The 46,215-nt window shown below is 51.5% G+C and carries 40 protein-coding genes; 32 read left to right on the forward strand and 8 right to left on the reverse strand.

Translation table 11 applies throughout. The features are described 5' to 3' along the window. The 11 genes from BLV87_RS15545 to BLV87_RS15595 form a co-directional block, all read left to right on the forward strand. Nucleotides 1-3,108: IPTL-CTERM sorting domain-containing protein (locus tag BLV87_RS15545; RefSeq protein WP_139282203.1), on the forward strand; the 3,108-nt coding region annotated here is incomplete at its 5' end. A 204-nt stretch (nucleotides 3,109-3,312) separates the two neighbouring features. Then, nucleotides 3,313-3,843: a hypothetical protein gene (locus BLV87_RS15550; RefSeq protein WP_093070136.1), complete on the forward strand. Its 531-nt coding sequence runs from the start codon at nucleotides 3,313-3,315 to the stop codon at nucleotides 3,841-3,843. 118 nt (nucleotides 3,844-3,961) lie between these two features. After that, a complete protein-coding gene (leuC, locus tag BLV87_RS15555; RefSeq protein ID WP_093070138.1) occupies nucleotides 3,962-5,365 on the forward strand; it encodes a 3-isopropylmalate dehydratase large subunit in 1,404 nt (467 codons plus the stop codon). Continuing rightward, entirely contained in the window at nucleotides 5,365-6,000 is a 636-nt protein-coding gene (leuD, locus tag BLV87_RS15560) for a 3-isopropylmalate dehydratase small subunit (protein WP_093070139.1), read from the forward strand. Before leuC ends, leuD begins: the two co-directional genes overlap by 1 nt. Nucleotides 6,001-6,023: 23 nt before the next feature. Beyond that, the gene (gene leuB / locus BLV87_RS15565; protein ID WP_093070141.1) at nucleotides 6,024-7,103 is read left to right on the forward strand and encodes a 3-isopropylmalate dehydrogenase; all 1,080 of its coding nucleotides are present in this window, start codon (nucleotides 6,024-6,026) and stop codon (nucleotides 7,101-7,103) included. A 2-nt stretch (nucleotides 7,104-7,105) separates the two neighbouring features. Then, on the forward strand, nucleotides 7,106-8,128 hold the full coding sequence (locus BLV87_RS15570) for an aspartate-semialdehyde dehydrogenase (RefSeq protein ID WP_217630013.1): 1,023 nt from the start codon (nucleotides 7,106-7,108) through the stop codon (nucleotides 8,126-8,128). 255 nt (nucleotides 8,129-8,383) lie between these two features. Beyond that, nucleotides 8,384-11,440 carry a motility hub landmark protein FimV gene (locus tag BLV87_RS15575; RefSeq protein WP_093070145.1) on the forward strand — a complete coding sequence of 1,019 codons (3,057 nt, stop codon included), beginning with the start codon at nucleotides 8,384-8,386 and terminating at the stop codon, nucleotides 11,438-11,440. A 75-nt stretch (nucleotides 11,441-11,515) separates the two neighbouring features. Next, the gene (gene truA, locus BLV87_RS15580; protein ID WP_093070147.1) at nucleotides 11,516-12,298 is read left to right on the forward strand and encodes a tRNA pseudouridine(38-40) synthase TruA; all 783 of its coding nucleotides are present in this window, start codon (nucleotides 11,516-11,518) and stop codon (nucleotides 12,296-12,298) included. 99 nt (nucleotides 12,299-12,397) lie between these two features. Continuing rightward, a complete protein-coding gene (locus BLV87_RS15585; RefSeq protein WP_093070148.1) occupies nucleotides 12,398-12,709 on the forward strand; it encodes an RDD family protein in 312 nt (103 codons plus the stop codon). A gap of 87 nt (nucleotides 12,710-12,796) precedes the next feature. After that, complete coding sequence (locus BLV87_RS15590) at nucleotides 12,797-13,966, forward strand: UbiH/UbiF/VisC/COQ6 family ubiquinone biosynthesis hydroxylase (protein WP_093070150.1); 1,170 nt, start codon at nucleotides 12,797-12,799, stop codon at nucleotides 13,964-13,966. Between the two features lie 19 nt (nucleotides 13,967-13,985). After that, a complete protein-coding gene (locus BLV87_RS15595; RefSeq protein ID WP_093070151.1) occupies nucleotides 13,986-14,891 on the forward strand; it encodes an alpha/beta hydrolase in 906 nt (301 codons plus the stop codon). Here BLV87_RS15595 and BLV87_RS15600 read toward each other — a convergent pair whose 3' ends face one another. Continuing rightward, nucleotides 14,892-15,464: a hypothetical protein gene (locus BLV87_RS15600; RefSeq protein WP_093070153.1), complete on the reverse strand. Its 573-nt coding sequence runs from the start codon at nucleotides 15,462-15,464 to the stop codon at nucleotides 14,892-14,894. It abuts the gene before it with no gap. A gap of 114 nt (nucleotides 15,465-15,578) precedes the next feature. Here BLV87_RS15600 and BLV87_RS15605 point away from each other — a divergent pair, with 114 nt between their 5' ends. After that, nucleotides 15,579-16,622 carry an Sfum_1244 family protein gene (locus BLV87_RS15605; RefSeq protein ID WP_093070155.1) on the forward strand — a complete coding sequence of 348 codons (1,044 nt, stop codon included), beginning with the start codon at nucleotides 15,579-15,581 and terminating at the stop codon, nucleotides 16,620-16,622. Nucleotides 16,623-16,986: 364 nt separating this feature from the next. On the opposite strand, the gene BLV87_RS15610 is transcribed toward BLV87_RS15605, so the two are convergent. Then, entirely contained in the window at nucleotides 16,987-18,129 is a 1,143-nt protein-coding gene (locus BLV87_RS15610; RefSeq protein ID WP_093070156.1) for a molecular chaperone DnaJ, read from the reverse strand. A 134-nt stretch (nucleotides 18,130-18,263) separates the two neighbouring features. Between BLV87_RS15610 and BLV87_RS15615 the strand changes: the two genes are divergently transcribed. Continuing rightward, the gene (locus BLV87_RS15615; protein ID WP_093070158.1) at nucleotides 18,264-20,621 is read left to right on the forward strand and encodes a sugar-binding protein; all 2,358 of its coding nucleotides are present in this window, start codon (nucleotides 18,264-18,266) and stop codon (nucleotides 20,619-20,621) included. Here BLV87_RS15615 and BLV87_RS15620 read toward each other — a convergent pair. Further along, nucleotides 20,604-21,137 carry a hypothetical protein gene (locus tag BLV87_RS15620; RefSeq protein ID WP_175517969.1) on the reverse strand — a complete coding sequence of 178 codons (534 nt, stop codon included), beginning with the start codon at nucleotides 21,135-21,137 and terminating at the stop codon, nucleotides 20,604-20,606. The genes BLV87_RS15615 and BLV87_RS15620 overlap by 18 nt on opposite strands. A gap of 74 nt (nucleotides 21,138-21,211) precedes the next feature. On the opposite strand from BLV87_RS15620, the gene BLV87_RS15625 reads away from it, so the two are divergent. Both BLV87_RS15625 and dnaE read left to right on the forward strand, forming a co-directional pair. Then, complete coding sequence (locus BLV87_RS15625; protein WP_093070160.1) at nucleotides 21,212-21,568, forward strand: nucleotide pyrophosphohydrolase; 357 nt, start codon at nucleotides 21,212-21,214, stop codon at nucleotides 21,566-21,568. Next, a complete protein-coding gene (gene dnaE / locus BLV87_RS15630; protein WP_093070161.1) occupies nucleotides 21,565-25,095 on the forward strand; it encodes a DNA polymerase III subunit alpha in 3,531 nt (1,176 codons plus the stop codon). Before BLV87_RS15625 ends, dnaE begins: the two co-directional genes overlap by 4 nt. A gap of 9 nt (nucleotides 25,096-25,104) precedes the next feature. On the opposite strand, the gene BLV87_RS15635 is transcribed toward dnaE, so the two are convergent. After that, nucleotides 25,105-26,121, reverse strand: coding sequence for a polysaccharide biosynthesis tyrosine autokinase (locus BLV87_RS15635; RefSeq protein ID WP_093070163.1), 1,017 nt, complete (start codon nucleotides 26,119-26,121; stop codon nucleotides 25,105-25,107). A gap of 252 nt (nucleotides 26,122-26,373) precedes the next feature. On the opposite strand from BLV87_RS15635, the gene carA reads away from it, so the two are divergent. From carA to BLV87_RS15670, 7 genes are all read left to right on the forward strand, one after another. Further along, nucleotides 26,374-27,513, forward strand: a complete 1,140-nt coding sequence (gene carA, locus BLV87_RS15640; RefSeq protein WP_093070165.1) for a glutamine-hydrolyzing carbamoyl-phosphate synthase small subunit — start codon at nucleotides 26,374-26,376, stop codon at nucleotides 27,511-27,513. Continuing rightward, entirely contained in the window at nucleotides 27,506-30,736 is a 3,231-nt protein-coding gene (gene carB, locus BLV87_RS15645; protein ID WP_093070167.1) for a carbamoyl-phosphate synthase large subunit, read from the forward strand. Before carA ends, carB begins: the two co-directional genes overlap by 8 nt. 4 nt (nucleotides 30,737-30,740) lie before the next feature. Next, nucleotides 30,741-31,226: a transcription elongation factor GreA gene (greA, locus tag BLV87_RS15650; RefSeq protein ID WP_093070168.1), complete on the forward strand. Its 486-nt coding sequence runs from the start codon at nucleotides 30,741-30,743 to the stop codon at nucleotides 31,224-31,226. Next, nucleotides 31,226-31,834: an alpha-ribazole phosphatase family protein gene (gene cobC, locus BLV87_RS15655; protein ID WP_093070170.1), complete on the forward strand. Its 609-nt coding sequence runs from the start codon at nucleotides 31,226-31,228 to the stop codon at nucleotides 31,832-31,834. Before greA ends, cobC begins: the two co-directional genes overlap by 1 nt. Beyond that, on the forward strand, nucleotides 31,831-32,571 hold the full coding sequence (locus BLV87_RS15660) for an adenosylcobinamide-GDP ribazoletransferase (protein ID WP_093070172.1): 741 nt from the start codon (nucleotides 31,831-31,833) through the stop codon (nucleotides 32,569-32,571). The genes cobC and BLV87_RS15660 overlap by 4 nt, the downstream gene beginning before the upstream one ends. 92 nt (nucleotides 32,572-32,663) lie before the next feature. Then, the gene (locus tag BLV87_RS15665; protein ID WP_093070173.1) at nucleotides 32,664-32,942 is read left to right on the forward strand and encodes a segregation and condensation protein A; all 279 of its coding nucleotides are present in this window, start codon (nucleotides 32,664-32,666) and stop codon (nucleotides 32,940-32,942) included. 2 nt (nucleotides 32,943-32,944) lie between these two features. Beyond that, nucleotides 32,945-33,385 carry a DUF2384 domain-containing protein gene (locus tag BLV87_RS15670; protein WP_093070175.1) on the forward strand — a complete coding sequence of 147 codons (441 nt, stop codon included), beginning with the start codon at nucleotides 32,945-32,947 and terminating at the stop codon, nucleotides 33,383-33,385. Nucleotides 33,386-33,437: 52 nt separating this feature from the next. On the opposite strand, the gene grxD is transcribed toward BLV87_RS15670, so the two are convergent. After that, complete coding sequence (gene grxD / locus BLV87_RS15675) at nucleotides 33,438-33,782, reverse strand: Grx4 family monothiol glutaredoxin (RefSeq protein ID WP_093070176.1); 345 nt, start codon at nucleotides 33,780-33,782, stop codon at nucleotides 33,438-33,440. Nucleotides 33,783-33,874: 92 nt separating this feature from the next. After that, on the reverse strand, nucleotides 33,875-34,132 hold the full coding sequence (locus tag BLV87_RS15680) for an EF-hand domain-containing protein (RefSeq protein ID WP_093070178.1): 258 nt from the start codon (nucleotides 34,130-34,132) through the stop codon (nucleotides 33,875-33,877). A gap of 270 nt (nucleotides 34,133-34,402) precedes the next feature. On the opposite strand from BLV87_RS15680, the gene BLV87_RS15685 reads away from it, so the two are divergent. Both BLV87_RS15685 and BLV87_RS15690 read left to right on the forward strand, forming a co-directional pair. Beyond that, nucleotides 34,403-34,684: a hypothetical protein gene (locus tag BLV87_RS15685; protein WP_093070180.1), complete on the forward strand. Its 282-nt coding sequence runs from the start codon at nucleotides 34,403-34,405 to the stop codon at nucleotides 34,682-34,684. Further along, complete coding sequence (locus BLV87_RS15690; protein WP_093070181.1) at nucleotides 34,681-35,004, forward strand: LysM peptidoglycan-binding domain-containing protein; 324 nt, start codon at nucleotides 34,681-34,683, stop codon at nucleotides 35,002-35,004. Before BLV87_RS15685 ends, BLV87_RS15690 begins: the two co-directional genes overlap by 4 nt. A gap of 1 nt (nucleotide 35,005) precedes the next feature. Here BLV87_RS15690 and BLV87_RS15695 read toward each other — a convergent pair whose 3' ends face one another. Beyond that, nucleotides 35,006-35,332, reverse strand: coding sequence for a 3-keto-disaccharide hydrolase (locus BLV87_RS15695; RefSeq protein ID WP_093070183.1), 327 nt, complete (start codon nucleotides 35,330-35,332; stop codon nucleotides 35,006-35,008). A 259-nt stretch (nucleotides 35,333-35,591) separates the two neighbouring features. Between BLV87_RS15695 and BLV87_RS15700 the strand changes: the two genes are divergently transcribed. The 5 genes from BLV87_RS15700 (at nucleotide 35,592) to BLV87_RS15720 (ending at nucleotide 42,542) form a co-directional block, all read left to right on the forward strand. Continuing rightward, nucleotides 35,592-36,953 (forward strand): toll/interleukin-1 receptor domain-containing protein, encoded by a 1,362-nt coding sequence (locus BLV87_RS15700; RefSeq protein ID WP_093070185.1) that lies wholly within the window; start codon nucleotides 35,592-35,594, stop codon nucleotides 36,951-36,953. Next, on the forward strand, nucleotides 36,950-37,288 hold the full coding sequence (locus BLV87_RS15705) for an nSTAND1 domain-containing NTPase (protein ID WP_093070186.1): 339 nt from the start codon (nucleotides 36,950-36,952) through the stop codon (nucleotides 37,286-37,288). Before BLV87_RS15700 ends, BLV87_RS15705 begins: the two co-directional genes overlap by 4 nt. A 31-nt stretch (nucleotides 37,289-37,319) precedes the next feature. Then, the gene (locus BLV87_RS15710; RefSeq protein WP_245707055.1) at nucleotides 37,320-41,531 is read left to right on the forward strand and encodes an nSTAND1 domain-containing NTPase; all 4,212 of its coding nucleotides are present in this window, start codon (nucleotides 37,320-37,322) and stop codon (nucleotides 41,529-41,531) included. Nucleotides 41,532-41,631: 100 nt separating this feature from the next. Beyond that, nucleotides 41,632-41,871: a DUF433 domain-containing protein gene (locus BLV87_RS15715; RefSeq protein ID WP_175517971.1), complete on the forward strand. Its 240-nt coding sequence runs from the start codon at nucleotides 41,632-41,634 to the stop codon at nucleotides 41,869-41,871. A 77-nt stretch (nucleotides 41,872-41,948) separates the two neighbouring features. Continuing rightward, complete coding sequence (locus BLV87_RS15720) at nucleotides 41,949-42,542, forward strand: SMI1/KNR4 family protein (protein ID WP_093070188.1); 594 nt, start codon at nucleotides 41,949-41,951, stop codon at nucleotides 42,540-42,542. A gap of 114 nt (nucleotides 42,543-42,656) precedes the next feature. Here BLV87_RS15720 and BLV87_RS15725 read toward each other — a convergent pair whose 3' ends face one another. Further along, nucleotides 42,657-43,304, reverse strand: a complete 648-nt coding sequence (locus BLV87_RS15725) for a YjgN family protein (RefSeq protein ID WP_093070190.1) — start codon at nucleotides 43,302-43,304, stop codon at nucleotides 42,657-42,659. Nucleotides 43,305-43,479: 175 nt separating this feature from the next. Between BLV87_RS15725 and BLV87_RS15730 the strand changes: the two genes are divergently transcribed. The 3 genes from BLV87_RS15730 (at nucleotide 43,480) to BLV87_RS19490 (ending at nucleotide 46,151) form a co-directional block, all read left to right on the forward strand. Beyond that, nucleotides 43,480-45,066 carry a substrate-binding domain-containing protein gene (locus BLV87_RS15730; protein ID WP_093070192.1) on the forward strand — a complete coding sequence of 529 codons (1,587 nt, stop codon included), beginning with the start codon at nucleotides 43,480-43,482 and terminating at the stop codon, nucleotides 45,064-45,066. Between the two features lie 167 nt (nucleotides 45,067-45,233). After that, the gene (locus BLV87_RS15735; RefSeq protein ID WP_093070194.1) at nucleotides 45,234-45,800 is read left to right on the forward strand and encodes a Uma2 family endonuclease; all 567 of its coding nucleotides are present in this window, start codon (nucleotides 45,234-45,236) and stop codon (nucleotides 45,798-45,800) included. A 177-nt stretch (nucleotides 45,801-45,977) separates the two neighbouring features. Then, nucleotides 45,978-46,151, forward strand: coding sequence for a hypothetical protein (locus BLV87_RS19490; RefSeq protein ID WP_175517799.1), 174 nt, complete (start codon nucleotides 45,978-45,980; stop codon nucleotides 46,149-46,151). Nucleotides 46,152-46,215 lie beyond the last annotated feature (64 nt).

The following is a 46,215-nucleotide window of genomic DNA, read 5'->3' on the forward strand; positions in this document are numbered from 1 at the left end:
GTTGACTTCGGTGTGGTTCCCCCGGTTGTTGAGCCACCCAAGGTTGTTTCTGTGGGTGATACCCTTTGGATTGACACCAACGAAAACGGTCAACAGGATGCTGGCGAAACCGGCTTCAGTGGCGCTACCGTTACTTTACTGGATAAATCGGGCAACCCCGTCAATGACCTTGACGGCAAACCGGTAGCCGCCGTGACCACAGCGGCAGACGGCCTGTACCTGTTTGAAAACTTGCCCGCAGGCGAATACCTGATCCGCGTCGATGCACCCGAAGGCTATGTAGCGACCCAAGGTGGCGCTGCGGTCGATGACGATACGTCCAATACCGACAGCAACTGCCAAGTGGTCGATGGCAAGACACAAACCAGTGCCTTCAACCTCACGACCGACAACCTCACAGTCGATTGCGGTTTCTACCTGCCGAAAGCCCCCACACACAGTATCGGCAATACTGTGTGGGTTGATGCCAATAATAACGGCTTGTTGGATGCAGAAGAGTCAAAAGTGGTTGATGGCGTGGTGATGGAATTGCTGGATAAGTCCGGCACTGTTATGGCCTACACCGAAACCAAAGACGGCTACTACCTGTTCAGCGGTTTAGCGGCTGGCGAATATAGTGTCTGTGTCGCACACGGCAACTTCGACGAAGGTCTGTTGAAAGGCTATACCGGTAGCCCAGTGATGGAGGCTGCGGGTGACAACCGGAACAGTGGTGACAGTGACACCCAAGATGGCCTGTGCTCCAACGTTATTGTGTTAGATGATAAACAGCCAACGGATGAAGCCCCAACCGCTAGTGGTACAACCGGTGATGATGGTATGGGAACCGATGATAACCGTTCCAACCTTGCGGTTGACTTCGGTGTGGTTCCACCAGAAGTTGAACCACCGAAAACGGTCTCTGTCGGTGACTTTATCTGGATTGATGCCAACGAAAACGGGCAGCAGGATGAAGGTGAAACTGGGCTGGCAGGTGCAACCGTCACCTTGTTAGATAAGTCCGGCAACCCTGTTAGCAACATCGACGGCGTTGCCGTAGCACCGGTGACTACGGGAGTGGATGGTAAATATACCTTCATCAACTTGCCAGAAGGTGAGTACCAGATTCGTGTGGAAACACCCGAAGGTTATCTGCCAACGCAAGGTGTAACGGATGCACTGGCCTCCAACACCGACAGTAACTGCCAAGTGATGGATGGCAAGCTGCAAACCAGCCTCTTCAGTCTCACCGCTGACACCACAGCCGTTGATTGTGGTTTCTACCAGCCGAAAGCACCGACTCATAGCCTGGGTAACATGGTGTGGATCGACAATGGTGAGGGCGATAATGCCAATAACGGTCTCTTTGATACGGGCGAAACCTTACCGGGCAACGTGGTGATGGAACTGCGTGACAGCACGGATGCATTGGTCAATACCACACAAACAGCAGGCGGTTATTACTTGTTCAGTGGCTTGGCTGCTGGTGAGTACAAAGTCTGTGTGGCTGGCAGCAACTTCAATGCAGGTGCCGCACTGGAGGGTTACACCGCCAGCATCACAGGGAAAGAACTTAACGCTAACTTGAATGGTGATAGTAACGACAATGGCGATAGCACCGCTTCGGATGGCTTGTGTTCTAACCTGATTGTATTGGATGGCGAGGAGCCAACCGGCGAGCAGCCAACGGCTAGTGGTATTGCCGGTGATGACGGCATGGGGACGGAAGATAACCGTTCCAACCTCACGGTTGACTTTGCGGTCGTACCGGTTGAGCCAGTCGATCCGGGTACACCTGTCTCTGTGGGCAACCAAATCTGGATTGACAGCAATGCCAATGGTCAGCGTGAAGAGGGTGAGAGCTTCCTAGAAAATGCAGTGGTGACACTTACTGACGCTTCCGGTCGTTCGGTGATGGATTTGGATGGCAATAGCGTTGCGCCGCATACTACGGGTGCTGATGGTCTCTACCTGTTCGAGAACTTGCCGGAAGGTGAGTATATCGTGACGGTCGAACCGCCAGAAGGGTTCTTCCCAACCATTGGCGGGATTGATGTGGATGATGATGCCAGTGACATTGACAGCAACTGTCGTGTCAACCCGATCAATAATACAGTCGAAACCCATCCATTCACATTGGCAGCAGGCTCAGAACCGGATGCGGACGGTGACGATACCAATGGCAATATGACTGTTGACTGTGGGTTCTACGGTTCAGTGTCTTTGGGTGACAGGGTATGGTTAGATGGCAATGCCAATGGTCAGCAAGATAATGCTGAGACGGGTATCAATGGCGTAAGCGTCAGCTTGATGGAAGAAGATGGCATTACGCCAGCAACTGATATCAGTGGTAAGCCAGTGGCGGCTGTGATGACTGATGAAAATGGTAACTACCTGTTCCCTAACCTAAAACCGGGTAATTACATCGTTGTCGTGAATCCGGGTACGGATTCTGGCTACAGCCTCACCAAAGGTGGTGCTGACCCCGATACGGATCCATCCAATACGGATAGTAACTGTAAAGTTGCCGCAGGTCAGTTCCAGACACCAGCAGTGACGTTGACACCGGGTAAAGAACCCAATGACAACGGTTTCAGTGATTTGACAGTTGACTGCGGCATGTTGCGCCCTGTGAATCTCGGTAGCCGCTTGTGGCTGGATTTGGATGGCGATGGTAAGCAGGATGGTGGTGAACCGGGTATTCCGGGCGCAACTGTCACCTTGCTGACAGTGGATGGGAAACCTGTTACCGATATTTTCGGTGATGTACTGAAACCGCAGACAACCGATAGCGACGGTAAGTACTTCTTTGGCAACTTGCGCGAAGGTGATTACGTGGTGAAGGTTGTTCCGCCTGCTGGCTACTTGCCAACGGTCGGTGGTGAAGACCCGAACGACGATGACGCAACCGATAGCAACGGTGTGCTGAACGCGGATGGCAGCATCATCAGCAAGCCAATCAACCTCAAATGGGGTGATGAGCCAGAAGATGGTGGTGCAACTAACACCACGGTTGGTTTCGGTTTAGTAGCTAATCTGCATGTACCGACGTTGAGTCAGTGGGGTATGGCTATTATGAGCATGTTGCTGGCAACAGCTGCATTCTTCCGCCGCCGTCGGGAAGACTAAGCATCAGGGCTTTCTCTGAACGGGTTTTAACTTCGCTCACTCAACGGACTTAAGAAAAGCCAGCCCAGTGCTGGCTTTTCTTGGTCTGTTATTTGTTGCCGTTTATCTTGCAAAGTCAGGTGTTTTTTTTGTTAATCAGTAAAGTGTTCGTTACTTGGTGCACATTTTGCCAAGTATTAAACTATACAGATAGGAGATCATGTTATGACAATCGGATTGTTAAGTAATTTATTTGGTAGTGCTTATAAAACACCTTCTGCTAATTCAGGTTGCGGTTGTTCTGGTAATACAGGCGGGAGTTCGGGTGGCAGCAAGTCATTTGGTGGTGGTTTGTTAGACTTAAAGGGTGGCCTATTAGGTGCTAAATCCAATCTGATTAACAACTTGCTCGGTGGTATTGGTGGTGGCTCTACTGGGGTGGGGCAGGGTAGTTCCAATTGCGGTAACTATGGTGGTCAAGGTGGCTCTTCCTGTGGCGGCTATGGTGGTAGTGCCGGTTCTTCATCTTCCAATGGTTTGGGTTCTGCTGTGGGTGGTCTGGCTTCTGGCGTTCACCAATTTGCTGAAAAAGCAATTTCTGCCACGGGTTTAGGTGGGGCATTTGCACCGATTGATGACGCAATTATTCACCCGCTGCTTTGGGATCCAATTTCCAAGGCTACCGGTGTTGACGTAAGCAAGCATCCAGAAGGTATTAAAGATGTATCCAATCCTTTGGGTGTTGAGCGCAAATAAATAGCAGTTAATCTGTGGCAAATATGAAGGCCAGCTGCGTGTTGGCCTTTTTTTGTGGATGATGCATAGCAAAAAAGTGTAGTATGTCCCCCTTTTCCAACGGCAGTTTTGGGGATTTATGGCAGGCAAAACGCTCTACGATAAGGTCTGGGATGCGCATGTGGTGCGGCAAGAAGCCGACGGCACGGCCTTACTTTACATCGACCGGCACTTGGTTCACGAAGTCACTTCACCGCAAGCTTTTGAAGGGCTGCGTCTGGCTAAGCGCCAACCTTGGCGCATCAATTCAATGGTGGCAGTACCCGATCATAACGTTCCCACCATTGGGCTGGAACACGGTATTACTGACCCAGTAGCGCGTCTGCAAGTCGAAACGTTGGATGCGAATTGCCGCACGTTTGGTATTACTGAATTCAACATTGGCGACATCCGCCAGGGTATCGTCCACGTCATTGGTCCTGAGCAAGGCGCAACCTTGCCCGGCATGACTGTAGTTTGCGGCGATTCGCACACTTCCACCCACGGCGCATTCGGCGCACTCGCGCACGGCATCGGCACATCGGAAGTCGAACACGTCATGGCAACCCAATGCCTGATCCAGAAAAAAATGAAAAATATGCTGATCAGCGTGGATGGCAAAGTCGGTGCGGGCGTGACGGCCAAAGACATCGTGCTGACCATCATCGGTGAAATTGGTACAGCGGGTGGCACAGGTTACGCCATCGAATTCGGCGGCGAAGCGATTCGCGAGTTGTCGATGGAAGGACGCATGACGGTGTGCAATATGGCAATCGAAGGTGGCGCACGAGCTGGCATGATTGCTGTCGATGACACCACTATCAACTACGTCAAAGGCCGCCCTTACGCACCTAAAGCGGAAGATTGGGAAGCAGCCGTTGCAGCATGGCAAGATCTACATTCTGATGCGGACGCAGTATTTGATCGCGTGATTCATCTGGATGCTGCCAGCATCCAACCGCAAGTGACGTGGGGAACATCCCCCGAGATGGTGCTGCCTGTCGATGGCAAAACGCCAGACCCTGCGAACGAAACTGATCCGGTCAAAGCCAGCGGTATCCGCGCCGCACTCAAATACATGGGCTTGGAAGCGAATATGCCGATTACTGACGTGCAAATCGACAAAGTATTCATTGGCTCATGCACCAATTCGCGCATTGAAGATTTACGTGCCGCCGCTGAAGTCGCTAAAGGCCGCAAAGTCGCCGCGAATGTAAAGCTGGCAATGGTTGTTCCCGGCTCTGGCTTGGTCAAACAGCAGGCGGAAAGCGAAGGCTTGGACAAAATTTTCATCGAAGCCGGTTTTGAATGGCGTGCGCCGGGCTGTTCCATGTGCCTTGCGATGAATGCCGATCGCCTCGAACCGGGCGAACGCTGCGCTTCCACCTCCAACCGCAATTTTGAAGGGCGGCAAGGGCAGGGCGGACGTACCCATCTGGTCAGCCCCGCAATGGCAGCGGCGGCGGCAGTGACAGGTCATTTCGCGGATGTGAGGACGCTCTAATGGAAAAATTTACTGTACACACTGGCTTGGTTATCCCGTTGGATCGTTCCAACGTCGATACCGATGCGATTATTCCCAAGCAATATTTGAAATCCATCCAGCGCACTGGCTTTGGCCCCACGCTGTTTGACGACTGGCGTTACCTTGAGCCGGGCGAACCGGGCATGGATCACAGCAAACGCACCCCAAATCCCGATTTTGTGCTGAATGCGCCGCGTTATGCGGGTGCTTCCGTGCTGTTGGCGCGTGAAAACTTCGGCTGTGGTTCGTCGCGGGAACACGCGGTATGGGCGTTGACCGATTACGGCATTCGGGCGGTGATTGCGCCGAGTTACGCGGATATTTTCTTCAACAACAGCTTCAAGAATGGCTTGTTGCCGTTGACCTTGCCTGCTGAAGTGATTGATCAGTTATTCGTTGAGGCGCAAGCCACCGAAGGCTATCAGCTCACTGTGAACCTGGAAGCGCAGCAAGTGGTCACGCCAAGCGGTGCAGCGTTTGCGTTTAGCATTGACGAGTTCCGCAAATATTGCCTGCTGAACGGGTTGGATGATATTGGGCTGACCTTACAACATGCCGATGATATTCGGGCGTATGAAGCGAAGCGTAAGCAAACAGCACCTTGGTTATTTTAAGATTTGATTTGGGTTAGATGGTTATGACACACAAAATTTTAGTATTGCCCGGTGATGGAATTGGCCCGGAAATCGTGGCAGAAGCGGTTAAAGTCCTCAACGTTTTTACCGCTGAAGGCAATCTGTCGGTAGAGCTGGAATACGCCAATATCGGCGGCATCGCTTATGATAAAGAAGGGCAACCGTATCCCGACTCCACCCGTGCCTTGGCGCAAAAAGCCGATGCGATTTTGCTCGGTGCAGTCGGTGGCCCCCAATACGATGCGCTGGATCGCCCGTTGCGCCCAGAACGTGGTTTGCTGGCAATTCGTGCTGACTTAGGTTTGTTTGCCAACCTGCGCCCTGCAATTCTGTACGAAGAACTCGCGTCCGCGTCCACCCTGAAACCCGAAGTGGTGGCAGGGCTGGACATTATGATTGTGCGCGAATTGACCGGCGGTATCTACTTCGGTCAACCGCGTGGTATCCGTGTGCTGGAAAACGGTGAACGCCAAGGCTTTAACTCTGCCACTTACACCGAATCCGAAATCGAACGCATTGCCCGCGTCGGCTTTGAAACTGCGATGAAGCGCAACAAACGCCTGTGTTCCGTCGACAAAGCCAACGTGCTGGAAGTGTGCGAATTGTGGCGCGAAATCGTCGAAAAGGTTGGCAAGGAATATCCTGAAGTTGAACTCAGCCACATGTACGTCGATAACGCGGCGATGCAATTGGTACGTGCGCCCAAGCAGTTTGACGTGATTGTAACCAGCAACCTGTTCGGCGACGTGCTGTCGGATGCGGCAGCCATGCTGACCGGCTCTATCGGCATGTTGCCGTCTGCCTCTTTGAATTCTTCTGCGTGCGGCTTGTACGAACCGATCCACGGTTCTGCGCCTGACATCGCAGGCAAAGGCATTGCCAATCCGTTGGCAACCATTCTGTCCGTGGCAATGTTGCTGCGTTACAGCCTCAATCGTCCAGAACTGGCTGAGCGCATTGAGCGTGCAGTAAAAACAGTGCTGGCATCAGGCGTGCGCACTGGCGACATTTATACCGACGGCGACCGCAAGGTGGGTACGGCAGAAATGGGCGATGCGGTTGTGGCGGCTTTACAAGGGTAATCATGGCTAAAACTTATAATGTAGTGGTCGTTGGTGCAGGCAGTCTGGTAGGCGAAGCCATACTGGACTTGCTGGCAAAGCGTAAATTTCCAATTGGCAAAATATACGCGCTGGAATTTGCAACCGATGGCGAACAATACGTCGATTTCGGCAATAAAACGTTGGATATTGAATCGGTCGAAGATTTCGACTTTTCCAGCGTGCAATTAGCTTTATTTGCCAGCACTGAAACGGTAGCGGCGGATTATGTGCCAAAAGCAGTTGCCGCTGGTTGCCTTGTTATTGATGACAGCGCCTGTTTTCGCTTTGATACGGATGTACCGTTAGTCGTACCAGAGGTGAATCCAGCCGCGATTACGGGGTATAAACAACGCGGGATTATTGCGAATCCTGGCAGTATGGTAAGCCAAATGTTAGTGGCGTTAAAACCTTTGCATGATGCTGCTGAAATTACACGCATTAATGTGGCGACGTATCAGGCTGTTTCCGGCACGGGGCGTGCGGGTATCAATGAGTTGGCGCATCAAACGGCGCAATTGCTCAATGCACGACCTGTCGAACCAGAACTGTATGCTAAACAAATTGCTTTCAATCTTTTCCCACATATTGGCGCGTTTCAGGATAACGGCTATACCTGGGAAGAAATGAAAATGGTAAAAGAAACCCGTAAAATCATGGATTTACCTGAACTTGGGGTGAATCCAACCGCAGTACGTGTGCCCGTATTTTTTGGTCATGCGGCAGCTTTACATATTGAGACACAGCGCAAGCTGACGGCGACTGAAGCGACCGAATGTTTACGCAAATCGGCAGGTGTGGAAGTCTTAGATGAGCGTGAAGACGGTGGATATCCAACCCCTGTGACCGAGGCAGTTAATAGCGATACGGTTTATGTTAGCCGTATCCGTGAAGATATTTCTTGTGCATCTGGTTTAGATTTATGGGTGGTTGCTGATAATGTCCGTAAAGGTGCTGCACTAAACAGCGTGCAGATTGCGGAGATATTAGTGCGTGATTATCTGTAGGTGTGGTTAAGCGGGAATTAATTCACTATTGCCCACAATGGCTTACAGATACGGTTGGTGTTAGCATCTTCCTAAAGGCTTGTATCGGGGCAACATTGCTGAGCATAATGTACTAATATAAAGTTCCAGCGTTAAGAAACAACAACCAGAATCGCTATTCATCAAAATAATAAGGGCTAATAAAGGTTATGAAGGTGATGAATCAGGGATGCCACAATCTTACACAGATAAAGAATCAATTGAAGGGGAATTGCAGTGAATAAACAAGCCTTGAGCTTAGCTATATTCATCGCCGGAGCTTATCCTGCGGCCTCTAGTGCCTTGGGGCTTGGGGATATTGAGTCCAACTCTCACTTAAACCAGCCATTGCGTGCAAAAATTGACTTGCTGTCTGCTGCCCCGGCAGATGCCAGCCAGATTCAGGTACGTTTAGCGCCGCCAGAGGTATTCAACCGAGTCGGGGTAGCACGTCCTGAGTTTCTCGGTAATTTGCGCTTTACGCCAACGGTTCAAGGTGGCAAACCTGTGATTTTGGTGTCATCCGATACGCCGATTCAAGAACCATTTGTTAATTTCCTGCTTGAAGTGAGCTGGCCTCAGGGACAATTGCTAAAAGAATATACTGTGATGCTGGATCCGCCTGTACTGATGCAGCCGGGTAATACGGTTGCAGGGGAAGCCGCAGTACGAGCGGAGCCTAAAGCTACTGGTAATGTACGTCGCCCAGCACGTGAGCCATCTGCTACGTCAGCAGCACAACAACCTGCTGCGGCTTCTCGGAACCGTACTTATCGCGTCAAATCAGGTGATACGCTGTTCCGTGTGGCTTCGCGTCTTCAGCGTTCAGGTGTCAGTAATGACCAAATGATGATGGCTTTATTCCGGGCAAATCCGGGGGCTTTCATTGATAAAAACATCAACAACCTCCGTGCTGGTGCGCTGATGAAAGCGCCAAGTGGTAGCGAAATCAGTGCAGTGCCGCAAGCAGAGGCACGTCGCCAAATTCGTCAGCAAAATGCTGAGTGGCGCGAACTAAGAAAATCCCTAGCAGGTAATACCGTACCTCAACAAGGTCAAAGCACCAATCAAGCGAAGACGAAGCAAGTAACTCAAGCAAACGCAACACCAGCGAAAGCAGCTAACAATGCGACAGACAAAGCACGTCTTGAGGTATTAGGTGCTAAAACAGGTGAAGGCACTGCTACTAATGCCGCAGTCGCTGCGGGTACTGCCAAATTAGCAGAAATCGAGAAGCAACTGGCGTTAGCAAATGAATCCTTGGCGGCGCGGCAAAATGAAAACAATGAACTAAAGTCACGTGTAACCGATCTTGAGTCGATGCTGAACAAGAAAAATCGTTTGCTGGAGTTGCGTGATAGCCAGCTTGCCGATTTGCAAAAACAACTGGCTGCTAATGGTATTAAAGTTCCGTCTACGGCTGATACAGCCGATGCTCAGGGCGCAGGCACGCAGCCTGTCGCAGTGACGCCAGAGCAGGGTAAAGACATTCAAATGCAAATGGCAAATGTCAACGGTCAAGATAACAATACCATTTTGCGGACAGAGCAGCCGACACAACCAGCACCTGTGTTGCCTACTGAGACAGTAACTAAGACTAATACCGCTTTAGGCCAGAATACGAGTGCGGTAGCCACGCCAGCAGATACGGCAACAAGTAATACCAGTGCAGTGCCGTTAAAGCCTGCAATTGTACCTGTTACACCGGCAGCAGATGCACAAAAAGCAGTTAAGCCAAGCCCGGTCTTTGCCGACCAAACAGGTGGTAGTGACGATCTGTTGGGGTTATTAACGTCACCGTTAGCATTGAAAATTGGGGCGGGTTCTCTGGCATTGCTCTTATTGCTGTGGTTATTGGGACGCCGCCGCAAACCAGATGGTACGGCATCCGGTCAAGCGCAAAGCCGGGTGGCTAATTTGGATGATGATCTGGATGTTCCAGTGGTCGATGAACCATTTGATATGAATGCCTTGGAACGGGAGTTGGAAAAAGCCGACAAAGGCAACACCTACGGGGTACTAACGGCATCTGCAAAGGCCGAGGAAGATCCTTTTGGGATTGGTGGAATAGGGGCTGAGCCATCCTCTGAAGCTAATGAAGATGATTGTTTAACAGAAGCCAATGTGTATATCGCTTATGGCCTGTATCAACAGGCAGAAACCGAGCTGAAAAAATGCATTGAGCGTTATCCTGATAAGCCAGAGTATCGTCACAAGTTAATGGAGTGTTACTTCGTTGCTAATAACCGCGATGCATTTGACAGCCAGGCGCAACAATTCGCTGCGATGCCCGTTAAAGGTAAAGAGGCTTTATGGCAGTCTGTTGTGGAATGGGGACGCAAAATTAGCCCAGATAACCGTCTCTATCAAGGTGATATGAGTCAAACTGCTGCGACACCTTCTGTTGCGGCTACCGTAGCCGCAGCTTTGGGTGGCGTTGCTGCTGCAACGGCTGGTGCGGCTCTGGCTTCATCCCGCGATTCAGATGATGCTATTCCAGTGGCTTCTGCTGCTTCAGCTACGCCTAATACTGAACCAGAAGATTTTAATGATCTGGATCTGGGAGATTTGGATTTCGATGACATTGATCTTGATAAGCTATTGCAGGAAGAAGATGTTGCCGACATAGAACCGCATCAGCCGCTGCCCGCAGCACAAATGCCTGATTTACCTGATCTGACAGTAATGGTTGCGGATAAAGCAAAAGATGAAACGCTGACAGGGGATGAAGCATTTGAGTTAGGTGAGTTGGATGATGACCTAGATTTGGATTTCGATCTGGAAGATTTGGAGGGGGCGACCAAACCGCAGCCACAGTCGCAACCAGACATTGTAGCCGTTTCCCATGACCAGTACGATGCAGTTGACACTGATGATCTATTGGACTTTGATCTCACAGATTTGGGTGACAATGCAACGGTTGTAGCGAATCCGCCTGTTGCGGCGGTTGAGCCTGAAATGACTGTGGCTTCCAGTGCGACACATTTGAACTTGCATCTGGATAATGAAACCGGAATCAAGCGCATTTTGCCCAAGGATACCTTCTACGCGCCGATCAGTGATGAAGATAAGGATTGGTTAGGTGATATTGATGATGCCTTGTCATTCCTCGACTTCCCCGATGAGGAAATTGATTTGCACGAAGCGCATATCAGCACTAAATTGGATTTGGCGCGGGCTTATCTGGATATGGGCGACATCGAAGGTGCTCGCAGTACCTTAGAAGAGGTCATGGTCGAGGGCAACGACGATCAACGTTGCGAAGCAGAAATGCTGCTCCACCAGACAGGTTGAGGAATCCTCATTTTCACGCTATAAAGGCCGGTTAACCCGGCCTTTTGTGTTTTTACTGCCCCTGAGATAAGTGTCATGAAATTTGCAGCGTGTATCGAATACGACGGAAGCCCTTTTTTCGGTTGGCAGCGCTTGAGTCACGGGCCAACGGTGCAGGGTTATGTCGAACAGGCGCTGTCTACCGTAGCGGCTGAACCGATTGCGGTGGTTTGTGCCGGGCGCACCGATTCAGGGGTACACGGTATTGGGCAAGTCATTCACTTTGAAACCCATGCACAGCGCCCATTACGTGGTTGGTTGTTTGGCTCGAATGCACATTTGCCGGATGGGGTGGCAATGCGTTGGATTCAGCCGGTCGTAGATGACTTTCATGCGCGATTTTCGGCACGGGCGCGGCGTTACCGTTACATTATCCTCAATCGTCAAGCACGTCCGGCATTGTTGCAACGACGGGTTTGTTGGCAACACGGGGTGTTAGATGCGGCAGCAATGCATGAAGCAGCGCAAGTCTTGCTTGGTGAGCAGGATTTTTCCAGTTTTCGGGCAGCGGGTTGTCAAGCACGTCATGCAGTACGTGAGATGCTGGAAGTGACAGTAAGCCGTGAAGGTGAGTTCATTTATTTGGATTTGGTGGCTAATGCTTTCTTGCATCACATGGTGCGCAATATCACCGGTTCGTTGTTGATGGTGGGAGCCGGTGAACGCCCGGTAGATTGGATAGGCGACTTATTGGAACAGCGTGATCGTACACAAGCAGGCATGACGGCTCCTGCATCTGGTTTGTATTTTGTGCACGTTGATTATCCAGAACACTTTGGTTTATCAGCAGAATACACGCTACCTCATTTTATCTTCTGAACATTTTGGCTAATTAACAGATACTTTTATCAGCAGTTTTGCCGGGAGCAGGCTATACTTAACAGCTTGAGTGTTGCGAGGTGACAAGGAGTGTCATTCATGAAAATTAATCATCAACTGACTCCGCCCGCTAAAGGGTATTTTATGTCGCATGTGTGCCAGCCAAGCCATCGAAACTTAGGGATGCGCCTATTGGCGTTTGCCTTTGATTTACTGATGATCAGCTTACTATTGATGTTAGTGTTGTCGTTTGTATTTGGACAAACATGGCTGCTTTATCACGCTTCTTACGAAAATAGCACTTTGCATGGTGTGTTTGTAGCTATACCGCTAGTGTATTTCATCGGGTTCTGGAGTTTATTGGGAGCAACCCCCGGTAAGTTATTGTTGTGGCCTTGGTTGGTGCAATAACCCGTCAATTTGATGCTAAGCGGTATTTCCCGTGTCTGCTTTGCTGTAGTCTTATTGGCTGGATGAACCTGAAAAAGGATAAAGGCAATGCAAGTGCAATACGATGTCATTATTGCAGGCGGCGGCATGGTCGGTGCGACGCTGGCTTGTTTGTTAGGCCAATCGGGTAAGCGCGTTGCGGTGCTCGAAGCGCATCAACCCGCACTATTTTCCCCTGATGATCCCTATGATTTGCGCGTGTCGGCTATCAGCCGTGCGTCGCAGCGGGCGTTGCTTGCAGCGGGTGCATGGGAAGGGATTGTGGCGCGTCGTGCGTTTCCTTACGAGGCCATGCAGGTGTGGGATGCCACCGGTACGGGTGAAATTCGTTTTGATGCGGCGGATTTGGGTGAGCCAGACCTTGGACATATTGTTGAAAACCGGGTGATACAACTGGCGCTGCTGGATACCTTGCAAGCTCTGGATGGTGTTGATGTGTTTTGCCCCGATAAACTCGCCGAGGTGCTGGTTGATGCGCAGCAAGTCACCGCTACTTTGCACAGCGGGGAGGTTTTGCAAGCCAAACTGTTGGTAGGGGCGGATGGAGCACAATCCAAAGTCCGCCAACTGGCGGGTATTGGGATGGAAACACAAGATTACGGGCAAAAAGGGCTGGTTTGCGTGGTGCAAACAGAATTAGCGCACCAGTTCACGGCTTGGCAGCGCTTTATGCCGGGTGGCCCGTTAGCCTTTTTACCACTCGCCGATGGCTTCTGTTCGATTGTTTGGACATTGCCTGCTGATCGTGCAGATGCCATGTTGCGTTTGTCGGATGGCGATTTCTGCCGCGAACTGGCGCAAGCCTTGGATTTTCGTTTAGGCGACGTTACTGCTGTGGGGGAACGGGCGGCGTTTTCACTGCGTGGTCGTCATGCTGAGCCTTATATTCAGGAACGTGTAGCGTTGGCGGGCGATGCGGCACACACCATTCACCCCTTGGCAGGGCAGGGTGTGAATCTGGGCATTAAAGATGCGGTGGAATTAGCCCAGCAAATCTGCCAAGCGCAGGGCGATGTGGGCAGCGTGAAAGTGTTACGTGCTTACGAACGGGCGCGGCGCGGCGATAATGTGCTGACACAAAAGGCGATGGAAGGTTTCCGTTTGTTATTTGGTAATACCTTGACACCCTGGAAAATCCTGCGCAATTCGGGGTTATCTATCGTCAATCAAATGAGCTTTCTAAAATACGAAATCGCGAAACGAGCGATGGGCATTTGAATAAGAGTAGGAGGATGAGATGAGTTTGGTAAAACGTTTTACAGGTGCGGTAGCATTTTCGTTGGTAGCAGCCTTTAGCACATTGCAAGCGGAAGAAGTGACGATTAAGCAAGGCGACATTACCTTGCGTGGTGAATTGACGTTGGCAGATGGAAAAACGGCTAAAGATGGCGTTATCCTGATGCAGCATGGCACGTTGGCACACAACAAGATGGAAATCATGCAATCCTTGAGCGAGTTGCTGAAGGAAAAGGGTTATAACACGCTCAATGTTAACCTGAGCTATGCCGTCGACCAGCGCCCTTCCGAGATGTTGGATTGCACTATTGAGCACAAGCATAAGCATGAAGATGCAGTGGCGGAACTCGATACATGGATGAATTGGTTGAAAGAGCAAGGGGCTGGCAAAGTGGCGATCTTGGGGCATTCACGTGGCGGTAATCAGGTGACGTGGTATGCCGCAGAAAAAGATTCTGAATTGCTGGAAAAAGTTATAGCGATTGCCCCGGCAACGGCTGATGCGGATAAAAGCAGTAAAGAATACGAGGAACGTTACAAAAAGCCTTTGGCAGACATCATGGCGGAAGCTACCAAGCTGGCGAGCGAAGGTAAGGGGGCGGAGATAATGACATTACCCGGTTTCGTGTATTGCGAAAACGCTAAAGCCGCAGCGGATAGCGTAGTGTCTTATTACAAGGATGACGAGCGCAAGAATACACCTAGCCTATTACCCAAGATCACAAAGCCGACGCTGATTGTGATGGGGTCGGCAGATGAAGTGGTCGATGATTTGCCTGCCAAGCTCGAAGGCATCAAACAGGATAACCTGAAAACAGAAACGATCGACGGAGCCGATCATTTCTTCATGGATTTGAATGCCGATGAGTTGGCAGACAAAGTAGCAACGTTTGTGGATTGGAAGTGATTATTGGTGACTTTCCAGCATTCCTAAGCGGGTGAGGACTTTTTTGTAAGTGCTGAGCATTTCGGGCATCAGCACCCTTTGGATATAGTCCAACACCCATTTGCGGTCACGCGGGCCTAAGGCTTCGGCAATAAAGTTGCCGAACGCCAGCCCCATTGAAAAGCCGGGTTCTTGCCCGACTCTGCCCCAAGTGGTTTCCGCATAATCTTCCATACGCTGGTTGAGCTTATTGATGAAGGGGTTACGGTAATCGCCTGGCCCCCCGAAATCGCGGGCATTGTCTTGCACGTGGTCGGCGATTTTCAAAGCGAAAGTAGTGACAAGTGCAGCCCGATCATCGTCATTTAATACGTCATGAGAAATACGGTCGAGGACGTGAATCATGAATGCCATGATTTCTTCCATCACCATCACGCGTTGCATTTGGGTGTCTGTCTGGAAATTTTCGTTTTCGATTTCCAGCAGGGTTTGCATCCCGATTTTCCAGGTATTAAACGCTAGCACACTGACGGTATCTTCCAGCGAAACTTCACGTTCCTGCTTATTCCACTTGGTTTTCAGGCGTATACGCACGGGATTTCCTCTCTCAAAACTAAAACAGTGCAGCATTATAGTGGCAGGGGGTGCGGGAATGCGAATTGTGGGGTGAACCTTGGTATTATCAGGCAAAACCAACGAGGTAGGTTTATGCATACACAGCACCAAGACTTGATTCAAACAATCCAACGCAATTGCCACATTGCTGATGCCCGCCACGCGGGTGATTACACTTTATGTGTTTATTTATTGAAAATGCGCGAATTTTACCGCTGGGAACAAGGTATTCGTCTCAGTGAAGTTGTGACCAGCGATGATGTGGGTGAGTGGCTCACTCAACGCGAAGCCGTGTGGGACTCGTTGGACGATCAGGATTACGCACCCTTACCACTCAATGGTCGTGCTGAACACGATCCATTTGCAAATGAAGCCATCAATGCGGCTTTGAATGCGGTGGGCTTGGTCTACAGCGCTGGCTATGGTCGGCGTTGCCGTCCACTGTTTTTCTTGGCGGAATTGGAACAAGTGATTGAGCAAGACGATTACACCCTGTTGGTGGCTGGGCGTGAATTGGCACGGGATGTGGAAGCGCCACCTGCGATGAATCAAGGCAAACACGTTTTCATTCGCCGCGAATCCTTGCGCCGCATGTTATGGGAAAAAGTCGATGAATGGCGATGGAGCGGACTGGATAATCCGATGGGACGAGCGTTGGCATACTACGATGTTGATGCAGATGTCGAAGCGGCGTTAGATGCGATGGCTGCCGCTGAAATCCAAACCGTCATTGCCCACGAAATCGGTGAGGTGAAAGCGGGACAGGTGTTGGGTGATGCGGCATGGCAAACGATGTTGTTTGCGCTGCCGCCATCGCACGCTGACATTATGTTGCGGGCGGTGCGTGATTTACTGGCGGATTGTTTACATACCTTGCCGGAATTGCTGGCCCGGGGGAATGCGGCTTCCATCCATTTCTATTTCGGCAATTTATCAGCGATGCGCAAGAAACTCGCGCCGCAGTTGGTGGCGGCATACCAGCATTGGTATGAGACGGGCGATGCGGCGCAGATTGCGGCGTATGCGGAGTGGGGGCGCGAGCATTGGGCAACGGTTGGGCGCGAGGCGTTGGCGGTGTTTCAGGCTAAGGGTGTGGCGGCGTTGGCGGAGATTGAGGCGATGGTATCTTATGGATAAAACCTTCAATGACACTACGCTAGGTTCGTGCCCAGCAGCTTGTTTCGTGATGGTTTGATGTCATTAGGCAAAGCAACCCAATTTAGCGGATTAAGCATGAGCGCTTTCATCACGCATTTGGGGAGTCTTGGCATTGAAATTGCCCGACCTGATGAAACTACCGCATATGAAACTCAAGATTTGTCTGCATGGCTATCATAATCAGTCATAAAGGTTAGTGGTTAATGGGTATCTGTTGTGATGTGGCGCGGTGGCGTTTCGAGTTGTGGTTCTGAGCCGCCTGATAAAGCGAGGTGGTTGGCACTCTCCCGTTCGATCAGGGCTTTAGATGAAGAGAGCGCGGATCATTGTGGGTGACTCATGATTAACGAAACGACGGAAATCCATCAAAAAACGGGTCAAACCCAAAGTCTGGTTCAGGTAAGCGCACGTTTTTCAACCACGCCTTAAGGTATTTCACATCCTTAAACAGCCGCAGATCTTGCTGGATACGTTTGATTTCTGCCTGCATCGTTTGAATGTCTTGCTTGAGTAACATCGCAAGGCGTTTGGGGGAAAGTGGTTCAAACGGTGGAATTTGTACCATCATGCGGATTTGGTCTTCCTTGAGCATCACTTCTTCTTGTAATTCAGCCAGTTGGTCACTGAGAACTTTGTTGTAATGCTTGAGGCGTTCGGCACTCAGGCTGCTGAGTTTACTTTGGTCGATTTGCTCAACCGCGAGTTGTAATTCCAGCAGTTTCAGCAAATCTTTACTGGCGTAAGCGACGGTCACTTGTTGCATGAGTTCGGTTTTGCGTTCGCGTTCTACCGGGTCTTGCTCGCGGTCGGGGTGCAAGGCACTGGTGAGTTGGCGGTAAACGGCTTGGATGGATTTGCTGACATTGGCGGCTTCTTCCGCAGCCTTGGCTTCTTTTGCCAGTTGTTTGGCGGATTTTTTGCGTTGGGGGCGGGCAGCAGCAGCGGCTTCTGCCTCGGCTTCGCGTTGTTTGACCTTTTCGGTGAGGCGTTCGGCGGTTGCCTGCGGGTTTTGCAAGTCGAATTCATCATCGTCTAGGCTTATCCCGAATTCTTTTTCAAGCATGGATTTCATAAACTCGTTTGCCATCATTTGTTCTTCTTCCGCTTCGGTATCGTAGTCGCTGGCGGTGTATTTGTTATACATGGCTTTCAACTCGTCGTCGTCACCGCTGCGTAGCAATTCTTCGCAGAGTTCCACGATGAGGTGCGTGAGTTTTTCTTGTTGGGTTTTGGTGAATTTATTGGCGGTGAATTGCTGATCCAGCAGGTGCGCCATTGCCGTTTGCTGTTCCTTCATGCTTTGTTTTAACGGTTCTAGTTTGTCAACGGCATCGGTGCGGCAACGCTCGAACGTTTCCTGCCACTCTGCCAAGAGTTGTTTTTGCGCGTCGATTTTTTTGATGAGGCTGTTGAACTTCTTTTGTGCGGGTGACAGTACCGTTTGTGCGGGAGCAGTGTGGATGTGGACAACTTTTTTGCTGGACATGGGGGGTTCCTGACACTGATTTTAGCGGTAGTGTGGCATCAGATGACGCTTTGTTCCAGCAGGAAATCTGGGGAAAGTTTCGTTTGGTCAGGAATGCACTGGCAGTCGTGAAAAAACGACCTAAACTTGTTAGGATGTTACGAAAACTTCTGAAAATTGTGCTTATTCTGGCCTTATTGCTGTTTTTGGTGCAAATCGGTTTGCACTTATATCGTACTTGGCAGGATAAGTTGGAAGTGCCGCTTACACCACCGGTATCGACGTTTTCAATGGGGAAAATGGCCTCGCAAGTATCTTTGTTGGGAATCAATACCAACGAAATCAGTTACAACGATGCCAGTCTGCCGTTTGTTGATTTGTTTCGTTCCGCGAATCCGTTTCAGGAAAATGTGCTGCGCTTAAAGGCTGAGTCTGTCACCTACGATGCCAATGGTTGGCCGAATAATCTCAACGGCGGTGAGGCAGGTACGCGCTTTCTCGGTGAATTGCCCGCCGATGCACTGCCTGCTGGTGAATACACGGTGCTGTATGACGGCGAGGGGGAAATCCGTTACGGTAATGATGCCAAGCTGATTACGCATTCACCGGGGCGCGACACCATTACACTGGAGGCGGGTGTGAATGCGCGTTTGGATGCCAGTCTCGTGATCGCTGACAGCAACCCAGAGGATTATGTGCGCAATATCCGTATCTTACCGCCCGGTGGTATCTGCCAACATAATCCGCTTAAGCGGGTGATGGATGCATCGGCTTGTGCGGGGGATGCGGGTATGTATTTGTCGTTCGCGGATCACTACGCCGAGATTGTCTTCAACCCTGACTATCTGGATTTTATGAAAGATTTTCAGGCAATCCGCTTCATGCCAATGTCAGGCATTACCCGCAACCCTGAGGCGCATTGGCAAGATCGCCCCAGCATGGCTGAAGCCACTTGGGGCGGTACGTATGGTGCTCGCGGCGCACCGCTGGAAATTATGGTGGAACTTGCCAACCGTTTGCAAAAGGATGCTTGGTTCAACCTGCCGCACGCGGCTGACGACGACTATGTGCGCGAGTATGCTACCTATGTGCGCGACCATCTTAACCCTGAACTGAAAATCTACCTCGAATATTCCAATGAAATTTGGAATACCAACTTTAACCACGGCGAATATACCCAGAAAAAAGGCATTGAAATGGCGTTGGGGCTGAATGCTGCCGACGTGGGCTATGAGTATTACACCATCCGCGCTCGCGAGATTTTTACCATGTGGGAACAGGTATTCGGTGGTCGGGAACGCTTCGTACGTGTGCTGGGTGGTTGGGATACGCGCCCCGATTTTGCCGAAAAAGTGCTGAGTTACAACGATACGTATCAAGCGGTGGATGCGTTGGCGATTGCGCCGTATTTTGGCGGTAATATCAAAGGCTATCGCGAGGCGGAAACCGTGGAAGATATTTTTCATCTGACTACCGCACCCGATTCCTACCGTTCGTTGCCGGAAGTGTTGGAAAAAGTGCAACGTCATGCGCAACTGGCTCAGCAGTTTGGGGTGACATTGCTAGGTTATGAGGGCGGGCAGGGTTTGGTTGATTGGGCTACCCGCAAGCCGGATCAGCACCCTAATCCGTTGTTTTTCGCCGCCAACCGTGATCCGCGCATGGGGAAACTTTACACTGAGTTTCTGGAAGGGTGGCAACAAGCGGGTGGGCAGTTGATGATGCTGTTTTCCGCACCCCGTATTTGCCAATGGTACGGTTGTTGGGGGCTAAAGGAACACATTCGCCAACCGCGTGAACAAGCGCCGAAATATGCTGCTGTGTTGGCTTTCATCGCGACACACCCGCCTCATCCTGTACCCGCACCACCGAAGCCTGCTCACAATCCATTGGCAATTGCACCGCGTAATCCGAATGATCCTTTGATTGTGTGGCGACCAGCCGTTGACCCAGAGCGGGTATTTTTCATCGAAAATCCGATTACCTTGGACTTATTGCTTGAAGGTACAGTGTGGGATAAACGCAATCTGTTTGGAAAATGGCAAGGACGGTGGGATGATGATTTCCTGTTCCTGACCGTGCGCGTATACGACAGCAAGCGGGTGTTTGATTCGGCACACCCGGCGGATGATGATTCCGTGGGGTTCTTGATTGACACGGATAACAGCCGAGATGCCAAGCTGGACGGCAAGCACGATTTCCACCTGATCTTTGCTTGTGATCGTGAGCAAGTCGTGTTGGGGAAAGATTCTGCGCCGTTGTCTGCGGGGGCGTTGCGTAGTATCCGCTTTGATATGCGTGAGTTTTACGATGGTTATGTACTGGAGGCATGGATTCCTTGGCAAGCCTTGGGCATGAACCCCGCGATCAAAGATCGCGTCAGCGTCAATGTGGAAGTGAACGATGATGACGATGGCGGCACACGCGATGGCAAAATCGCGTGGATGGCACAAGACAAACAAGCCCTAACCGACCCGCGCCAGTGGGGTGTGGTGCTATTTAGTGGTCGGTGAGGCATTGATCAAGCGTGGTTTGGTTTTCGTTTTGGGTAACAGTTCCATTTTGGCTTTTTCCTGGCGAATACGTAACACATAGCCGCCCAGTGCGCCCCCAGCCGTGGTCAACATCAGCAAACCTAGCGTGATGAATTGCGTGAGCAACAACAAGCCACCAATACCGGCAGCTCCCGCAAACGCCATGCCCACTTTGATATTGGCTTGGGTCGAGGTGCGGCGTACTTCCTGAATGGTTTCCTGATGCGCTTGTTTGATCACGCGATGCTTGGCGCGTTCGGCATTGACGCGCAGCGCTTCACGTTCTTTGGCGTGGCATTCTTGCAAGCGGCTGATTTCATCTTTGTTGTGGTGTGCCGCCATTGAACTGAACCACGCGGCGGTGAGTACACCCACAATGCCAACAGGAATCACCAGTCGCAACCAGCCCCAGCCGCTCAATTCGGTGGGCGCAATCAATACCAATACCACGGTTATGACTTGTAGCAATAAAATGCCGGGTAGAAATTTCAGCACTGTGAGTGTCCTTTTCTTCTGTCAGGTTCTAATTCGGGGATTATAATGCTTATTGGATTCAACAGGACATTACCATGCTGCCGAAAGACCTTGTGGATGAACTCATGCACTTCCGCGCCGAGCGTGATTGGGCGCAGTTCCACACCCCGCGCAACCTTGCGATTTCGCTTTCCCTAGAGGCGGGCGAAGTGCTGGAACTGTTTCAGTGGGAAGATCGCCGGGGTGCTGCGTTGGATAAAGTCATGCCGCAGTTGCGTGATGAAGTGGCGGATGTGGCAACCTACCTGACGTATTTGTGTGCGGATTTGGGGATTGATTTGGAAGCGGCGGTGCGGGAGAAGATGGTGCAAAATCGGCGTAAATATCCAGTGGAATTGGCGAAAGGGTCGGCGAAGAAATATACCGAATTGCGGGCAGGAGACGAAGCATGACCCCATTTGTCCACCTACGCCTCCACACCGAATATTCGTTGGTTGATAGCACCATCCGCATCAAACCACTGATGAAAGTCGCGGCTGGTAAAGACTTGCCCGCCCTCGCCATTACCGACCAAAACAACTTTTTCGGCTTGGTAAAATTCTACAAAGCCGCAATGGGCGCAGGCATCAAACCCATCTTCGGCCTCGACCTGTTGCTGGCAGATGAACAGGGCACGGATACCTTATTCCACACGATTTTGCTGTGTCAAAACAATACCGGCTACCGCAACCTCACCAAACTCGTATCCCGCGCTTACCAACAAGGGCAGGTACTGGGCGTGCCGCGTGTGCAACGCGAGTGGATCAAAGAATTCAGCGAAGGCGTAATCATGCTCTCCGGCGGACGCGACGGCGATGTCGGGCAAGCGATGCTCTCCGGCAATCAAGAACTTGCTGAGAAACGCCTGCAAGAATGGCTGGAAACTTTTCCCGACCGCTATTATTTAGAGCTGCAACGCACCGGACGCGATGGCGAAGAAGACTACATCCACGCCGCCATCGACCTTGCTCTGGCGCACGACATCCCCGTGGTCGCCACCAACGACGTGCGTTTCATTGCCGAATCCGATTTTGCTTCCCATGAAGCGCGGGTCTGCATCCGTGACGGCTACGTGTTGGCTGACCCCAAACGCCCCAAACGTTACAGCCCGCAGCAATATTTGCGCACGGGCGACGAAATGGCGGAACTGTTCGCCGACATTCCCAGCGCGATCAGTAACACCGTCGAAATCGCCAAACGCTGCAATGTGTCGCTGACCTTGGGCAAAAATTACCTGCCACAATTCCCGATTCCTGAGGGCATGACCGAAGCGGAGTATTTTTGCAAAGTCAGTGAGAAGGGGTTGGAAGAACGCCTCGATTTCCTGTTCGGCGACAAATACCCGCGTGGTACGCCAGAATTTGCAGAAAAGCGCAAGGTTTACGACGAACGTTTGAAAATTGAACTCGGCGTAATCAATAAAATGGGGTTCCCCGGCTACTTCTTGATCGTTGCGGATTTCATCCAGTGGGCAAAGGATAACGGTATTCCGGTCGGCCCGGGGCGGGGTTCCGGTGCGGGTTCATTGGTGGCGTATGCGTTGAAAATCACCGACCTTGACCCGCTGGCTTACGACTTGCTGTTTGAACGCTTTCTCAACCCTGAGCGCGTGTCCATGCCTGACTTCGACATCGACTTTTGCATGGATAACCGCGACAAAGTGATTGATTATGTTGCCAGAACTTACGGGCGTAATCAGGTTTCGCAAATCATCACTTACGGATCAATGGCAGCGAAAGCGGTGGTGCGCGATGTGGGGCGGGTGCTGGGGCATCCTTACGGGTTTGTGGATCGGATTGCCAAACTGATTCCGTTCACCATCGGTATCACCTTGGAAGACGCGCTGGGGCGTACCCCCAAGTCCGAAAAAGATTCCGAATTGGTATCCCCCGATCTGATCGACTTGTATAACAAGGATGAAGAAGTTAAGTCGTTGCTGGATTTGGCGATTTCTTTAGAGGGCTTGTCGCGTAACACCGGTAAACACGCGGGTGGTGTGTTGATTTCCCCGACCGATTTGACCGATTTTACTGCGATTTGCTGCGAAGAAAACGGCGAAGGCGTGGTGTCACAATTCGATAAAAACGACGTGGAAGACATCGGGCTGGTCAAGTTCGACTTTTTGGGCTTGCGCAACCTCACCATTATCGACTGGGCGTTGCAGACCATTAACCGCCAGCAAGCGGCGAAAGGCTTGCCGCCGGTTGACATTAACCGCATTCCGCTGGATGACAAAGCCTCGTTTGATTTGCTCAAGGCGCAAAAAACCACCGCTGTATTCCAGCTTGAATCACGCGGCATGAAAGACCTGATCCGCCGCTTGCAACCGGATGTGTTTGAGGATGTGGTGGCATTGGTGGCATTGTTCCGCCCCGGCCCGCTGCAATCGGGGATGGTGGATGATTTCATCAATCGCAAAAAAGGCATTGCTAAGGTCGAATACCCGCATCCGAGCCTAGAGCAAATTCTCAAGCCGACCTACGGCGTTATCGTTTATCAAGAACAGGTTATGCAGATTGCGCAAGTGCTTGCTCAGTACACGCTGGGTGGAGCGGATATGTTGCGCCGTGCAATGGGTAAAAAGAAACCGGAGGAGATGGCAAAACAACGTTCCATTTTCATGGAGGGGGCGCGTAACAATAACGTCGATGAAAATCAAGCTGGCTATATATTTGATTTAATGGAGAAATTCGCGGAATATGGTTTCAACAAGTCCCATTCAGCCGCCTACGCCCTCGTCGCCTTCCAAACCGCATGGCTAAAAGCCCATCACCCCGCCGCATTCATGGCTGCGGTTATGTCGGCGGATATGGATAACACCGAAAAAGTGGTGACGTTGCTGGATGATTGCCGCCAGCTTGGGTTGCAGGTATTGCCGCCGGACATTAACCGCTCCGAATACCAATTCACGGTGGATGATCAAAACCGTATTATTTATGGATTGGGGGCAGTGAAAGGCGCGGGTGAAGCCGCCTTGAGTGTGTTGGTGGAACAGCGCAATAAAAACGGGGCGTTCCAATCACTGGCGGATCTCTGCAAACGTGCTGGCACACAAAAGGTCAATCGTCGTGTGCTGGAAACCCTGATCAAATCAGGCGCTTTCGACAGCTTGGGCGGGACGCGCCGCGCCATGCTTGAATACTTGCCCGAAGCCATGCGCATGGCAGAACAATACAACCGCAATCAAGGTACGGGTCAAACCGATTTATTCGGGGGGCTGTTTGGAGGTGGCGTGGCGGAATCGACACCAGAGGCGACCATGCCCGGCCGTGAGGAGTTTCCTGAAAAAGAACGTTTGCGTTTGGAAAAAGAAACGCTGGGTTTATACCTGACGGGGCATCCACTCGATGAATACCAGTCAGAAATTGCCGGTTTAGGCAGTCGCAAAAAACTGGTCGATATTGCCGAAGACGACAGCACTAAGTACCGTCGTGAGCCGGTGATGTTAGCTGGTTTGGTGGCCAGCGTGCGTACTCAATATACTGACAATGGTAAACGCGCTTTTGTGCAGCTTGACGATAATACTGCTTATTATGAGGTGATGATTTTTACTGACACATTTACCCAATATGGACATTTACTGGAAAAAGAAGCTTGTATTGTATTGGAAGGCTCGCTCGATACCGATCAACGCACCGGTAAAACACGTTTGAGGGTGGAAAAAGTCCATGATATGCGTTCGATACGGGAGAATTTCTTACGCAAGCTGGTGTTGCGGCTAGAGGAGCAACAGATACAACAAGGAATTTTACCGGTGTTACGGCAATATTTGAAGCCTGCTGAGGTTGCTGGCACGTTCCCAATTGCGGTTGAATACCGCAATACCCAAGCACAAGCGGAAATGCGCTTGGCAGGGCAGTGGACAGTGCAGCTAGATGACGCTGGGTTGCGTGATCTGCGGCAGGTGTTGGGTAGAGAAAACGTGAGTTTAGTGTTTTAACTCAGGTTGTTAACGTGCTTTGGTTAGTATGACGCCGACCATATTGGTTCGTGCCTGCTTCAAGCGTTCAAATGCCGCATGTAATGGGCGGCGACGGGTTTGATTGCACGCCACGACCAACAACGTTGCATGGACGCGATTACTGATGAGTAATGCATCCGCCATTCCCATCACGGGGGGCGAGTCAATAATGATCACGTCAAAGCGGGAGTTGTTTTGTTCCGCATAATTAATAAGTTGTGTCATGCGTTCACTGGATAGCAGTTCAACTGAGTGCGGGGTAATAGGGCCAGAAGAAATAATATGCAATTCAGGAATAAACGTGGGGCGAATCAAACCTTCCAGTTCAGCCAGACCTGCCAAATAATTACCTAATCCTTTGATATTATCCACGCCGAAATGTTTGTGTAACGTAGGACGGCGTAGGTCAGCATCAATCAATAAGACATTTGCGCCTGATTGGGCAAACGTTGTGGCTAGATTAATACTGGTGCTGCTTTTGCCTTCACTGGCATCAGTACTGGTGATATTAATAATTTTAGGGCGTTTCTGGTGAGTAATGACTAAAAAGTTGTTGCGTAGAGAACGAAATGCTGCCGCTACATGTGAATCTGGGTGGTTGGCGCTTTGAAAAGCATAACTCCCCGCTTTTTTACGGATGGCGGGTGCAATGCCTAGCAAGGGAAGCGGTAGCACTCTTGAGAGTGTTTCAGATGTTTTGATAACGGCATCCGTTCCTTCGCGGATAAAGGCGGCAATGATGCCAGCACACAAACCTAAAATAAAACTTAGAATGAAATTGCGGACTAGATTAGGTTGTAAGGCTTCGCTGATGAAAAGCGCAAAGAGGAACACACCAAGATAAACGCTCAATAATGTTTTTTCGCGGCGCTTAGCAATAATACGTAATTTGTGCAGCTCGTCCCCTAACGAAGTACCTCCGGTATGAAATGTCGGTACTTGCACAAATCCCCCTTCTGCTGAGAATGTAGTCTGCCGTTTGGGCAATACGTTTGGCGTGTTCATTGTCCCCTGATTTCCTATTTTAGCCCTTGGATTGTTTTATTATACATAAAAAAATATGATTTGCATGTTTGAGAATCTGCATAAATAAACGTAATTCATCGTGCTTTATACAATAGATCAGTCCACGACCATTAAGTTTCAGTGAAACCGCACATGGACACTCTGTCGGGCAGAGAGTAAAATGCCATCCTACTAATTTCACGGGATGAGCCACGCCTCATCCCGTTTCGTATGTAGACTTCGGAGGTTCTTTTGAACAAGCAAGCACTGCTGGTGCTGGAAGACGGGAGTGTTTTCCACGGGCGTTCCATCGGCTGTGATGGCCAAACCACGGGTGAAGTGGTCTTTAATACTGCACTGACAGGTTATCAGGAAATCCTGACTGACCCGTCGTATTCACGCCAAATCGTCACGCTGACTTATCCCCACATTGGTAATGTCGGTGTCAATCAGGAAGATTGCGAATCTACCCAAGTCCACGCGGCTGGCTTGATCGTGCGCGATGTGCCTGCGGTTTACAGTAGCTGGCGTGCGGAAGAATCCCTGCCAGACTATTTAGCCCGCAATAACGTTGTCGCGATTGCCGACATCGACACGCGCCGTTTGACGCGCATTTTGCGTGAAAAAGGCGCACAGCGTGGCTGCGTCATGGCAGGTGAAAACCTTTCTGTAGACGTAGCACTGGACGCAGCACGTTCCTTCCCCGGCTTGAAAGGTATGGATTTGGCGAAAGAAGTCACCGTCAAGTCCAGCTATGTGTGGACAGAAGGCAGTTGGCAATTAAACCCCGCCACCCCACGCCCTTCCACTGCAACAACGGCTGAATTCAATATCGTCGCTTACGATTACGGCATCAAAACCAATATCCTGCGCATGTTGGTGGATCGTGGTTGTCGCGTTACTGTCGTGCCTGCGCAAACCCCTGCGGCAGACGTATTGGCAATGAAACCCGATGGCGTATTCCTCTCCAACGGCCCCGGCGACCCAGAACCGTGCGATTACGCGATTACCGCCATCCGCGAAGTATTGGAGCAAAAAGTGCCTACCTTCGGTATCTGCCTCGGTCATCAATTGCTCGGTCTTGCCAGCGGCGCGAAAACCGTCAAAATGAAATTCGGGCATCACGGCGCAAACCATCCGGTGCAAGATTTGGACAACAAGCGCGTGATGATCAGCAGCCAAAACCACGGTTTCGCGGTGGATGAAACCACGCTGCCCGCCAACGTGCGTGCCACGCACCGCTCACTGTTTGATGGCACGCTGCAAGGCATCGAACGCACCGACTGCCCCGCACTGAGTTTCCAGGGACACCCCGAAGCCAGCCCCGGCCCGCACGACGTAGCCCCTGTATTCGACCGTTTCATTGAGATGATGAGAGCTGCACATGCCTAAACGCACTGACATTAAAAGCATTCTGATTATTGGTGCAGGCCCGATCATTATCGGTCAGGCGTGCGAATTTGACTATTCCGGGGCGCAAGCGTGTAAGGCGTTGCGTGAGGAAGGCTACCGCGTCATTCTGGTCAACTCCAACCCCGCGACCATTATGACCGACCCGAACATGGCGGATGCGATTTACATCGAGCCGATCCGCTGGGAAACGGTTGCCAAGATTATTGAAAAAGAACGCCCTGATGCGCTATTGCCAACCATGGGGGGGCAAACTGCGCTCAACTGTGCGCTCGACCTTTCCCGTCAGGGTGTACTGGACAAGTTCGGCGTGGACATGATTGGCGCGAACGAAGTCTCCATCGACATGGCAGAAGACCGCCAGAAATTCCGCGTGGCGATGGATGAAATCGGTTTGGAATCGGCGCGTTCCGGCATTGCCCACAGCATGGAAGATGCCCGCGCGGTACAGGCTGAATTGGGTTTCCCAATCGTGATTCGCCCCTCCTTCACGATGGGTGGCAGCGGCGGCGGTATCGCTTACAACAAGCAGGAATTTGAAACCATCGTGGCGCGTGGCTTGGATATGTCGCCGACCACTGAAGTGTTGCTGGAAGAATCCCTGCTCGGCTGGAAAGAATATGAAATGGAAGTCGTGCGTGACCGCAACGACAACTGCATCATTATCTGTTCCATTGAAAACCTTGACCCGATGGGGATCCACACGGGCGACTCGATCACGGTAGCCCCGGCGCAAACCCTGACTGACAAGGAATACCAGTTACTGCGGAATGCTTCGATTGCCGTATTGCGCAAGATCGGCGTCGACACCGGCGGTTCCAACGTCCAGTTCTCGGTCAACCCGAACAACGGGCGCATTATCGTGATCGAAATGAACCCGCGTGTATCACGCTCTTCAGCCTTGGCATCCAAAGCGACCGGCTTCCCGATTGCCAAAGTTGCGGCGAAACTGGCGGTCGGCTACACCCTGGATGAATTGCGCAACGAGATTACCGGCGGGGCAACCCCAGCGTCGTTCGAGCCATCCATCGACTACGTAGTGACCAAAATTCCACGTTTCACCTTCGAGAAATTCCCGCAAGCTGACTCGCGTTTGACCACGCAAATGAAGTCTGTGGGCGAAGTCATGGCAATGGGACGCACCTTCCAAGAGTCGTTCCAGAAAGCCCTGCGCGGTTTGGAAACCGGTATCGACGGTTTGAGTGAACGTATTGATCCACAAGACCCGGATGCGAAAGACACCTTGCGCCGTCAACTGACCGAAGCCAGTTCCGAACGGATTTTGTACGTGGCGGATGCCTTCCGCTTGGGTCTGAGCATCGAAGAATTGTTCGCGCAAACCAGCATTGACCCTTGGTTCTTGGTGCAATTGAAAGAGCTGGTTGACATTGAAAACAGCTTGAAAGAGCGTTTGCTCAACAGCATCACGGCTGATGAAATGCGGGTACTCAAGCGCAAAGGTTTCTCTGATAAGCGCTTGGCTACTTTATTGCATGAAACCGAGAAAACGGTACGTGCCGCACGTCACAAACTCAATGTGCGCCCCGTGTATAAGCGTGTGGATACCTGCGCGGCGGAATTTGCCACCAACACCGCGTACATGTATTCCACTTACGAAGAAGAGTGCGAATCCAACCCCACCGACCGTAAGAAAATCATGGTATTAGGCGGCGGCCCCAACCGTATCGGGCAAGGCATCGAGTTCGACTACTGCTGCGTCCATGCCGCATTGGCGTTGCGCGATGATGGCTTTGAAACCATCATGGTCAACTGCAACCCGGAAACGGTTTCCACCGACTACGACACCTCCGACCGTCTGTATTTCGAGCCGCTGACGCTCGAAGACGTGATGGAAATCGTCGATCTGGAAAAACCTTACGGCGTGATCGTGCAATACGGTGGGCAAACCCCGCTGAAACTGGCACGTGATCTGGAAGCCCTGGGCGCACCGATTATCGGCACCTCGCCCGATTCCATCGACCTGGCGGAAGACCGCGAACGTTTCCAACAATTGATCCACAAACTCGGCTTGAAGCAGCCGCCGAACCGCACCGCCAGAAGCATTGACGAAGCGGTACGCTTGGCGGACGAAATCGGCTACCCATTGGTGGTGCGTCCGTCTTACGTATTGGGTGGGCGGGCAATGGAAATCGTTTATCACGAAAACGAATTGCGCCGTTACATGACTACGGCAGTATCCGTGTCCAACGATTCGCCGGTATTGCTCGACCGTTATCTGGATGATGCGATTGAAGTGGACGTGGACGCGATTTGCGACGGTGAAACTGTGCTGATTGGCGGGATTATGCAGCACATTGAACAGGCGGGTATCCACTCCGGTGACTCGGCGTGTTCCTTGCCACCATACTCGTTGCGTGCTGACATCCAGGATCAATTGCGCGAGCAAATGGTGCGCATGGGCAAAGCACTCAACGTTATCGGCTTGATGAACGCGCAATTTGCGATCAAAGGTGACGACGTATACGTGCTGGAAGTGAACCCGCGTGCTTCACGTACCGTGCCATTCGTGTCCAAAGCGATTGGTCGTCCGCTGGCAAAAGTCGCGGCACGTTGCATGGCTGGCCAAAGTTTAGCGTCGCAAAATGCGTTGAACGAAATCATCCCGTCCTACTACGCGGTGAAAGAAGCGGTATTTCCGTTCATCAAATTCCCCGGCGTTGACCCTATCCTCAGCCCGGAAATGAAATCGACGGGCGAGGTCATGGGTGTGGGCAGGACGTTTGCCGAAGCCTTCGGGAAAGCGCAATACGCAGCGGGTGAAGTTTACCCAACGTCTGGCGTGGCGTTCATCAGTGTGCGCGAAGCAGACCGCCGCCATTTGAAAGAAGTGGGCGAAATGTTGGTAGGGCAGGGTTTCAGGATCGTGGCTACCCGTGGTACGGCACGTGAATTGCAGAACGTCGGTGTAACTTGTGAAATCGTCAACAAGATGCGCGAAGGCCGCCCTAATATCGTCGATATGATTAAGAATGAGGAAATCGACCTGATCGTAAACACGACCGAAGGTGAACAGTCCACCCGCGACTCTTTCGAGATTCGCCGCGAAGCCTTGCAGCACAAAATCACCTACACCACCACGATTGAGGGTGCGCGGGCATTGTGCAAAGCGATGGCCTACACTGACAGTGAGCAGGTTTATTGCTTGCAAGATTTACATCAGGAAATAACAGAACAAGGGGTTTGAAGCGATGAGTACTAGACCACCGCTAACATTGAAGGGTTCGGAGCGTTTGAAGGCTGAATTGCAGCGTTTGAAAACCGAAGAACGTCCGCAAATTATTCAGGCGATTGCGACAGCGCGGGAACACGGCGATTTGAAAGAAAATGCCGAATACCATGCAGCACGTGAGCAGCAAAGTTTCTGCGAAGGGCGTATTAAGGAACTGGAAAGTACCTTGTCGATGGCGCAAGTGATTGATGTGGTAGCCGTGGGTGCAATGAACCCCGGTAAAGTGGTTTTCGGGGCAACTGTGGAGCTTGAAGAAGTTGAAAGTGGCGAAACCATTACGTATCAAATTGTAGGTGACATCGAAGCTGACATTAAGCATAACCGTGTTGCAGTATCCTCACCGATTGCTCGCGCCATGATTGGCAAGGAAGAGGGCGATGTTGCGGTGGTGCAAGCGCCGGGCGGCGTGCGTGAATATGAAATTGTTGCAGTTACTTATCAGTAGTGGCTAATAATTTTACTCATATCGGTTTGTTGCAACACGGTGCGGTAGAAGCCGGAGATGTGTTCTGTGGCGAACTTGAAACTCCGCTTAGCAAGTTGGGTTGGAAGCAGCTTAAGCAAGCCTTCGGACGGTCGGGGGCTGATTGGGATGCTGTAATTACTTCACCCCGGATGCAGTGTGCTGCCTTTGCGGAATGGTTTTCCCAAAAGTATGATTTACCATTGGTACGGGATGAACGCTTGCGGGAAATTCATTTTGGTGAGTGGGAAGGCTGTACTCCACAAGAGGTGATGACCACTCATCCTGAGCAGTTGGCAGAATGGTGGGTGAATCCTGCACAGGCATCGCCGCCGGGAGGGGAAGGATTTGGTGAGTTTCGTGCACGTGTCTTGGATGCATGGATGGATCTGGGGCGTGCCTACCGGGGTGAGCGGGTGTTGGTTGTTACGCACGCTGGGGTGATTCGCGTGATTCTGGCACATGTGTTGCAGATGTCGGATGAGCGTTTGTTGGCGCTCAATATCGAATACGGTGCATTGACGCGCTTACGGGTGCTGCGTGATCGCAGTGGTGAATGGGTTAGTTTATTGGCGCACGGTTGCGGATGATCACCGCAGTTTTCCGTTCTTTGCAGGTGGCAGTGCGCGTATTGACGTTATTACCAGCCCCACCAATTACGGATTTTTCTGCTGAAGAAAAAGGACGGGGTTTGATTTGGTTTCCGGTGGTTGGGGCATTAATGGGGGGGATTCTTGCTCTCACCGCTTGGAAGTTGGAAAGTATTGAACCTATGTTGGCTTCGGTCATTTTGCTAACGGCTTGGTTATTTATCAGCGAATTACATCATCTGGATGCATTGGCTCGCAGCATTAATGTATGGCTGTTTGGCGGGTGCGGTACAACAGAAGAGGATGAACAAGGTGGCAAGTTTTTGCCCGCGCCACATTTCGGTGTTATGGGGGTGATGGCACTGATTATGATGGTTAAGTTTTCTGCGCTTTCGGTGTTGATTGAATACAAGTTGTGGCCGTATATCATGTTGGCACCGATTGCAGCACGGCTGTTAGTAGCTGCTCTGATTGGTTTTACGCCAAGTGCCCCTGGGGAGTCTCTTGCACATGAGTTTCGAGTCGAATTTCCGTATGTAGCGCTTTTCCTTTGGTTATTGTTGGCTTTGCCAGTTGCGTTGGTGGCAGGTATGCCCTTGTTAGCGTTGTTTGTATTGCTATTGCTGATTCGATTGCGTATGAAACAGACGTGTGGTGGGCTCACTTGGGAGTCGATTGGTGCGAGTATTGTGTTATTGGAAGCTATTGGCTTGTTTGTGGCGGCAGTGGCCGCTTGAGGCGACTAATCCCCACCTTAGTGGTATGGTATTGGCGTAAGTGTTAATATAATGTTGTTATTTTGCAGCTTTAAAGGCAGGCCATATTAATCATGTCAGAAGAACAGTTCTCCACAGAAAGACGCATCTTGATGGCGATGCGTAAAACCCTCGGCGGCATTATCCGTGATTTAACACCTTCCGATGCTGCGACTCGTTATCCATTGTCTGATGCGACGGTGGAAGACGTGAAAAAATGCTTCGATCTGATTGCGGCACGTGAGCGTGAATTGGCACAAGCTGCTGGGGTGAGCGAAGAGCGCCCCCATTTTATTGATGAAGTCAGTACCCCCAAAGTGGTATCGATTGCTGGCCTGAAAAAGAGGGATTAACCATGCAAACCTTTTCAGCCGAAGAAATGGGTGCGTTGACGCGAGCCGTGATCAACCACATGGATGAGTGGAAGATCAGCGCGGAACAGATGTTGATGATTTTGGGTTTGGATGAAGAAGTCCGTCCACGTCATTTGCAACAGTACCGCCAAGGTGATAAGACTTTTCCGCAAACGCCCGACATGATGGATCGTATTGATCACATCGTTGGCATTGCCGATGCGTTACGCACAACCTTCCCGTTCAGCAGTCAAATGCGTGTCATGTGGTTAAGCAAGCCACACCGCCGTTTCCAGCGTCGTGATCCGTTAGCGGTGATGTTGACAGAAGGGGTGGATGGCTTGATGAAAGTCCGTATTGAAGTCGATTGTGCTTACGGCTATGCAATCAATGACGCTTTACATGCCGCTGCTGAAGAGAAGAAAAAAGCAGCGGCTGCTTGAACGCTACGCTAGGGCAGGGCTTGAAGCATCAAGCCCGCCCTCATGACTTTGCTTACGCTGCATCGCCTTCAGTTGCAGCGTCTGGTTTTACTGCTTCTTTGACCATTTTCTGCAATTCACCGTTTTGGTACATTTCCAGCGTAATGTCGCAACCACCAATCAGTTCACCGTTGATGTAAACCTGTGGGAACGTCGGCCAGTTAGCGTATTGTGGCAAGTCTTGGAAAATTTCAGGGTCGCCCAATACATTCACGTAAGCAAATTCTTCGCCACAGGCCATCAAGGCTTGGGATGCGCGGCTGGAAAAACCACATTGCGGCATTTGCGGCGTGCCTTTCATGAAAATAATGACAGGGTTGCTTTTAACGGCTTGGTCGATACGGTCTAGTGCGCTCATTCAGGTAATCCTCGTTATTGATAGATGATGATTACATTCTACCTGTTGGCTGAAATAAATAAACGTCAGATTCCATGAGGAATAGGCGTGTTTCAGTGTTTGCGGCGTTGTTTCATGGCTTCAAATTCGACCGGATCAATATAGCCATCGCGATTGGTGTCCACGTTATCAAAAATGCGGCGCGGGTCGATTTTACCGGATTTGGGTTTTTTAGCGGCGTATTCAGCCCATGCGATTAACCCATCACCGTTGGTGTCGAGGCGTTTGAAATCGGGATCGGTGCTGGCGTCAGCAGCACTGGTTACGGTTAATAAAGCAGCCGTGAGTGTTTGAAAAATAATACGTTTCATGTTGTAGCCCTGTTTGGTTTATGAGTGGTTGATTGTTGTGCCGTCGCATCAGAATAATAGTATTAAGACAACGTAAGATGAACCGGTGAGGCATCCTTGAATTGATTTTAAGCCGTTACATCCCTGTAAGATCAAGTTTATGGGTATAAAATGTTTGCACAGATTCATTTTCTATTCATAATTATAATTAACGTTAGGCAAATAATAAGGGTTTGGTCAGTACGGTAGCGGGGTCTGTCATAGCTTGTTCAGGACGACGGGGCTATTGGTATGTGTTGTGATCTATTAACTTGGTTGATTGATAATATTGATGTGCTGTTGTTGCTAGTGATTGGTTTCGGGCTAGTGATTATGGTGTACCTATCTGGGCATATTGCTGGTCAGCGAGAAGGCTTCATCAACGGTATTATGCATCATATTCATATCAAGGCTTATGATGCAGCCGATTTCCCTGCAAAATATGAAGCTGATAGGTATGTCAATGAAGCGCGTCAACGTTTGGAGAAAGGTTTAAGACCCAAAATTCCAGCCGACCTTCGGGATGATGCATGACCAAGACATTTATGCTGCTTGCAGGTGCTGTGTTGATGTTGTGGTTTATAGGCGTTTGCGAAACCGTGCCAGTCATCAGCGTTGGGGTGACGTTGGGAGGAGTCCCTTATAAGCAGCAGTCGAGTGCTCCAGTCAACGCTTCTGTAAGTTGTCAACAATGGCATGTCGTCGGGCCGGGTGAAACACAGTGGGCGATAGCTACCCGCTATGCCGGATACGAGGAAAAGCACCAATGGCTGCGGCAAGCGCGGCGTGTTTCAGGGCTTGCGGCTGACGATCCGCAGCTAAAAGCTAATCAAGTTTTGTGTGTGGCGTGGTAGCTTACAGCGGGCGAATCTCGACTTTTCTGAATTTGATGACACCACTCGCCCACTGGAGGGCAATCCGGCCACTCTGGAGGCGGGCATCATCCACTTCCACCGTTTTTACGCCGTTCAACACCAGCGTCAGGCGGGAACCTTTGGCGGTGATGTCGTAGGTGTTCCATTTGCCCCCGGCTTTGGGCATCGGGTTGGGGGCTTTGGCAACTTTGACGATTGCGCCAGTGCCATAAGTCGGGTCAGGGCGTTGGTCAAAGATATTGGCTTCGTAGCAGTTTTCATCCGTGATCGTGTCCGGCTGCTGGCAACGCAGGATTATGTGTGGCACATCCGCTTAGGCTGATAGCAAGTAATCCCACGGTGAGGAGGTATTGGGTATTGCAGCATGTCATGTTTTGTTCCTGTATTGCGTAGGCTAATGCAAAGTTTACTCCAGATTGTGCTGATAGCGCAGCGCATTGAAGCTGGGGTATGTGTTTGGGGAGTAGGGGGAATTAAGGGTCTGTTCCTGCTGATTAACAACCCACTGCATTTACGTTATATTCCCTGTGGGTGTGTTTCATAACCTCGCAACAGGAATCCCGACTGTGCCGCCAGATATTTTCGTCAGCTTCGCGCATGTGGATGATCAGCCGGTTGCCAATCAGCAACAGGGTTGGATTACGCATTTCACCAACGATTTGCGCGGCGAGTTAAACCGCCGTATGGGTCGCAAGGACAATTACCATTTCTGGAAGGATTTCCGCTTGCAGGGCAATACAGCAGTCACTCCGGAAATTGAGCAGCAGGTGAGGCACGCCCGCACCTTGCTGATCTTGTTTTCCACCGGCTGGTTGGCTTCGCCTTGGTGTCAAAAGGAATTGGAACTGTTCTTGCAAAGCCACCCGGATGTCAACGGGCGCATTTTCGTGGTCGAGCTGGAACGTTTTCAGCAGGATCACAAGCCGCCGATTATTCAGGATTTGCTCAATTACCCGTTTTGGCGCGTGACGGACAAAGACCGGGTGCGGCAATTGGGCTACCCCGTGCCGCAAGCTACGGACAGTGCTTATTACGAACGGCTGGTGGATTTGTCGCACGATCTTGCCAATGCGATCAAATTGCTGCAAGCCAGTACAGCCGAACCCGTCGACGCGCCCAAAGCCACGGTGTATGTCGCGCCGGTCAATGATTCGCTCTACAGCCAGCGTCAAAGTGTGATCAGTGAATTGCGCCAGTTCGGTATTGAAGCGCTGCCCCGTGCTAATTCGCATAAAGTTGCCGAAATGGAAGCACTGTTAGCGCAATGTTCGCATTTTGTGCAATTGCTGGATGCAAACTACACGATGGGCGTTCCTTGTGATCAGCATTTCATTGCCGATGCGGCGAAAAAGCCCATCCTGCAATGGCGTGACCCTAAGTTGGATTATTCTGGCGGGCATGTGCCGGAAGAACAGCGGCAGTTGCTGGAGGGCAAGACTGTGATTGCCGCGCCCTTATCCGATTTTATCCGCATGGTGCGCGAAGCGGTTTTGCCGAAGCCTAAACCACCCGATGACGAAACGCCCAAAGTGAACGGGGAGCAGATGGTGTTTGTCCACGCCAGTCAGGATGACTTTGAACGGGCAAGGGGGGTGGCGAAAAACTTGCAGAGACGTGGTTACGGTATTGCTTTGCCACGCTATCAGGGCGAGCCGGAGCGCATCCGTAAAAGCATTCAACGCGGCTACCAGTGCTGTGATGTATTGCTGCTGGTGTACCAAAAAGCCCCCGCCGAACTGGTGGAAGATTACTTGTCGGAAGCCAAGGTGCAGACCTTGCAGCGTGACACCAAACCGCCGATCCTGCTGTGTCAGGGTGATGATGCGGAAGAGTTGTATTTCATCCCGCCTGGTGTGAAACCGTTGGTGTGCCAGGGTGATTTCGACCAACACTGTCTTGAGCAGTTTCTGGCGGAGGTGGAAGCATGAGCCGCCCTAAACTCCAGCCATACCCCGGTTTGCGGGCGTTTGAACGCTATGAATCGCGCATTTTCTTTGGGCGGCAGCAACAGGTTGATGATTTGCTGGCACGGCTCAAACAACACCATTTCCTTGCGGTGCTGGGCGCATCCGGCAGCGGCAAATCGTCGCTGGTGAAAGCCGGGTTATTGCCGGGGCTGGAAAAAGGCTACATGGGCGAAGTCGGTTCGCGCTGGGCGATTGCCGAAATGCGCCCCGGTGATCAGCCGTTTGTGCGGCTGGCGGAAGGGTTGTTGGCGGATAAGGTGTTTGCGGGAAACTGGGAGAATCCCCCCCCATCCTAACCTTCCCCCGCAAGGGGGGAAGGAACAAGAGGTGCTCCCTTCTACCGACGCGGTGTCTTCCTCTTCGCTCCCTGCCCCCCTTGCGGGGGAAGGGTTGGGGAAGGGGGGGAAGGCTGCGCCAGCAGCCTTAGCGGCAGAGTTACGCCGTGGCTCCCGCAGCCTGCACGAAATCCTCACCCACGCGCCGCTACCCACAGGCACACGTTTGTTGCTGATGGTTGACCAGTTTGAGGAAATGTTCCGCTTCCGTGAGCAGGAGGAGAATCAGGCGGCGGCATTCGTCGCGCTGTTGCTGGAGGCTTGCACCCACCCGGATGTGTACGTGGTTATCACCATGCGTTCCGACTTTTTGGGGGCGGCGGCGGAATTCCACGGCTTGCCGGAGGCGATCAACGCCGGGCTGTACCTCACGCCGCGTTTGTCGCGGGAACAGTTGCGCGATGCGATTAGCTTGCCTGCGCAATTGTTTGGCGGGTCGGTGGAAGACGCGCTGGCAAACCATCTGTTGAATGAGGCGGGCAATGACCCCGACCAGTTGCCGCTGTTGCAGCACGCGCTGATGCGGCTGTGGGAAAACGATGCGGATAAAATCCTCACGCTCGACGAATACCGGGGCTTGAGGGGCTTGCGCGGGGCATTGAATGACCACGCGGAACAGGCTTGGCAGGAACTGGATGCTGACGGGCAAGCGGTTGCTGAAACCATGTTCCGCGCCCTCACCGAACGCAGCAAGGATGGGCAGGACATCCGCCGTCCGCTCAAGGTGCAGGCGTTGCTGGATATGACCGGGGCAGAGTTGCCGACCTTGACGCGCATTGTCGATACCTTCCGCCAGCCGGGGCGCAATTTCCTGATGCCGCCACCGCAAGTGGCATTGACGGCGGATACGGTGCTGGATATTAGCCATGAGAGCCTGATCCGCCAGTGGCAGCGGCTGCAAGGCTGGGTGGCGGCGGAAGGCGACAAGGCAGCGATGTATTTGCGGCTGCTGGAGGGGGCGCAGCGTCATGCGGGTGGGCGTGGCGAGTTGTGGCGTGGGACGGATTTGGCGGTGGCGCGGGAATGGCGGGAGAAGACGCAGCCGAATGGGGCTTGGGCGGGGAGGTATGCGCCTGCGGTGAATGCCGCCTCTTCCCCCCATCCTAACCTTCCCCCGCAAGGGGGGAAGGAACAAGAGGCACTCCCTTCTACCACTGCTGCGTCTTCCTCTTCGCTCCCTGCCCCCCTTGCGGGGGAAGGGCTGGGGATGGGGGGGAATGGTTCGGAGCACCACAATTTCACCCTAGCAATGCAGTTCCTCAGTGAGAGTGAAGCCGAGGAACAGCGTGTCCGCGAGGCAGAGGAAGCGCGGCGCAAGGCGGAACTGACGCAGGCGCGGCGACGGTTTGGGTTGTCGTTGGTGGGGTTGCTGATTGCGGCAGGCTTGGCGGTGTGGGGGGCGGTTGAGCGTAACCGTGCCGAGCAACAGACGGAGCAGGTGCGCAAGACTGAGCAGGCACGTACCGAAAGCCTGTTTGACTCCACCCTGACCCACGCCTCACTGCTGACCAAGGTGGAAGATTTCGCGGCGACTGCCACCAAGCTGGACAGCACCCGCTCGCTGGATGCGGACATCCCCGCGCCGCGCCGCCATGCCCGCGACCTGCTGGCGGGCTATACCGCCATTATGGGCGGGGAGGAGCAAGACACCTTGCAGGATGGCGACAAGCGTTTGCCTGTATTGGTTGGCGATATTGCCATCAGCCCGGACGGGCATTGGCTGGCAGCTTCCGGCGAGCGCGGCACGGTGGCATTGTTTGAACGTGCCAGCGGCAAGCTGGTGCAGAAGCTGGAGGGGCATGATGGTTCTCAGGGGCAAGCGGGTGTGGTATTCGATATTGTTTTCCACCCTACCCAACCTTGGCTGTTTTCCGGCGGTGAGGATGGGCAGATTATCCGCTGGGCATTGCCGCAGGCGGGGCAAGCCGCCAAGGTGTTGCAGCAGTGGCAGGTTGACGGTGGTGCTGTGAATGCACTGGCGTTGACCCCGGATGGCAAGGTGCTGGCGAGTGGGCATGATGATGGCAAGATTCGGTTGTGGGATAGCGGGGAGGAGAAAGAGAAAGACACTTCGCCGAAGTTGTTGCGGGTGTTGGAAGGGCATAGCCGAATGATTGCTACTGGTTGGGGTTTGGCTTTCAGCCCGGATGGGGAGCGGCTTGCCAGTGCGTCTTATGACAATACCGTGCGTTTGTGGGATTGGGGCAAAGGCAGCAGTTTGCAGGTGTTGGCGGGGCATAATGGTTTTGCGCAAGGGGTGGCATTCAGTGCGGATGGGCAAACCTTGGCAAGTTCCAGTGCTGACCAGAGCATCATCCTGTGGGATGCTGCCAGCGGGCAAGCATTGCGGCGGCTCAAAGGCCACCAGAACATGGTGTTTGGCTTGCAATTCCTGCCTGACGGGCTGCTGGCTTCTGCCAGTAGCGACAACACCATCCGCCTGTGGGATGTGGCAACCGGCATTACCCGGCGCATCCTGCAAGGGCATACGGCGGCAGTGACGGGTTTGGCATTGTGGCAGGAGCAAGCAAGCGTGTTGCTGTACAGTGCCAGCAATGATGGCACGGTGAAACGCTGGGGCGGGGAGTTGCCGGGGCAATGGTTGGTGGGGTTGCCTGATGAACCTGCTTCTGCTGCTATTTCTCCAGATGATAGAATCTTTGTTGTTGGTTATGCAGACGGAAAAATAAATCTTTTTGATTCAGAAAATTATCAGCTTTTACATGAGTTGTCAGGTGAACATAAAAGGGTGATGAGACTGACTTTCAATAGTGACGGTTCGCGTCTTGCGTCAGCCGGGATAGATGGTGTTGTGAAAATCTGGTCAGTCCATGAGGGTGACGGTTTTTCCCTGCGACTGGAAAAGACCTTGAGTGAGCATAAGGATGTTGTCCATGCTGTCGCCTTCTCCCCTGACGATTCCCAACTCGCCACTGCCAGCTATGACGGGCGTATCGGCTTGTTTGATCTGGTGGGTGAGGGGACGCCGCAGTTGTTGGAAGCGCATGATTCCCAAGTTAGTGCTGTTGGATTCGATTCTACGGGTAAATTGCTGATTAGTTCTGGTGTCGATGGGAAACTCAAGTTTTGGAGCGTCAATGGACAATCGCTGGAAAGAAATGAAACTGAATTTCAGGCATCAGATGTATTGATGTGGGCAAGCATCAGCCCGGATGGTCAGCAATTCGCCAGTGTGGGGCGCGAATACACTGTCAGCGTCTACCCCACCAGCGGCACTGGCACACCCCTGCCCCTGAACGGGCATGAAAGTACGGTGTACAAAGCCATTTTCAGCCCGGACAGCCGCCAACTGGCAACGATGGGAGCTGATGCAACCGTGCGGCTGTGGGATTTGGACACGCAAAGCGAACTGTTCCGTTTGCGTTTGCCGAGTCAGGCAATGCCTCCTGTTCCCGCTTGGGACTTCGATTTCCGTTGTACGCCGACGGGTTGCTGGATTGCCGTGCCGCTCACGTCGGGGAAGCTGGCGTTGTATAATTTGGGGAAGATCAAGGATTATTCGGCGGAGGAGCCAGCCAATGCCGAGCCACCGCCACCCACAGCACCCGTCGCCCCGGATGCCGCCAGCCTGTTGCAAGAAGAGCAACGTCATCAGGAAGCCATCAAGAAAAATCCGCAAAGTGCCGATGCGTTTGCTGCTTTTGCGGCGTTTGAATATGATCGGGAAAACTATGTTGCGGCAGAGAAAAGACTGGAGCAGGCTTTGAAACTTGACCCTAAACACTTTGATGCATTGTGGCGTTATACCGTTCTCTTGCAAAAAATCAAAAAAGACTATGTGAAAGCAGAGAAGTATCACCGACAACTAGCAAAAGTAGTGCCTGATTATCCTCCTATTCTGGGTAATTTTGCCCAAGTCATGCTGGCTCAAGGCAAACTGGAAGAAGGTCACAACCTGATCAACCAGTCTTTTGCCTATCATGCCGAGAGATTTGAGGTAGCCCTGCTGCTGGAGTTGTGGTTCTACCGCCTCGCCCATTTCCCCGACAAATACCCCTACGCCAAAGATAAGCTGATCGCTTTATTGGAAAAAGGTGCGCGTAGTGATGGCTGGGGTTTTTCCAGCAATATCGCCCAAGCCGAAAAAGCCGGTCATCCCGATGTGGCTCTGCTCAAAGCCTTCGCCGATGTGATCAGCAAAAAAGCCGAGTTCTCAACCTTAACCCCGTATCTGGAGAAATAAGTAACCTGAACCAAACTCCGGCGTAGGAGCTTGCCCCGCAAGCGATTCCCTCACTTCGGTTGTGTTACAATTTTGGTATCAGATAGCAGGAGTGCGAAACATGACATTGGAAAAGGTGAGCTACCTTTACGTCAGGGTAAGCATTGACCCTGATGTGTGTAATGGCAAACCAACCATCCGTGGTAAACGGATTACGGTACATACGATATTAGATTACTTGAGTGCAGGGGAAAGCGTCAGCGAGATTTTGCGCCAACACCCATCCTTGGAAGCCGAAGATATTCCCGCGTGCCTTGCGTTTGCCAGCCGCCTGATGGATCAGCGTGACTGCTGTAAGTGACAGAGCTCTTGATTTTAGCTGCGGACTAAACGTTTATGTGCAGTATGTTGAACTGTTAATGTGAAATCAGGTGACTTATGACGAAGTGGAAAGAGCTAAAGCAAGCAATCATTCAAAAAAGTCCAGAACTTGGTCAGTATCTAAACAGCGGTGTTGATCCAGAGAAACTGGTTGAGCTTGAAAGTAGATTGGGTGTTGCATTGCCAATGGAGTATAAAGAAATTTATCTTCAAAATGATGGCGAAGTTTGGGAATCACCTGGATTCTTTTTTGGATTGCATTTTTTAACCCTAGAATCCGTTATTAGTGAGTTAGATCGTTGGGAAGAAACTGTGAATCTAGGCTATAACGATCTAACTGATTTTTGTGAATCTAAACCGCTTGGTCATATTCAAGATATTTATGCTAATAAAAAATGGCTACCCTTAATGGATGATGCTGGAGGGAATTTTATTGGTCTTGATTTTGATCCTGGTCCAAAAGGAATCAGTGGACAAATTATAAATTTTGGGAGAGATGAGGATGTTAAGTATGTATTTTCTAGCAGTATTGGGGATTTTCTTGATTCTTTGAAGAGTTTGGTTTTCGACAAAGAAACTCAATTAAGCGATTATGATGGTAGCTTGGATTATAAAGGATTACATTTTATAGATGCTCTTAAACGAAATTAAGTCTGATTGAGTTTTGAGGGCTGAACTGTTACACCATTTCAAGTAAATTACGTAGAAATCCCCTGCTGCGAGGAAGGATTGAAATTTTGCCTGACCGTAACTGTGTTGGTCTAGTCAGTAACGGTTATACAATGTTTGCCAATACGGAAAAAATAGTGCTGCAATCACGTATGCACTGCTGCCCAATACGAAGAGTGGTAGCATGGCTTCCTGTAATGCCCCGGCTGCGCTGGCTTCATCAGGCGTGGTTTGAAATGCTATGTAACTGTCCCAGTTTGGCAAATTACCACTGAGCATAAATCCTAGGGTAACAATGCCCAAGAGCAGCATCGGCAACAGTAACAGCAGCCAATACGCATGGCTGGGCGTGCCATTAAACCTGAAGCGTATATTCCGGTAGCTGCTGACATTGGCGTTAAATTGCAAACCACGCCAGATTGCCCAGGGTAATACCACCGCTATGATTATTAGCATGATATAAGTTCCCGGTGGGAAAAATTGCGCTGACAGTAAATAAATGCCAAGCATTAGGAGAACGAGGATGCGCCCCGGCAGAATTTGCAGTGGGGTGGCATGATATTCGAAATTGGCTCCATCCAGCCAAGTATTCCCGTAAAAGTAGCGTTTGGTACGTACCGTTGCCCATGCCGAGTAAATTCCCAGTGTTAATACAGTAAGCAGTGTGTTGACTAGCCAAATTTTAAAATATTCGCTGTTTGAGCCTGTGAACGTAAAGTTCAGTTGTTTTTCCATTGCAGACATACGCGCCGCTCTCCTTACAATAATTGAGTTTTTGATACTGTGGAGGTACGTCAATATTCATCCATACGGGTTAAGCCGATGACTAAATTTGATGATACTTTGATGAAATAGATCACAGGAGGGGTTGAGGGATATAAAATACAGGGACTATAAACCTCATCCATTGGAACTTGGTATGGCGACTCTAAAAGATAGGCTGTTTCTCCCCTTACAAGGCGGTGGGGTGTCAATTTTAGCGGCGCTGACTGGGTATCTGCATTGGGATTGGTTTCTGTATAACCCGGTGGATGCTGCGTTAGGTATTGCGGTGCTGTTGTTTACCACCGGGCTGTTCTGGTTTTATGCCCAGTCGCGTGAAGAAGACCCGCTTAAGCGTGCTCGGTTACGGCACTGGTTGGCATTGGCAGGCTTGGTGTTGGGGATGGCGTGGTTGTTATATCTGGTGCTGATGCCTCTGCGTTTCCCGAATGCGTTTGAACCCCGCACCACGGTGCGCTTGGTGGGGTCGACTACCTTGGGCGAATACCTGATCCCGCAATATTTACAGGCGTTATTAGCGCGAAATAACCCGGTGCGCGTTACCACGTCAGTGACGGCTATTGGTGCGACTGGTGGGGAAAGTATTCAGATTGATGCCGATTTTACCGGAGTTCCCTTAGACAGCCGCCCTGATCCGGTATTCAAAGAGTTGGATGCGGTGCGCTTTATTGTGGATGCAGTTGGCTCAGGTAAAGGACGCGAGGCGTGGGAAACGGGGTATGCGGATATTGCAATGATTTCCGGTAGCCATGACTTGCAGGGTTTGAATGGGCAAGTGAATCCACCGCGTGTGGCTAAAATCGGGCGGGATGCCGTCACCATTATTGTGAACCGTAATAATCCAGTTAATAGCTTGCCTTACAACGATTTGCAGAAGATTTTCAGCGGGCAGGCAATGTCACAATGGCAGGTGTTTACCCGTGAAAAATCGGGAACAACTCAAGATTTAAGTGATTATTTGCAATTACCGGGGGGAATTCAGGGCAGTAAAGTGGCTTCTAATGTGGAAATGATTAATGCTGTTGCCCGCAATGCACAAGCGATTGGGTATGCCAGTGTTTCGTTTTTAAGCCGTAACCCGAATGTCAAGGCGCTTGGCATTGAGCGTGCGGGGCAGTCTTACCCCGCCCCGTCGCGTGATAGCATTCGGCAGGGGCTAACTGACCCTGAAACGGTGCGCTCCATTTACTTATACGGTTCGCGCACCGTGGGGGCTGATGTTGCGTTGAATACCCGCATTGCGAATTTCCTGTTGGACAGTATCGAATCCAGCGAATGGCAGGATTTTGTGACGGCAACCGGTTTTTTGGCTACCTCGGATAATTGCCCGACTGCTGGGGCGTGTGGGCGGGTGATTGAGCGAGATTTTAAAGGGAATGTACCCACCTATCAGGAATATCAGGCGAAACCACCGGCTCATAGCATCGCGTTTGCATCAGGTGGCGATGCGCCTGATAACGATCAGATAAACGCCTTGGATGCTTGGGTGCAGCATTTGTCAGCGGCAGAGCGCAGCCAACCGGTAGTGGTGTTTGGTCACAGTGATAGTGCGGGTAATCCCTTGTATAACCGGGGTTTGTCGATTGCGCGAGCTGAATGGGTGCAGCGCTTACTGGAAGACAAATACCAGTTAAAGGTTCAGTATATTGCGGGCTTGGGGTCTGAATACCCGCAGCCCCAAGGTGAGAGCCGACGGGTAGAAGTTTTTCACAACCGTAACTGAAGCATGTCATGTCCAAGTTGATAGGTTTTAAGGATTAGCAGAATGTGCCGGGTATTCTTAATCTCGGTTATCCTTGCTTATCCAGCACGGCTGATTTCTTGCGTGAGGTTCTTCCTGAAAGTGCTGTGCTACACTCGCCTTAACACACTATCCACGAGTACCGCATCATGGAAGCTCTCAAACTCAAAACCGTCGATGATTTATTGCTGGCAAATCAGCAAGATCAGCGCATCGAGTTAATTAACGGCGAAATCGTCAAGCGCCCGATGGCGCGTTCCGAACATGCCTTGGCGCAAGCGGGGTTGTCGGGGCAGTTCTTACCGTTGTCGCGTAAGGGCAGGGATGGCGGCTGGTGGATCATGAGTGAAATCAGCGTGCGTTATGCAGAACACCATTGCCCGACGCACGATCTGGCGGGGTGGCGTAAGGAACGTGTTCCCAATCGACCGACGGGCGTGATGGACATTTTGCCCGACTGGGTTTGCGAAATCACCTCGCCGGGGCATGAACGCAAAGATACTTTTACCCAATTGCTGCGTTTACAGGCATACCAAGTGCCGCATTACTGGCTGATTTCGCCGGAAGACAAAACCCTGATTGCGTATGAGCTGGATAACGGGCATTACCGCGTGGCGTTTTCGGTGGAATGCCATGATGCAGCGGCTTGCAGTCAGTTGGTGATACCGCCGTTTGCGGGGCAGGTGTTGGATTTTGGGTATGTGTTTGGGGAGTAATCCCCCCTCTACCGTTCCCTGAGCGTAGCCGAAGGGAGGGAGAGGGGGCTAGGGGGTGAGGGTCTTCTTAGGCGATCACTATACGCATCAACTTTAACCCGCGAAAGCGGTCTCCCTCTCTGGTAGGCTATTAGTTTTGCACACCGAATAGATCGACTTCGACAAGGAGACCGCGCATTGATACTGACAAAAGTAGCCACCGCATTGCAAGCCATCTTGTATGAAAAAGCGGACGCGTTAGCAAAAAAAGCGGCTTCATTCAACGCCAGCGCAAACTCAGCGGCTCGAACTTCATCCGCAGCTTGGTGTTTGGCTGGATGGGCAATCCTGCCAGCACATTGGATGGATTAAGTCGGACAGCCGCCTTCCAACAGCTCCCCATTAGTCCACAGGGACTGGACAAACGTTTTACCCA

The organism is Thiothrix caldifontis, assembly GCF_900107695.1.
GTDB classification, from domain to species: Bacteria; Pseudomonadota; Gammaproteobacteria; order Thiotrichales; family Thiotrichaceae; genus Thiothrix; species Thiothrix caldifontis.

Bases quoted from the DNA above. Each gene is read 5' to 3' on its own strand.
- BLV87_RS15680 (WP_093070178.1), bottom strand. From the start codon at position 34,132: ATGAAACGTATTATTTTTCAAACACTCACGGCTGCTTTATTAACCGTA.
- BLV87_RS15685 (WP_093070180.1), top strand. From the start codon at position 34,403: ATGTGTTGTGATCTATTAACTTGGTTGATTGATAATATTGATGTGCTG.
- BLV87_RS15590 (WP_093070150.1), top strand. From the start codon at position 12,797: ATGCAAGTGCAATACGATGTCATTATTGCAGGCGGCGGCATGGTCGGT.
- BLV87_RS15720 (WP_093070188.1), top strand. From the start codon at position 41,949: ATGACGAAGTGGAAAGAGCTAAAGCAAGCAATCATTCAAAAAAGTCCA.
- BLV87_RS15635 (WP_093070163.1), bottom strand. From the start codon at position 26,121: ATGAACACGCCAAACGTATTGCCCAAACGGCAGACTACATTCTCAGCA.
- BLV87_RS15735 (WP_093070194.1), top strand. From the start codon at position 45,234: ATGGAAGCTCTCAAACTCAAAACCGTCGATGATTTATTGCTGGCAAAT.
- BLV87_RS15625 (WP_093070160.1), top strand. From the start codon at position 21,212: ATGCTGCCGAAAGACCTTGTGGATGAACTCATGCACTTCCGCGCCGAG.
- BLV87_RS15610 (WP_093070156.1), bottom strand. From the start codon at position 18,129: ATGTCCAGCAAAAAAGTTGTCCACATCCACACTGCTCCCGCACAAACG.
- BLV87_RS15615 (WP_093070158.1), top strand. From the start codon at position 18,264: ATGTTACGAAAACTTCTGAAAATTGTGCTTATTCTGGCCTTATTGCTG.
- BLV87_RS15585 (WP_093070148.1), top strand. From the start codon at position 12,398: ATGAAAATTAATCATCAACTGACTCCGCCCGCTAAAGGGTATTTTATG.
- BLV87_RS15725 (WP_093070190.1), bottom strand. From the start codon at position 43,304: ATGTCTGCAATGGAAAAACAACTGAACTTTACGTTCACAGGCTCAAAC.
- BLV87_RS15730 (WP_093070192.1), top strand. From the start codon at position 43,480: ATGGCGACTCTAAAAGATAGGCTGTTTCTCCCCTTACAAGGCGGTGGG.
- leuD (WP_093070139.1), top strand. From the start codon at position 5,365: ATGGAAAAATTTACTGTACACACTGGCTTGGTTATCCCGTTGGATCGT.
- BLV87_RS15670 (WP_093070175.1), top strand. From the start codon at position 32,945: ATGCAAACCTTTTCAGCCGAAGAAATGGGTGCGTTGACGCGAGCCGTG.
- leuB (WP_093070141.1), top strand. From the start codon at position 6,024: ATGACACACAAAATTTTAGTATTGCCCGGTGATGGAATTGGCCCGGAA.
- BLV87_RS15705 (WP_093070186.1), top strand. From the start codon at position 36,950: ATGAGCCGCCCTAAACTCCAGCCATACCCCGGTTTGCGGGCGTTTGAA.
- BLV87_RS15595 (WP_093070151.1), top strand. From the start codon at position 13,986: ATGAGTTTGGTAAAACGTTTTACAGGTGCGGTAGCATTTTCGTTGGTA.
- BLV87_RS15690 (WP_093070181.1), top strand. From the start codon at position 34,681: ATGACCAAGACATTTATGCTGCTTGCAGGTGCTGTGTTGATGTTGTGG.
- truA (WP_093070147.1), top strand. From the start codon at position 11,516: ATGAAATTTGCAGCGTGTATCGAATACGACGGAAGCCCTTTTTTCGGT.
- dnaE (WP_093070161.1), top strand. From the start codon at position 21,565: ATGACCCCATTTGTCCACCTACGCCTCCACACCGAATATTCGTTGGTT.
- BLV87_RS15550 (WP_093070136.1), top strand. From the start codon at position 3,313: ATGACAATCGGATTGTTAAGTAATTTATTTGGTAGTGCTTATAAAACA.
- greA (WP_093070168.1), top strand. From the start codon at position 30,741: ATGAGTACTAGACCACCGCTAACATTGAAGGGTTCGGAGCGTTTGAAG.
- BLV87_RS15605 (WP_093070155.1), top strand. From the start codon at position 15,579: ATGCATACACAGCACCAAGACTTGATTCAAACAATCCAACGCAATTGC.
- BLV87_RS15665 (WP_093070173.1), top strand. From the start codon at position 32,664: ATGTCAGAAGAACAGTTCTCCACAGAAAGACGCATCTTGATGGCGATG.
- grxD (WP_093070176.1), bottom strand. From the start codon at position 33,782: ATGAGCGCACTAGACCGTATCGACCAAGCCGTTAAAAGCAACCCTGTC.
- carB (WP_093070167.1), top strand. From the start codon at position 27,506: ATGCCTAAACGCACTGACATTAAAAGCATTCTGATTATTGGTGCAGGC.
- BLV87_RS15570 (WP_217630013.1), top strand. From the start codon at position 7,106: ATGGCTAAAACTTATAATGTAGTGGTCGTTGGTGCAGGCAGTCTGGTA.
- BLV87_RS15715 (WP_175517971.1), top strand. From the start codon at position 41,632: ATGACATTGGAAAAGGTGAGCTACCTTTACGTCAGGGTAAGCATTGAC.
- leuC (WP_093070138.1), top strand. From the start codon at position 3,962: ATGGCAGGCAAAACGCTCTACGATAAGGTCTGGGATGCGCATGTGGTG.
- BLV87_RS15660 (WP_093070172.1), top strand. From the start codon at position 31,831: ATGATCACCGCAGTTTTCCGTTCTTTGCAGGTGGCAGTGCGCGTATTG.